The sequence below is a fragment of the Psychrobacter sp. KCTC 72983 genome, from assembly GCF_014280455.1.
GTDB lineage: Bacteria > Pseudomonadota > Gammaproteobacteria > Pseudomonadales > Moraxellaceae > Psychrobacter > Psychrobacter pacificensis.
In genome coordinates this window covers 1,672,473-1,730,143 of record NZ_CP060390.1, presented here as the reverse complement: position 1 = coordinate 1,730,143, position 57,671 = coordinate 1,672,473, and the positions used below count along the sequence as shown (strand labels likewise).

General features: G+C 44.0%; 45 protein-coding genes and 1 pseudogene (2 of these 46 cut by a window edge). 24 read left to right on the top strand and 22 right to left on the bottom strand.

Annotated features, from left to right (window positions below):
* From PSBA01_RS07365 to PSBA01_RS07355, 3 genes are all read right to left on the bottom strand, one after another.
* Positions 1-153: the 5' end (the start) of a di-heme oxidoredictase family protein gene (locus PSBA01_RS07365; protein WP_071003764.1), read on the bottom strand. 1,497 nt of this gene lie to the left of the window's left edge; 153 of the gene's 1,650 nt are visible here — the first part of the coding sequence; it begins with the start codon at positions 151-153; the stop codon falls past the left edge of the window.
* 226 nt (positions 154-379) lie between these two features.
* A complete protein-coding gene (locus tag PSBA01_RS07360) occupies positions 380-1,837 on the bottom strand; it encodes an imelysin family protein (RefSeq protein ID WP_186473663.1) in 1,458 nt (485 codons plus the stop codon).
* Positions 1,838-2,363: 526 nt separating this feature from the next.
* Complete coding sequence (locus PSBA01_RS07355; RefSeq protein ID WP_186473662.1) at positions 2,364-3,020, bottom strand: OmpA family protein; 657 nt, start codon at positions 3,018-3,020, stop codon at positions 2,364-2,366.
* Between the two features lie 448 nt (positions 3,021-3,468).
* Here PSBA01_RS07355 and PSBA01_RS07350 point away from each other — a divergent pair, with 448 nt between their 5' ends.
* From PSBA01_RS07350 to minE, 5 genes are all read left to right on the top strand, one after another.
* Positions 3,469-4,434, top strand: a complete 966-nt coding sequence (locus tag PSBA01_RS07350; protein ID WP_186473660.1) for an acyltransferase — start codon at positions 3,469-3,471, stop codon at positions 4,432-4,434.
* A 341-nt stretch (positions 4,435-4,775) separates the two neighbouring features.
* A complete protein-coding gene (locus PSBA01_RS07345) occupies positions 4,776-5,867 on the top strand; it encodes a hypothetical protein (protein ID WP_228724534.1) in 1,092 nt (363 codons plus the stop codon).
* A gap of 80 nt (positions 5,868-5,947) precedes the next feature.
* Positions 5,948-6,775: a septum site-determining protein MinC gene (gene minC, locus PSBA01_RS07340; protein WP_186473656.1), complete on the top strand. Its 828-nt coding sequence runs from the start codon at positions 5,948-5,950 to the stop codon at positions 6,773-6,775.
* Positions 6,776-7,189: 414 nt separating this feature from the next.
* Entirely contained in the window at positions 7,190-8,002 is an 813-nt protein-coding gene (gene minD / locus PSBA01_RS07335; RefSeq protein ID WP_058025481.1) for a septum site-determining protein MinD, read from the top strand.
* 2 nt (positions 8,003-8,004) lie between these two features.
* Positions 8,005-8,295, top strand: coding sequence for a cell division topological specificity factor MinE (minE, locus tag PSBA01_RS07330; protein WP_071003763.1), 291 nt, complete (start codon positions 8,005-8,007; stop codon positions 8,293-8,295).
* A 143-nt stretch (positions 8,296-8,438) separates the two neighbouring features.
* Here the strand turns inward: minE and PSBA01_RS07325 are convergent, their stop codons facing one another.
* The 9 genes and pseudogenes from PSBA01_RS07325 to pilG all read right to left on the bottom strand — a co-directional run bounded on the left by PSBA01_RS07325 (position 8,439) and on the right by pilG (position 21,637).
* Complete coding sequence (locus PSBA01_RS07325; protein WP_186473654.1) at positions 8,439-8,960, bottom strand: cytochrome b; 522 nt, start codon at positions 8,958-8,960, stop codon at positions 8,439-8,441.
* Positions 8,961-9,101: 141 nt separating this feature from the next.
* Positions 9,102-9,599, bottom strand: coding sequence for a hypothetical protein (locus PSBA01_RS07320; RefSeq protein ID WP_058025479.1), 498 nt, complete (start codon positions 9,597-9,599; stop codon positions 9,102-9,104).
* A gap of 17 nt (positions 9,600-9,616) precedes the next feature.
* Positions 9,617-10,618 (bottom strand): chemotaxis protein CheB, encoded by a 1,002-nt coding sequence (locus PSBA01_RS07315; RefSeq protein ID WP_058025478.1) that lies wholly within the window; start codon positions 10,616-10,618, stop codon positions 9,617-9,619.
* Complete coding sequence (locus tag PSBA01_RS07310; RefSeq protein ID WP_186473652.1) at positions 10,608-17,516, bottom strand: Hpt domain-containing protein; 6,909 nt, start codon at positions 17,514-17,516, stop codon at positions 10,608-10,610. The genes PSBA01_RS07315 and PSBA01_RS07310 overlap by 11 nt, the downstream gene beginning before the upstream one ends.
* 30 nt (positions 17,517-17,546) lie before the next feature.
* A complete protein-coding gene (locus PSBA01_RS07305; RefSeq protein WP_228724533.1) occupies positions 17,547-18,482 on the bottom strand; it encodes a CheR family methyltransferase in 936 nt (311 codons plus the stop codon).
* A gap of 109 nt (positions 18,483-18,591) precedes the next feature.
* Positions 18,592-19,665, bottom strand: a pseudogene (locus PSBA01_RS07300) (methyl-accepting chemotaxis protein); the annotation flags it as partial.
* Between the two features lie 514 nt (positions 19,666-20,179).
* On the bottom strand, positions 20,180-20,710 hold the full coding sequence (locus tag PSBA01_RS07295) for a chemotaxis protein CheW (protein ID WP_071002987.1): 531 nt from the start codon (positions 20,708-20,710) through the stop codon (positions 20,180-20,182).
* Positions 20,711-20,713: 3 nt separating this feature from the next.
* Complete coding sequence (locus PSBA01_RS07290; protein ID WP_071002986.1) at positions 20,714-21,076, bottom strand: response regulator; 363 nt, start codon at positions 21,074-21,076, stop codon at positions 20,714-20,716.
* Between the two features lie 183 nt (positions 21,077-21,259).
* On the bottom strand, positions 21,260-21,637 hold the full coding sequence (gene pilG / locus PSBA01_RS07285; RefSeq protein WP_186473648.1) for a twitching motility response regulator PilG: 378 nt from the start codon (positions 21,635-21,637) through the stop codon (positions 21,260-21,262).
* Between the two features lie 679 nt (positions 21,638-22,316).
* On the opposite strand from pilG, the gene PSBA01_RS07280 reads away from it, so the two are divergent.
* The 7 genes from PSBA01_RS07280 to PSBA01_RS07250 all read left to right on the top strand — a co-directional run bounded on the left by PSBA01_RS07280 (position 22,317) and on the right by PSBA01_RS07250 (position 30,927).
* Positions 22,317-23,573 (top strand): HlyD family efflux transporter periplasmic adaptor subunit, encoded by a 1,257-nt coding sequence (locus tag PSBA01_RS07280; RefSeq protein ID WP_186473646.1) that lies wholly within the window; start codon positions 22,317-22,319, stop codon positions 23,571-23,573.
* Positions 23,574-23,871: 298 nt separating this feature from the next.
* Positions 23,872-24,594 (top strand): response regulator transcription factor, encoded by a 723-nt coding sequence (locus PSBA01_RS07275; protein ID WP_058025471.1) that lies wholly within the window; start codon positions 23,872-23,874, stop codon positions 24,592-24,594.
* A gap of 76 nt (positions 24,595-24,670) precedes the next feature.
* Positions 24,671-26,734, top strand: coding sequence for a sensor histidine kinase (locus tag PSBA01_RS07270; RefSeq protein WP_186473644.1), 2,064 nt, complete (start codon positions 24,671-24,673; stop codon positions 26,732-26,734).
* Positions 26,735-26,988: 254 nt separating this feature from the next.
* Complete coding sequence (locus PSBA01_RS07265) at positions 26,989-27,759, top strand: methionine ABC transporter ATP-binding protein (protein WP_186473642.1); 771 nt, start codon at positions 26,989-26,991, stop codon at positions 27,757-27,759.
* A 19-nt stretch (positions 27,760-27,778) separates the two neighbouring features.
* Positions 27,779-28,465 (top strand): methionine ABC transporter permease, encoded by a 687-nt coding sequence (locus tag PSBA01_RS07260; protein WP_071002982.1) that lies wholly within the window; start codon positions 27,779-27,781, stop codon positions 28,463-28,465.
* A gap of 169 nt (positions 28,466-28,634) precedes the next feature.
* Positions 28,635-29,615: a MetQ/NlpA family ABC transporter substrate-binding protein gene (locus tag PSBA01_RS07255; protein ID WP_186473640.1), complete on the top strand. Its 981-nt coding sequence runs from the start codon at positions 28,635-28,637 to the stop codon at positions 29,613-29,615.
* Between the two features lie 463 nt (positions 29,616-30,078).
* Positions 30,079-30,927: an aldo/keto reductase gene (locus PSBA01_RS07250; protein WP_186473639.1), complete on the top strand. Its 849-nt coding sequence runs from the start codon at positions 30,079-30,081 to the stop codon at positions 30,925-30,927.
* Between the two features lie 81 nt (positions 30,928-31,008).
* Here the strand turns inward: PSBA01_RS07250 and ccmE are convergent, their stop codons facing one another.
* From ccmE to ccmA, 5 genes are all read right to left on the bottom strand, one after another.
* A complete protein-coding gene (ccmE, locus tag PSBA01_RS07245) occupies positions 31,009-31,509 on the bottom strand; it encodes a cytochrome c maturation protein CcmE (RefSeq protein WP_186473638.1) in 501 nt (166 codons plus the stop codon).
* 254 nt (positions 31,510-31,763) lie between these two features.
* Entirely contained in the window at positions 31,764-31,985 is a 222-nt protein-coding gene (gene ccmD / locus PSBA01_RS07240) for a heme exporter protein CcmD (protein WP_186473637.1), read from the bottom strand.
* 16 nt (positions 31,986-32,001) lie between these two features.
* Entirely contained in the window at positions 32,002-32,790 is a 789-nt protein-coding gene (locus PSBA01_RS07235; RefSeq protein ID WP_058025463.1) for a heme ABC transporter permease, read from the bottom strand.
* Between the two features lie 230 nt (positions 32,791-33,020).
* Positions 33,021-33,677 carry a heme exporter protein CcmB gene (locus PSBA01_RS07230; RefSeq protein ID WP_186475475.1) on the bottom strand — a complete coding sequence of 219 codons (657 nt, stop codon included), beginning with the start codon at positions 33,675-33,677 and terminating at the stop codon, positions 33,021-33,023.
* A gap of 135 nt (positions 33,678-33,812) precedes the next feature.
* Complete coding sequence (ccmA, locus tag PSBA01_RS07225) at positions 33,813-34,442, bottom strand: heme ABC exporter ATP-binding protein CcmA (protein ID WP_186473636.1); 630 nt, start codon at positions 34,440-34,442, stop codon at positions 33,813-33,815.
* A 162-nt stretch (positions 34,443-34,604) separates the two neighbouring features.
* Between ccmA and PSBA01_RS07220 the strand changes: the two genes are divergently transcribed.
* From PSBA01_RS07220 to PSBA01_RS07205, 4 genes are all read left to right on the top strand, one after another.
* Positions 34,605-35,714 carry a hypothetical protein gene (locus PSBA01_RS07220; protein WP_227517142.1) on the top strand — a complete coding sequence of 370 codons (1,110 nt, stop codon included), beginning with the start codon at positions 34,605-34,607 and terminating at the stop codon, positions 35,712-35,714.
* Between the two features lie 30 nt (positions 35,715-35,744).
* The gene (locus PSBA01_RS07215) at positions 35,745-36,512 is read left to right on the top strand and encodes a YbjN domain-containing protein (protein ID WP_071002976.1); all 768 of its coding nucleotides are present in this window, start codon (positions 35,745-35,747) and stop codon (positions 36,510-36,512) included.
* A 109-nt stretch (positions 36,513-36,621) separates the two neighbouring features.
* Complete coding sequence (locus PSBA01_RS07210) at positions 36,622-37,539, top strand: histone deacetylase (RefSeq protein WP_186473635.1); 918 nt, start codon at positions 36,622-36,624, stop codon at positions 37,537-37,539.
* A 56-nt stretch (positions 37,540-37,595) separates the two neighbouring features.
* On the top strand, positions 37,596-37,802 hold the full coding sequence (locus PSBA01_RS07205; protein WP_071002974.1) for a DUF2905 domain-containing protein: 207 nt from the start codon (positions 37,596-37,598) through the stop codon (positions 37,800-37,802).
* Between the two features lie 159 nt (positions 37,803-37,961).
* On the opposite strand, the gene PSBA01_RS07200 is transcribed toward PSBA01_RS07205, so the two are convergent.
* Positions 37,962-38,744 carry a sulfite exporter TauE/SafE family protein gene (locus tag PSBA01_RS07200; RefSeq protein ID WP_186473634.1) on the bottom strand — a complete coding sequence of 261 codons (783 nt, stop codon included), beginning with the start codon at positions 38,742-38,744 and terminating at the stop codon, positions 37,962-37,964.
* A 42-nt stretch (positions 38,745-38,786) separates the two neighbouring features.
* Positions 38,787-40,169: a bifunctional phosphopantothenoylcysteine decarboxylase/phosphopantothenate--cysteine ligase CoaBC gene (coaBC, locus tag PSBA01_RS07195; protein ID WP_186473632.1), complete on the bottom strand. Its 1,383-nt coding sequence runs from the start codon at positions 40,167-40,169 to the stop codon at positions 38,787-38,789.
* Between the two features lie 128 nt (positions 40,170-40,297).
* On the opposite strand from coaBC, the gene radC reads away from it, so the two are divergent.
* From radC to PSBA01_RS07180, 3 genes are all read left to right on the top strand, one after another.
* Positions 40,298-40,987 (top strand): RadC family protein, encoded by a 690-nt coding sequence (radC, locus tag PSBA01_RS07190; RefSeq protein ID WP_186473630.1) that lies wholly within the window; start codon positions 40,298-40,300, stop codon positions 40,985-40,987.
* Between the two features lie 354 nt (positions 40,988-41,341).
* Entirely contained in the window at positions 41,342-44,248 is a 2,907-nt protein-coding gene (locus PSBA01_RS07185) for an acyl-CoA dehydrogenase (protein WP_083499668.1), read from the top strand.
* Positions 44,249-44,740: 492 nt separating this feature from the next.
* On the top strand, positions 44,741-46,117 hold the full coding sequence (locus tag PSBA01_RS07180) for a dicarboxylate/amino acid:cation symporter (RefSeq protein WP_058025454.1): 1,377 nt from the start codon (positions 44,741-44,743) through the stop codon (positions 46,115-46,117).
* A gap of 91 nt (positions 46,118-46,208) precedes the next feature.
* On the opposite strand, the gene PSBA01_RS07175 is transcribed toward PSBA01_RS07180, so the two are convergent.
* On the bottom strand, positions 46,209-46,964 hold the full coding sequence (locus tag PSBA01_RS07175) for a TSUP family transporter (protein WP_186473628.1): 756 nt from the start codon (positions 46,962-46,964) through the stop codon (positions 46,209-46,211).
* A 499-nt stretch (positions 46,965-47,463) separates the two neighbouring features.
* Here PSBA01_RS07175 and nhaA point away from each other — a divergent pair, with 499 nt between their 5' ends.
* Positions 47,464-48,666, top strand: coding sequence for a Na+/H+ antiporter NhaA (nhaA, locus tag PSBA01_RS07170; RefSeq protein WP_058025452.1), 1,203 nt, complete (start codon positions 47,464-47,466; stop codon positions 48,664-48,666).
* 377 nt (positions 48,667-49,043) lie between these two features.
* The gene (locus tag PSBA01_RS07165) at positions 49,044-50,396 is read left to right on the top strand and encodes an oxygenase MpaB family protein (RefSeq protein WP_058025451.1); all 1,353 of its coding nucleotides are present in this window, start codon (positions 49,044-49,046) and stop codon (positions 50,394-50,396) included.
* 10 nt (positions 50,397-50,406) lie between these two features.
* Here the strand turns inward: PSBA01_RS07165 and PSBA01_RS07160 are convergent, their stop codons facing one another.
* Positions 50,407-51,141 carry an NUDIX hydrolase gene (locus PSBA01_RS07160; protein ID WP_071002967.1) on the bottom strand — a complete coding sequence of 245 codons (735 nt, stop codon included), beginning with the start codon at positions 51,139-51,141 and terminating at the stop codon, positions 50,407-50,409.
* Between the two features lie 765 nt (positions 51,142-51,906).
* On the opposite strand from PSBA01_RS07160, the gene PSBA01_RS07155 reads away from it, so the two are divergent.
* The 3 genes from PSBA01_RS07155 to PSBA01_RS07145 all read left to right on the top strand — a co-directional run bounded on the left by PSBA01_RS07155 (position 51,907) and on the right by PSBA01_RS07145 (position 54,829).
* Entirely contained in the window at positions 51,907-52,722 is an 816-nt protein-coding gene (locus PSBA01_RS07155; protein WP_093069274.1) for an SDR family oxidoreductase, read from the top strand.
* Entirely contained in the window at positions 52,715-53,998 is a 1,284-nt protein-coding gene (locus tag PSBA01_RS07150) for an AGE family epimerase/isomerase (RefSeq protein WP_228724532.1), read from the top strand. Before PSBA01_RS07155 ends, PSBA01_RS07150 begins: the two co-directional genes overlap by 8 nt.
* 267 nt (positions 53,999-54,265) lie before the next feature.
* A complete protein-coding gene (locus tag PSBA01_RS07145; protein WP_058025448.1) occupies positions 54,266-54,829 on the top strand; it encodes an NUDIX hydrolase in 564 nt (187 codons plus the stop codon).
* A gap of 67 nt (positions 54,830-54,896) precedes the next feature.
* On the opposite strand, the gene PSBA01_RS07140 is transcribed toward PSBA01_RS07145, so the two are convergent.
* Positions 54,897-57,671, bottom strand: partial view of an insulinase family protein gene (locus tag PSBA01_RS07140; protein WP_186473626.1) — the 3' portion only. It continues 306 nt past the right edge of the window; only the last 2,775 of its 3,081 coding nucleotides appear in the window; its start codon lies beyond the right edge, outside the window; the stop codon is at positions 54,897-54,899.

The following is a 57,671-nucleotide window of genomic DNA, read 5'->3' as shown; positions in this document are numbered from 1 at the left end:
ACTATTTGAGGCGTCGTTAGACACGCTATCGGCTGGCTGACAAGCGCTTAGCGCCGCTGCACCCATCATAAGCAGTGCAAGCTTGGATGGCAAATTTTGTATTATGGCAGAAGGAAGAAGAAAAACAGAATACTTTGGATAGATGGCTTTCATAAACATCAAGCGCCTTAGTTTTGAGAGTAGAATCATCAAGTCGATATCGATCACGTTGTCATTGGTATCGATAGTCTGGTTCAGAATATAGCCTTATTGGCCTATTTTGAAACGGATAAATAGACGTTGCCAACCATCGTTGATAACGTCTATTTACCCAACTGATCATTTTATCAAGGTACGTCTTATACAGATAATAAGCACCTTTTAGCTACTTGGTGTCTACTTAAAACTGCGACCCTGCATCTGCATCAAGATTATCAATACCAACGGCTTTTGCGGCATTTTCGATACCAGCGGTCAGCTCTTGCAAGCTATTAATACCCGCTTCTACCCAGCCGCGACGGATATTCTGCTCTTCAGCAGAAACGCCTTCTTGACTTGCTTGACCAACCGTTGCAATCATTTGGTCAATTTTGATGCCTTCTTTCTCGCCCTTTTCAACCATGACGTTGAATGCACCTTCGACTTTACTAAAGTCAGCGGCCAGTTTATCAGCTTCCTCTACATGACTGCTGTCAACGAGATAGTCTTTAACACCATAGCCACCGACTGTTTTACCAGCGACTGTCTGGTAGCTACCATTAAAGACATTTTGGATACCGCGGACATTATTGGCATAGCTCAGATGCGTCAAGTCACTAAAGCACTCATGCTCATCTTCGGTAGACCCTGTGACAAAAGCGACCTGCATACGCTCAGAAGCCAACTCACCCAGTGCTAAACTACCCATTTGGTACATAATCTGACGCAGGCCATTGTCGTATTTACGCGCCATCAAATCACTGCGTAAGGTATTTTCGGTATCAGGCTGCCACTGAGCTTCCATCGCCGTCAAATCATCCACCAGTAGTTGAGTAGCGGCTTTTAAAAACTCACCGCGACGCTCACAAATACTGGCATCTTCATTGACCGTATCACCGCTGGTACATTGTCCAGCTTCCGTCACATAATCAGTGACCGGGCGATTACCCGCGCCCTCTTTTACGCCATTGGTATCTTGACCCCATAACATAAACTCAATCGCATGATAGCCCGTTGTGACATTAGCCTCACTACCGCCAATCTCGTTCATGTCGGCAAGCAGCTCAGGTGTAATTGTACTGGTATCTTGCTTGGTACTACCGACCGTAATGCTATCGCTATTGATGATATTTTCTTGACTGTTATATTCGCCTTCATAGTCATCACTGACATAATCGATCAGCGCTTCATCTAGCGGCCAAGCGTTGATTTGACCTTCCCAGCTATCGACGCTTTTGATCGCGCGCTTATCATTTGCCGTCACAAACCCTTCATCAAAACGGAAAATTTCCGTCTGTGAGTACGGCTGGCGAGCCGCTTTGTACGCAGCTTTGGCCGCATCAAGGTTGGCTTGTGTCGGTGTTGCCACAAACGTATTTACCGCTGTCTGGAGTTTTTTGGCTGTCTCTAGCGAATCCTTGTAGGCTGCATGGGCCATATTTGCGTAGCTGATGACCAACCTATCAATATGTGCTTTTTCGGCAGCTGATATTTCTGTATTGTCGCCTGTTTCTGTGCTTACAACCTCTGTCTGCATCTCAGTAGGAGCAGTGTCTTCTTCGGTTTTTTTGGTACAGCCCGATACCATTAACAATCCTGCAAGTGCAACAGCTAAAGTAGTTGGTAAAATCTTACGGCGTGTTTCTGTGGTAATCGTCATACAAATCCTCAAAGAGATAGCAAAATTCGTTTTGGTTAAATGGCTTCCATCATATTGATTATCAAATCACGCCTTAATCAGCTGATTTGATCTCGTATATTTATGCTTATCGCATATTATCAAGCTTGTAACTATTCAGTAATAAAACACTAACAAATTATAGTGTTATTGATAATCGTTATCAATACTTAATTTTATATTAATAATCATTAATCTTTATGATCCTTTTATAAAATGTCATCAAATACTAAACGAGCACTATTCTATTTTGGACAGCAGACATTAGACTTCTTGCATAAGTCATCGTCAGCCTTTGTAACTCCGTCAGTGGAAGTCAATGAACTGGTACTTTTGCAAGAGATATATTATACCTGCGCTATCCTAACTATCGAGTTTGATCAATCAAAATTTAGCGCATAAAAAAGAGCCAGCATATTGCTGACTCTTTTTGCTAGATAAGTGCGTGAAAATCATTTGCACCTACCAAATAGCTATACAGAACCAAATAGCTATACAGAACTGTCAATTAGTTTACGCTTTGTGGTGCATTAACCGTTAGCTCAACACGGCGGTTTTGCTGACGACCAGATTCAGTGTTATTGGTAGCAACTGGACGTGACTCGCCATAAGCAACTACATTGATACGGTTAGAAGCAACACCGCGTGCCGTTAGATAGTTGGCAACTGAGTAAGCACGGTCGCGTGACAGACCCATGTTATAAGATGCTGAACCTTGGCTATCAGTGTGACCAGCGATCGTGATGGTGTTCTGATTATACTGGTTCATGGTTGAAGCAAGCTTGTCTAGCGTCGGCTTGAATGATGAGTTAAGTGTTGCATCATCAAATGAGAAAGTAATGCTACCTGGCATAACAAGATCAATGTTACCCGTGGTTGGGTCTTGGTTAACAGTCACGCCTGTACCAGCCATTTGCTGCTCAAGCTGACGAGCCTGACGCTCCATGTAATAACCAACGCCAGCACCCAGTGCCGCACCGATAGCAGCATCACGACCAGTCTTTTCGCCGCCTGTTGCTTTTGAGATAGTTGCGCCACCTGCTGCACCAACTAGGCCGCCCAATGCAGCTTTATTCAAACGTTGCTGCCCAGTGTTTGGATCAGTCGTACAACCGCTAAGTGCTAGACCTGATGCTACTGCTGCAATTAATAATGTATTACGCATGATATTTCCTCTATAAGTTTAAAATATTATAAATCGTGCTTTATCAAGATTGTCCGTTAATCTTATTAAGTACTTATTTACTTTCGTCATTATTATGGCAATTACAATCTAACTCTGTGTAATATTTTGTCACACCTATGTATGAGAAGTGCAGATTAACTTTACGGTATTTCTTAGCATCTAAACTATCCAATACCTGTTCCTTGTTATCACTAGTCACGTTTACACTCGTACACTGCGAAACGTTTCTGCTAAAATTATGTGGCCAAATTTCTCATCGTCAAATGACCGCTGTATCAGGAATTAACCAGCAACGCTTCTATGATTAGCGCTTAGTCCACTGGATTATTGGTCATCAATCATATGAGCAGTTTTGGCAATATCTAAAACATCGACTTGTGAAATATATGGCTTACTTATTAATTAAACTGAACCAAGAGGATTAAGCATGCGACTGACATCTACCATTCGAAAACTGCACAAACGCACGCCCAAACTGGGTAAGGCGGTTTCATTAGCGACAGCAGCAAGCGTTATCACTGCCAATAGCTTTGGTGGTAGTATTCCTTTGTGGTTGATGGGTGTCAGCAAAGTCATCACGGGTGCACCTATTGCAGATAAAGCGGTCATCAAAATCGCGACTTACTGGATCAGCAGCAACAGTGCTCTGATCGATGACATGCTGCCTCGCAAAGATTGGCGTATCAGCCTACCAGATGATATTCGCATCGATGGTAAATACCTTTTGGTCAGCAACCATCAATCTTGGGTCGATACCAGCATCGTGCAATACATTGGCGAAAAGCGCCTGCCATTGACGCGTTTTTTTACTAAATTTGAGCTGATCTATATTCCCATCGTTGGGCAAGCTTTTTACTTTTTAGATTTCCCCATGATGCGCAGACACTCTAAAGAAGCCATCGCCAAAAACCCAGCACTCAAGGGTAAAGATATCGAAGAGGCCAAGCGTGCCTGTTCCCTTTTAAAAGACAAGCCGTTCACCTTGCTAAACTATCTAGAAGGTACGCGCTTTACCAAGGCAAAACATGCCAAACAGCAGTCTCCTTATACGCACTTGCTAAAACCACGAGCAGGCGGCTTATCCCTTGCGATTAACGCCCTAGGCGAGGATATCGAGGGCATACTGGATATGACCATCGTCTATCCTGATGGCGTACCAAGCTATAGCGATCTGTGGAAAGGCAATATCAAACGTTTGGGCGTGGATCTAAGATATATCGATATACCAGATGCGTTGTTTGAGGGAATTAAGCAAGGCGGCTATGAAAATGATGAGGCAATAAAAGCACAGATGTTTGACTGGGTTGAACACATTTGGCGTCAAAAAGATCAGCGTATCACCGACATGCTGGCTGATTTTGAGACAGCCCCTGAAAATCAAGTGGCTCAATAAATGACTCACTTACGCCGTAAGTCATCACATGCCTTTTAAAAGACGCAGCACTCATAGTCCGATAAAGGACAAAATCTAGTCATACTGCCATAAGCGCTTGAGTAATCAATAACGCAGGGGTTAATGATGATACGTGAGCACTGTACTGATGATAGTCGCGTTGCAAATGATCATTATTACTTTATAAGTGGCTATGCATGATTTTTAATCATAGATGGGTTGTTTTTTGGCCTTATTCATTGATAATGTGATTAATCATGTACGCATCGATTTTTGATGGTTATTTTTAATAGCCGTCAAAAATTTACTCATTTCTTTGTGCCATTTATCATTTATAAGGTATGACTGTGTCCGCCTCTCCTACTACCAGCCCGCCTATTGCAACTGCACCGGTGTCGCCTCATCTTGCAAATAGTGAGCCACCAAGGCCAAACCGTCCAAAACCCAGTCGTTTAAAGCTCACTTATGATATCGTGATGCTTATCGCTATCAGTATTGATCTTCTGCTGATCAGTCTGGATGCTGTATTGATGAGCGACTTTAGTGCCAATGCTGCACAATGGCTGTCAGTCAGCGAAGGACTAAGTTGGTATCAGGCGACGTTGCATGAGCCGTTGCGTACCGCTGGTGGGTTTTTTACCATATTTTTGGTTGCTGAATTATTATTACGCTGGGCAATCGCAATCAAAGAAAAAGTCTATTATCGCTGGTTTTTCTTCCCTTTTGTCCACTGGTACGAAGTCTTAGGCTGTTTTCCACAGCTACGTTTGTTACGGTTATTTAGAGCCGTTGTTATCGGACGCCGATTGTACCAGCTTGGCTACCAAGTACTCCCGCAGCCATGGATCAATCGTATTAAGTTCTATATTGACCTATTATTAGAAGAGCTCTCTGATCGTGTCATCCTGACGACCATCCAAAATTTTAGGCAGGAATTGACCAACCCTGAAACGCACAAATCTTTTATCGAGTCAGCCATCACGCGCAACCGTGCTGAGATTGAAGCGGCTGTATTATCCATTCTGCGCTCAGAGCTTGCACCAAAATTGCAGGAGCTGACTGTCTCATCAGGTGGGGGCAGTCTATTGGCCAGCGAAATGGGCAACGCTATTGAAGAAGGTCTAGCCAATACTCCTGAGCTGCGACGCTATTTGCGCATGATTCCTATCGCGGGTAGCCTGATCGAATCACAACTGCAGCATGTCGGACACAACATCGGTGAAAACGTTGTTTATGCCTTAAATAAGCGCCTGCTTGATCCAGCGCGGCTTGACTCATTGATGGTCGCTATCGCCCGTGGTATCGCGCAAATAGACACCGATAATAGTGCACTTGATACTCTGATTTCGAGTATCATTGATGACAGTTTGACTGCATTTGAAGCACAAGTAAAAGTACAACAGTGGAAGCATCAAGACATGCTAAATCTATAGCAGAGCTGGCTATGAGCATGACACAATAATAACAATGACACCGTGAATACAGCGACAGAATTATTTTTAAGGGTTTATATATGACAGTTTCAGACAACAATAGCCAAACTACAAACACGGCGCCGGCATTGGCCTTATATGGCAAAATGCTGACCTTTTCGCGTTTACAGTTTAGTACCAGCGATCTGGGCGCTATTGAAGCCCAGCTTACTGAGACACTGAGCAATAAATCAAGCAACATTCCTATCTTGATCGATAGCGACGTCGAGCAAGATTTATCTGCCTTAGTAGAGCTACTATGGTCATGGGGACTACAGCCGATCGGTGTGGTGACAGGCCTACTTGATGATCAAGCGCGTGAGCAGCGCTTGGCCATCTTTCCTGCAGATGGTAAACGCATTGAACGTATCGTACCTAGCAAAACAGCCCCTACACCGTCCAATAAACCTAAAGAAGATAATCGCACAGAATCAGCCAACGATACTAGCACCGAGAGTGCGGCAAATATACCTGCCACTGAAACCACCATCTCCAGTCTTCCAGATGAGACATTGTTAAGTGCTCAGCATATTACCAGCCTCATCTACGACCAGATGCTACGCTCAGGCCAAAGCTTAAACCATGTCGGCGGCGATTTGATTTTGACAAACAGTGTGAATAGCGGTGCTGAAGCCATCACTGACAACAGCTTACATGTCTATGGACGTGCGCAAGGCCGCTTGGTTGCAGGCGCAACAGGCGACAAAGATGCCCGCATTTTTTGCCAAGTTTTCAATCCTTCTCTGGTTTCTGTAGCAGGCACTTACTGCTTACGAGACAATCTGCCAGAGCATGTGATTGATAAACCTGTACAAGTCAAGTTTGTAGAAGGTGAAGGATTGGTGTTTACCGTTATGGATGAAGCTTAATTATTACTCAGTTAAAAATAATAAACGGTTAGGTGATTGTCTAGTAAAGTAAACTGGGTAAGGTAAGCTGTAATTATATAAGCTGCTGTGTCAGATAAATAAAACAAGATATATTAAATTAATCGTTACAATTGAGCTATTATTAAGTGTTGGTTCTAACGTTATTTGCCGTATATTTAAATAGCTATCATACGGCTAAAAATTATCGCCATTAACTGTAAAATTTATAAGCAAAAGCCCTTTATAGCTCATATCTCAGTTGTTTTTCTGCTTTAATATAGACTTGCTATAAATATCTATATATTTATGCTAGGCTATCTTCGCAGATAGTACATATATAGTTAGTAGATAAATACCATGCAATTGTGCTATTTATATAAAAGATATCCCATTGATTCATAGGAGTGTGCCATTGTGGCGAAGATAGTTGTAATCACTTCAGGTAAAGGCGGTGTAGGCAAAACCACGACTAGCGCCTCTTTTGCCGCTGGTTTAGCATTGCGTGGCTATAAAACGGTTGTAATTGATTTTGATGTAGGTCTACGTAATCTAGACTTGATCATGGGTTGTGAAAACCGAATTGTTTATGATTTCGTTGATGTCATTACCGGTAGCGCACGCTTGTCGCAAGCACTTGTCAAAGACAAACAGCTTGAAAACCTGTATATCCTTCCTGCTAGTCAGACGCGTGATAAAGACGCATTGACGGACGAAGGTGTCGCAGAGGTCATGACTGAGCTGTCTAAACAGTTTGACTATATCATCTGTGACTCACCTGCTGGTATCGAGCGCGGTGCACAGTTGGCCATGTATCACGCTGACGAAGCCATCATTGTTACCAACCCTGAGATCTCTTCAGTACGTGACTCGGATCGCATCATCGGTATTTTGCAAAGTCAAACGAAAAAGGTTGAAGAAAACCTAGGCTCTGTACGTGAGCACTTGGTTATCACTCGTTACAATGCAGAACGTGCTGCTGCGAACGAGATGATGGACATCGACACTATCTCAAATGACATCTTAAAAGTACCATTGCTCGGCGTTGTGCCTGAGAGCCATTCTGTGCTCGAAGCATCGAACCACGGTGAGCCTGTTATTCATTATACCGACTCTGTTGCTGGTCAATGTTATGATGATATCGTCGCCCGTTTCTTAGGCGAAGAGCGTCCACTACGTCATATTGATGTGAAGAAAAAGAGTTTACTACAGCGCTGGTTTGGGGGTTAATGATGACTAAGAAAAAAGGATTTTGGAGTAGCCTATTCGGTACTGACGATGGCAGTAGTGCAGGCAGTGCCAATCTAGCTACCGAACGCCTCAAGGTTATCGTTGCTAGCGAAAATCGTCTAAATAACCGCCTAACGGTTGATCGTATCGAAAAAATGAAACGTGAAATCTTAGAAGTGGTTAACAAATATGTGAATGGCGTGCAGATTGATGATGTCAATATCAATCATCGCTCAGAAGATAGCTTAGATGTGTTAGAGATGAACATTAATTTACCTGAACACAAAAAGTAAATTTGTAATCAGACCTTTAGACAGCAAGCACTCTCATTTATCACTTAAAAAGCCCTAAGTAATATACTTAGGGCTTTTTTGCATCTTTAAGTTTACTGGTACGGCATGCTGTATACAGCATCCGAGCATTGATCAGTAGCAGATCATTTCATACGTGATATTAAATTGTCTTTTTTGATAAACTGATGATACAAGGCAGCACCAATATGCAGCGCTGTAAAGCCAATAATCATCGGCCAAATAATATCGGTATGTAAATCATTATAAAAGCGTGCCAAACTCCTATCAGGAGTCACAAACACGGGTATTTGGAATAAACCAAAGATATCGACAGGACGACCACCATATACCGTCATCAATAAACCAGCAAGCGGCATGGCGATTAAAATAGCATAGAGAGCAAAATGCGACAACTTAGAGATCAGCGATTGCCATTTTGGCATTGGTATAGACGGTGGCGCTTTGGTAAAGATGCGGTTGATAACTCGCGCAATCATCCAAAACAACAAACTTACCCCAAACGCTTTGTGAAATCCGATATAGAGATTGCTATCGAGATTTTCATGCAGCAGTATCATCACCCATGTGATCAATAATAAAACTGCGCTGATCCAATGAAATATACGACTGCTGAGCGACCATTTTGATACGTTAGAATTATTCATGAGCGGCTCTATAGTTTTTATTAAACGTTATTTATAATTGATATTATATATAGGGCAGCAACTCATTCAATAACAAAAAGTAATCAGCATTGCTCGGGTACTACCTATGAGGTGAAGCATAACTGAAACTTAGACGAGAATCTAATCATCTAAATTCACCAAATGATGCGCAATTTTGTCCAAGTCTGGCACCAAATAAACATTGTCGTCAATCATAACGGTTTGATACAGATAAGAGAGCACAACGTTTTCGTCAGACTGCCCTTCTATTTTATCAACGCTAGTATCCGCAAACTGCTCGGGAAGCTCTGTATCTTTGACGTCGGAAATACGGGCTTGTAATTGGCGCAGCTCACCTGCCGTTTGCAAAGCAAATCGATGCTCGGTGGTATTGCCCTCTAGTATGATGACTTTCTCTGGTGTTCTATCTTGCGGTAACAAGTGAAAGACAGCAAGATTTTGCTCTTGCCACTGATACTTGGATATACGCTCTTGATAATCGTCGACGCTCAAAATCAAACTGCTCGGAATAATCCAATCGGGTTGGTTAGATGCTGGCACGATAGTCACATCGAGCATACCATTGTTCGTGGTCAGTAAACTTACCGCTTCAAACGAGTGTTTCAAAATTTGTTTCATACGTCGCTCACAATCAGTTAGCGTGAATGGCTTGCTGCCCTTTCACCAATATAATCAGTCAGTTTTTTTGCCAAATCTGTCGGACTACCAACGAAACCACAATACCCTGAGTCAATAATAGCCTGAGGTTGACTCGGACATGCACTCAGACTAGGGTCTTGCGCCCACAACTGGCTGTTGTTGTCTTGAACCATATCCAAATACTGAGAGCCATCATTGCCCATACCCGAAAATATAATATTGATTAGATCGCTACCATAAACATCACTGGTGTTTTTTAGAATCTGACCAATAGCAGGCTTATATTCACCGCTCCAAGCTTGATCTAACAAGATGACCCTACCAGCTGAATCACAGACTATTTGCTTATCAATAGGGGCTATGAGGCAATGCCCTGCTCGCAAACGCTGCGAGGACGCGATAACCTCACAGCGCCAATCATTATGGCGATTGAGTATCCGTGGTAACGTACCAATCATGGTCTGATTGAAATGATGCGCCAATAAAATACACACTGGCAGTGTCGCTGGCACATTGTCTAAAAATTCTTTTACCGCACTAGGGCCTCCCATAGACGCGCCCAGAAACACGACATACTGCCAGCTTCTTTCAGTGTCATCGCCCTTGTATTCGGGAGTATCGATCAGGGCTGGTAGTGCTAAAAGCTTTGCAAGTTTACGTTTTAACTTACGCTGCCATTTACCATATTGCTGTGCCTCATTGAGATACGGTGCTTGGCTAAAGCCCACCAAGACAGCCGCTGATTTTGACGCGATTGTTGCGGTTGCTACACTGTCGTCGTAATCACTATCTATCAGCCAAATATCAATATCTACATTAGACAGCTCACTTTTTGCTTGCCACTGTGCTCTTGACACACAACCTACAAGGGTAAAGCCGCAACTACGTACGGTATCTGAAAAAGCCAAGCGCTGGCGATGATCCTCTGCCATCACCAGCACTTTGATATCATGATTGCTTTTTTGTCGCAGTGCTAAAACACGTGCATTATCCGTCATTAGTTAGGCTAACCTCTTCACCTAGTAGTCTTTGAATTTTTTCAAGAAGCTCTTTTTCTTGGAATGGTTTACCCATATAGTCGTTCACCCCAATCTCTAGAGCACGCTCACGATGTTTTTCTCCAGTACGTGAGGTAATCATAATAATTGGGATATGCTGTAATCGACTATTGAATCTGACCTGAGACGCCACCTCGAATCCATCCATACGCGGCATTTCGATATCTAACAAGATCATATCTGGTGTTGTATCTTGTAGTATCTCGATTGCATCAATGCCATCTTTTGCAACCGCCACATTAAATCCTTGACGCTCCAAGAAGCGAGAGGTCACTTTACGTACGGTCACGGAGTCATCGACTACTAACACCGTCGATTTGGACTCTATACGTCCTCGCTTGGTACTCGCAGATTTTGAGATGTTTTTGACCAGCTGTGCATTACGCATTAATGCAATTAAGTCTAGGATGAGCATTACCGAGCCATCACCCATGATAGTAGCCGCTGAAATACCCGGTATATTCGATAATTGCTGGCCTAGAGGTTTAACAACCACTTCGATACGTGATCCTGCAATCTGATCAACTTGCAGTGCAATATTTTGCCCTGTGCGGTTTTTAATAATAATCAGCGGCAGACTGGTGTTGGTATTAACCACCAGCTCGTTCAGTTTATTACCAGATAAGATCTCGTTGAGATAGCGTACACGATATTCCGTGTCTTCAAAGTTCAATGTAGCATCATCTGAATGATAATAGTCATAGAGCTTTTCTGGGTTAACCCGTACCACGCGCTCAATCTGTACCAATGGTATTGCATAGTAACGATCTGCGGCGCGCACAACCAGCGCATCAGAAACAGCAACAGTCAATGGCAAGCGCATCGTAAAATTAGAGCCTTCTCCAAGCTCGGAGACAACAGAGACCGCACCGCCTAACTGACGAATTTCACTAATAACAACGTCCATGCCAACGCCGCGTCCAGAGATCTGTGTCACCTGCTTACTAGTACTCAGCCCAGCATTAAAGATATATTGCATAATATCAAGATCAGAGAGACTGTCATCGTCTGCATCAATAAGACCTTGAGAGATCGCTTTATTTCTTACCGCTTCTACATCGATACCACGGCCATCATCTGATAGTTGGATGACAATCTCACTACCTTCACGATGTACCTCAAGCGTAATATTACCATTACGCTCTTTACCTGCTTTTAGACGTGCTGATGTGGTTTCGATACCGTGATCGACAGCATTTCGTAGCATATGCTCAAGCGGTGAGGTAATCCGCTCTAGGATGGTTCTGTCCATCTCATCATCAGCGTTGATGATGGTCAGCTCAACCGATTTATTCAACTCATTAGCCGTCTGCCGAACAATACGCTCAAGACGCGGTGTCAGACGCGTGAATGGTACCATACGCGAATTCATCAGCCCATCTTGCAACTCAGTCTGTGTCCGCGATAGCTGTAGCAACAGGCTTTCACTATCACGAGTCTTTTCTAATAAAGTATGGTTAATATCCACCAAATCCGAGGCAGATTCTGTCAATGATTTTGATAATTGATTCAGTGAAGAATACTGATCCATCTCGAGAGGATCGAAATCCTCATTATCAATCAGCTCATCATCTATTTGTGACAAAATCTGAGCTTCAAGCTCAATCTCCATACGGCGTAACTGATCTGCCAGTCGCTGTACCGTTGTACCCATCTCTTCGATACTGTTGGTCAAGCTACTAATACCCATATCAATACGGGCGCGGTTAATCGCTGACTCACCAGATAGATTAATCATATGCTCAATCAGACCACCTGAGATACGAATCATTTCATTACTACTAGTGCTGTCGTCCTCCTTATTGGTATTACTGAACATAGATGGCATCTCGCTAATATCTTTTGCAAGATAGTGAGAGTCTTGGTTTTCTTTGGCAATCAAAATTGCTTCGCGCTGAGACTGTAGGGATTCTTTAGGAACTTGTTTGAGACTATCAGGATTTCTCCCAAACTGCTCTAACGCCTCGATCAATAGTGCAGGCGTTGGTGGATTGACATGTTGCTGAAGAATAAATACGGCATCAGCAAGCCAATCATGACTGGCAACTAGCAATTCTAATACTTTCTGAGTAGGGGGACGACGGTTACTCACAAAATCCGTATAAACCGACTCCATTTCATGAGCCAAATCAGCGATACCGGACGCAGTCACCATTCGGGCACCGCCCTTAATCGTATGCAGATCTCGCTGAAGTGCTTGTAATGCTGTGGTATTATTTGTGTCGTTCAAGAACAAATGCAGGTATTTATTACGATTGGTAAGCTCCTCCGCCTCTTCTAAGAACACCGATAATATGTCTGGATCAGGCAACCCATTAGCCCATGATTGCTTAATCATGGTATCTAGGCTGAGCAATTCTGATGTTTCGGTATTGCTAATGGCCTCATCCGCCACTACGTTTTGAATGTCTGGTTCAAAATAGTTTTTCGGTACTGGTATGATCAGCTCTACCGTTTCTGGTAAGGTTTTTTCTTTTTCAAACGTTCTTAGTTGCTCAATCAGCTCTGAGGTGAAAAAGGATTTTTTATGATTCACGATATGCATCACTTGTTGCGACATCGTGTCTTGCACCATTTGCATAATCTCAAGCCACTGTGTCGTCGGCTCTCGTCTGTTTTCTACAAAAGACTCATAAACACTTTCTGCTTCGTGAGTTAGATCACCAATACTACGAATGCCAGCCATCCGTGCGCCACCTTTAATGGTGTGCAAATGACGCTGTAATACTTTTAGCGAGTTGATATTAGTAATATCGTCACGCCATTTATTGAAACTCTCATCTAGGGCGTTATCAAGTTCTTGAGCTTCTTCTAAGAAAATCTCTAATAGCTCAATATCCGTATCAATCGTTTCAAATTGGATTTCAGGTGCTGAAATAGCTCGAACGACAAAGCCTTCGTCGTTATCGTCAAGGTTATCATTTTGATAGATACCTTGTAGCTCACTCATTACCTGCTGGTCTATTTTCAATGACGTACTACCAGCTAGGGCATCGAATAGCCCAATCAACTGGGCATGACCTGATAGCAGAATAGATTGAATATCTCTATCTCTCGCTTTATCAATATTATCACTCAGGTAACTATAGGCATTACCTAGCTCATTCAGAACGGTAATGAATTTTGGAAATGCTTGAGCTTTATCTATTAAACAGGTGATTTGTGAAATTTGCTGCGCGATATAGTCTTGACTGTGTTCTTTTTCAGCATGACCGAGCGCCTTCTCTAACTCCCACTCAGCATCTAACAACGTGTCGATATTATTATCTAATAGCTCTTCTATCGTTGGTTTGCTATTAGTAACAACGGTCGCATCAGCATCACTAATGACATACTGCTCAGCCAGCATTGCTTGCAATGACGCTATGTCTTGCTCTTGCTGACTGTGTGAATCTTCTACTATGACACTACGCTGCTGAATATTTTGTTTGTAGCTACTTAAATAACCATTTATCAGCTTGGCAGATTGCGCTAAAGCCTCTAGATGTTGGGCACTCATCGCTATATCTTGCTGATGCAATAGCTCCAAACTGTGCTCTATCGCTGCGCTAACTTCGCTGATAGCAGCCAAAGCACTGGAGCCAGATGCGGCTCGTAATGTATGAAATGCACGTACTATTTCATCCGTTATCTCAATCAGTTGCTGATCTTGATTGTCGGTGACAAATTGATCAATGTGATGAAGTAACTCTTCTGCTTCATCAATAAATATCTTACAAAATGCTTTTTCTTCTTCGCTTTGAGGCGCTAAAACAACAGTTGCCTCTGCCATTTTTTCGTTGACAGAATGGAAGGTCTGTAGCGTCATGTCTATCGCTTCATTAGTCTCATCATAGGTAGGATTGTCTTCGTCTATGCTAGTTATCAATACGGGCTCTTGCGCGGCGTCAGCTTCAGAATGGCTTGTTGCTTGCTCATATAAGCGAGAGTAACTAAACGCATCACCCTGTTGCTTACTATAGGCATTGGCGCAGGCAATCCATAAGGGCACTAAAGCTGGGTAATCTTGGCTGTTATTTTCAAATGCTACTAACATTTCAGGATAAGCGGCCAATACATCTGACATCAGCTGACACATATCGCTTGAGACAACAACACTATGATCCAATACGCGATTAAGCATATTCTCTATCGCCCATGCTAGCTCGGCGGTGTAGTTAGCGCCCACCATGCGACCAGAGCCTTTTAGGGTATGAAAACCGCGACGGATATCTTTTAGAGCGGCAAGGTCAGTCGATACTAGCTGCCAACCTTCATATAAAGGTACGATTTCGGCAAGTACTTCCTCGGCCTCTTCTATAAATATCTCTTTAATATCAGGATCTCCATCATTCGCATCGGCTGCTAATTGCTCGGTTTCTTGCATAAACGGGATAAGTACTGCTGGAATCTCTAAACCAGATAGCGATTCTGGTATATTTGTATTATTGCTTTCAGAATCTGCTCCTTCAGCACCATCAACGCTCGAAAGTAATGTTTCTAACGATACATCATCCATTGAATCAGAGTCATTGATACCTAACGCTACTTCAGCTGATGTTTCAGTGATTCCAGTCTCAAACGTATCTAAACCAGCATTGACAGGCTGCTGCGTCATTAGGTTACGACTTTTCAGAATAGTAATAGCAGGATCAGAGCTTGGTAATTGTTGTGCGGCAAAATCTGTCAGTAGCACTGGCAAACGTTCCGCCGTCTCTATTACCAGACGTACGACATCGTCTGTTACAGGGAGTGTCTTATCCAACAGACGGTTAAGTAGGTTTTCTATTGACCACGCCATCTCACTGATGCTAAAGGCACCAACCATGCGGCCTGAGCCTTTTAAGGTATGAAAGCTTCTACGGACTTCGGTCAAGGGTGTTAGATTTTGTGAATCCTGCTGCCAAATAGGAAGAAAATCTTCTAAATCAGTAATGACGTCGTTCACTTCTTCGATAAAAATATCACGAATCTCTTCATCAACTTCAAAGTTGTCAGGCTTGAGTTGTTCACGAGCACGCAGCAATGCATCACTCTCTACATTAGGATTAGTATCAGGGGTATCTTGCGTTGCTATCACCGTTTCAGTATCTGAGCTGGTCACAGGTGCGACCTCACCACTATCATCATAACGAAGCACATTCATCGCGACTGGCTTTTGCGTCAGCCATGTATCGTGAGTTGTTTCTGGTGATTTCGCATACGCATTAAGAAGCTGTGATGCTTTCGCTGCATACTCATTTGCCTGCGTCAATAAGTTTTGATCAAAGACTTGCTGCGCAAGATAGTCGAGTAACAATTCAATCGAGGTCAGACTCTCTGCCAAGGCTTGGGTCACATCCCAGCTAAGTACAGCAACCTCATGAGTGAGTAGTTGTGTGAATATACTACCTATATTTTCTATCGTCTCACTAATGACTGGCAGTCCCATATCATCAAAAGCATGGGCAATCTTGTCAAAGTCAGCAATGACTGGTAAAGACTGGATATCTTGACGTTGTATATACTCGTTAAAGCTTTCCTTGATCTCTTCAACGGCAATACGTAGCTCACGTAAGTCACTGTCAGTAGAAACTGACTCATGTCTATCTTTATCCTTTACATCACTGCTATCAAACGCTTCAGGTATAATAGCAAAAGAAGAAGAAGCGCCAATTTTGAGTGATATTGCCTGCTCGGTATCGTAAATAGCACTATATAGCTCTTGTAACTTGCGCTCTATGTGCCATTGCTGCTGCGTAAACTCTGTCTCTGATAAGCGTGCTTGCTCTAAATCTGTAAGGATCGATTCAACTTGCGACGCATATTGCACCCAACCTCGACTCTCAAGCTGGCTCTTTATATATCGTAGAGGATTTATTAGCGTATCTGGCTTATCTAGATCGAAGATAAGAGCCTCAATCTCACTGAGCAGTCGCGTTAAAAAACGTAAGGTCGCAGGCTCACGCTGTGATATTTCATTAAGGGTAGATTGAGTTCGCTCGCTACTATTCTCCAGGTAGATGAGCTGAATATAGACACTGTTGATTAAGCCTTTAACAAGGCTCGAAGATAAGTGCGTGGGCTGAGTAGCAGATTCTATGACGCGATCAAGCTGACCTAATAGTGGCGCATAATATTCAGGTGATGGCGCTTCATTATGGGCAAGATCACTCAGCCACAACTCGCTCAAATACCATAGACGCTGTAAATCATTGTCTTGAGTATTCTGCCATAGATATTGACTAACTTTTTCTAAAATTTGTAGAACAGGTGCCTGATTCATATTGGCAACCAGCAATTTTTGTACTTGCTGTCGCCACACCAGTAACATCTGCTGATAGTGTTGATCTTCTAAATTGGTCGTAACATTACTCGTGGGTACTGCGATCTGAATGCTATTGACAATATCTTCATGAACCATATCTTCATGAGTATCATCATTGTTTAAATGCGCATGCTGGGTATCAGTAGCATCTATAAATGCATCTGCTTCCACACCTCGTTGCGATAGTATCTGGGCAAGCTCATTAGTAGCCTTATTTATTAGAGCACGGTTGTATTTGCCTAGATGCGTATATTGATTGAGCGCATGTTGCAATAACTTATGAGAAAACTTGCCTATTTGACAGTCTCTAGCAGACAGATTGTGACTAGCCCCCAAGCTCGCCATAAAACTCAACTTATTGGCAAGATCTGCTAGTAGAGGCAAGCGAATCATAGTCAGCGCACCACTAACTTGATAGTAGTGCGATGTCATCTGTTGATAACTGTCGATATCAGCACCTGATTGCCAGCCATCAGATATCTGTGATAATTGCTGATTGAGCAGTGGCGACAACCACTCAAGCGTCACTATGTCATTGGGCTGCTTTTTCATAGGTTTATCCTAACTCGTCTAGGCACTAATTTAGGCACTAATTTTTTGCCACACATTCACTTGTGGGTGCGCAATACGGCGCATATTCGAAGGGCGCCAAAACAACGCCTCACCTGGAGCCAATATAATATATCCCTCTACTTCACACTGCTCTGATAGCCATGCCAAAATATCACGCTGATCAAACTTGCGAAAATACAGCAGCATGTTTTGGCAGATAATCACATTTTGAAGATGCGAAGTGGGTGATTTTTGTTCAATAACATTGTGTAGAGCAAAGCTAACATAAGGTCGTAAAGCTGGCGCTACTTGCCAGTCAAACTGAGTATTGATAGACCTTTCTACTTTACTAGAAGTATCAGCCATACTCAGCTCATTACCTGCATTCTTGGTGATCAAAGGGTAAACAAACTGCTGACAATTTTGAGGAATTAATGAATACTGCCGTTGATCATATTGTCCTAATCGCGCGTTTGTAATCGCTTGCTCGCTCACATCTGTTCCCAGTATCACATGATTGGATAACTGCGCTGCTTTCAGACTCATGGCCAGTGACCAAGTCTCGTGCCCACTTGCACAACCAACGCTCCAAATGCGAAAGGGCTTACTCCTGTCAGCTGCACACTTGTCTATTGCATATCGTGTGATGAAATCGATAGAAGGTTTATGACGAAAAAAGCGACTCTCATGAATGAGCACTTTGTCTAATAGCTGCTGACGAATCTCATTATTCTTTGGTAATTGATACCAGAGCTGCTGAGTAGTGAGTCCATTTAATGTTGCTGTGTGGTCAATGGCATTGGTCAACCACTGCAGCTGCATATTTGGCAATATAAAGCCAATCTCTTGTTCTATATATCTCTGCCATTGCTGTAAATTAGCACTATCGCCCTGTATCATCTCATCACCCCATACAGGTTCAAATGTATTAGATAGAGCCTTTTCTGCTTGTATATGATTGTTCACGTCGCCTGCTATTATTAATGCTGCACGGCGTCAGAACCTATACAGCATTTTAATTAAAATCTTATACAAAAAGACGTATCGATACCGATTCAATATTCAAGCTAAAAGGTTAGACAATTTCTGATAAGGTTTGTTCAGAGTTAATCATTTCATCATCTAACAATTCATCATCGTTCGATACTTTAAAGCCAGTAACAGATTCTTGTAGTGCGGCAGCCATTTCACTCAACTCACCAATAGAACGTGCTGTGGCCAACGTACCAGATGAGGTTTGTGAAGTAATATCTTGAATGATATTCATAGTATGAGAAATATGGCCAGCAGATTCAGCCTGCTGTAATGCAGCATTTGAGATGTTCTGAATCAAGTCAGCCAACGTGTTAGAAACGCTCTGTACCTCTTCTAGTGCTTCACCAGCATCTTTTGCCAAACGAGCACCACGTACTACTTCAGATGTCGTCGATTCCATCGACATAACCGCTTCGTTGGTATCCGCCTGAATGGTTTTTACCAATGTTTCAATCTGTTTGGTCGCATTCGCTGAACGCTCAGCCAGACGCTGAACCTCATCAGCAACAACTGCAAAGCCTCGACCAGCCTCACCTGCCATCGATGCCTGAATGGCGGCGTTCAATGCCAGAACGTTGGTTTGGTCTGCAATATCGTTAATCAAGCCAACGATATCACCAATCTCTTGAGAAGACTCACCAAGGCGCTTGATACGTTTCGATGTCTCTTGAATCTGATCACGAATAACGTTCATACCTTCAATCGAACGCTGTACAACTTCTGCCCCATTATAGGCAATGGCAACTGAACGCTGAGCAACCGTCGCAGACTCTGACGCATTATTCGAAACTTGGTCAATTGACACGGTCATCTCATTAATAGCGGCTGATACACCAGCAATTTCTTGCGCTTGATGTTCAGAAGCTTCAGCAAGCTCAACAGCGTTCATCTGCGTTTGAGCTGAAGACTGTGCAACTCGGTCGGCAGTACTGTTAATAACCAAGACCAATTGACGTAATTGGTCAATTGCGAAGTTGACTGAGTCAGCAATTGCCCCTGTAAAGTCTTCTGACACGGTAGCATTGACCGTCAAATCACCTTCTGCCAAATCCCCTAACTCATCAAGTAGGCGTAGAATAGCGATCTGGTTACGTTCATTTTCTTCTTGAATTTGACGAGCTCGTTCAGACTCTGCTTCTGCTTCTTGACGGCGGCGTAAGGTTTCTTTTTCAATCAGCAAACGCTCCGATCCACCACGTTGCTTAAGCAATTGATACGAGGCAAACATAATACCCAAAGCACCGATAGCAAAGACAAGTGCTGGTAAAACAATTGTTTGATTAAAGTTAGTAAAGTCTTGACTCACCGATAACACCGCGTTAGCCAACCAAACGACACAGACCACACTCAGCAGAATAAAAAATCCTAATAATAGCTTCCACGTATTATTGGTCTCTTTGCCTTCTACAGTTGTGTTGCCTGTACCAGCTACAGGTTTTCTTTTAACATCACTCATCTTGCGTATTCCTTTCAAACAATCGTCAAAGTCTTATCGTGACTGACTTTGACAATCTTGTTGTTATCAAAACAATGATTAGCAAAGCCTGTATAAACTGACATTTCACTGTATCGTGTCAGCCGCTATTAATCTGTCGTTACCGAATAAATAGATGTTTTATTGTCGATTACTATATCGCAGCATCTGAATACTGCAGATCTTGTGCCAGCAAGCTTGGCATGAAAACGTACCACTCCTGCTCGTCTTTCAAAAACTTACCATGGTTATAAGGTGCAAATGGTGAATTGGAATCAATCGCTTCTGGGCGGTAATGTTCCTGAGTGAACTGTTCGATACCAAGCACTTGATCGACCAGTAGCCCTGAAAAGTTATTATCGTGATCGATCACAATAACTTTGCGCTGGCTTAGCTGTGGCAAGCGGCTTGGCACTTGTAAAAAGCGTGACAAATCCGTCAGAGGTAGTAGTCGTCCGCGAATATTGGCAATACCTAGCATCCAAGGCTTTACTAGAGGTAAGCTAGTGTATTCTGGCATGGATAACACCTCTGATACCTGACCCATAGGAGCAACTAAGCGCTGACCACCAATCTCAAATACCACCCCTTGCCAATCAAACTCTTGACCACCGCGGCGACCGCTTTTGCGCGCACGTGCCAAATCTGCTAGACGCAGAAGCTCAATGAATCCTCTAGAGGCCACAAGTTACTCCATCACTTTGCGAATCATATTGACCAATACGTTTTCATCGACTGGCTTATTCATATACTCTTTGGCGCCTTGACGCTTGCCCCATACTCTATCGGTTTCTTGATTTTTGGTACTGATCATAATGACAGGTATATGAGCGGTGGTTTTGCCGCGAGTGATTTTTCGCGTAGCCTGAAAACCGTTCATTTCTGGCATTACTACATCCATTAAAATGACATCTGGCAGATGATCAGCTGCCATCTGACAGCCCTGCTCGCCATTTGATGCTTCTAGTACTTGAAAGTTATTTTTAGAAAGCATGTCGCGAAATTTCGCCATTTCTGATGGTGAGTCGTCAATGACTAAAACGGTAGCCATAGGATTTTCCTTTATTTTCTAAAATATCTATGAGGATATATTGTTGATAAAACGACTGAAAATAATGGCCAACAACTTATTCGTGATTTATTTTTATGCTAGTCACTTAGTATGTTAGTCACTTAAATAGTGAATCATTATTTTTAATCTTAGCAATCACTATATTTGAGTCTATAGAGCTGATTAACGGTACTGGTTAATCGCATCAAAAAGCTCATCTTTACTAAATGGTTTGGTCAAATACTCATCAGATCCGACGATGCGGCCACGGGCTTTATCAAATAAGCCATCTTTAGATGACAACATAATCACGGGTTTATTAGCATAATCAGGGTTATTTTTTATGAGTGCACAAGTCTGATAGCCATCTAAGCGCGGCATCATGATGTCGACAAAAATCATATCTGGGTTGTTATCAACAATTTTTGCTAAGGCATCGAAGCCATCTATAGCGGTTACGACTTCACAACCCGCTTTTTGTAGCAAGGTTTCTGCGGTACGGCGAATGGTTTTTGAATCATCAATCACCATTACTTTCAAACCTTCAAAATTATTTTCCATTATCATTATCCTATGAACGACTATTTATTCGTAACGCTCTCTGTCTATATAAAGCTCTAACAATCATCTTAAGTCATGATATCAGTCAATATGAGACCAATACAAAAGACTGAGACTTCATTAGACCTTTTATGACAGTGAATACCTTTTATCAGTGTCTGCCCATCAAACACAGCGTCAACATGAGTTACTATACGCACTTTGCTCGTAATAAGCTCATAAAATTGAGTGCGATTCTTAGCTTTTTAGGCCTAATATTTTACTTCTATAACCATCAAGCAAAGTCGTATTATCTCTTAAAACACTCAAAAGTTTTTGAACTCACTTACTGTCAGTGACAACGTCATTTAAACAATGAGGCAACCAACTTTATGATATCCCTGCATTATATAGAATCAATAACCACATTGCTGAATAATTTTCTTTTGTGATAAAAATGTATCACAGTATTTCGTTATGTTTGTTTTAGCACAGTTATTGATGCTTTTCCAGTCATTAGCGAATTAATGTTCTAACTAATGAGTATCATAAACCGCTGTTCTTATTTAATAAGTCGGCAACCTCATCTATTTTCTTATGACAAACGCTTACGCTATCTAAGATTAGTAAGTGTGGCGCAATTGTTCCACCGCGTATCTATTCACTATATAATGAAACGACGACTATAACGGTGACTGCTATGACAGCCTTTAAACATTCCAAAAAAAGCCTCTACTTGCTCAGCGTTTTATTGCTTGCTGCTTGTCAACCCTCACCATCTGAGAATGAATCAGTCGCTCCTGAAAACACGGCAACGGCAGACTCCCCCGTTGTCATTACCAGTGATAGTGTCACGATCACACCAGAACACATACTCAGTATAAAGTCTTCCCGTTATCAGCCAAGTCTAGGGCTGCAAGGTAGCATCGAGCCTATCAAACAAACCAAATTTGTTGCAGTACATCCCGTCAATATAGAAAAAACGTTCGTTAGCGAAGGTCAATGGGTAGAAAAAGGTACGCCTTTACTAGTTGTCAGGCGTTTGGCGGCGGTGAGTGATCCTACCGTAAAATCAGACACATCTACAGAAGCCAACTCTTCTAAAGAAGAGATAGTGACAAGCACTACCAATAATAAGAAACCAGAGAATACACCAAGTATCGACGACAATTCTGACTCTAGCTCTACTAAGGCTTTATCTGTTGATAATGATGCTAATGTAAATAATACTAACAATGATAAAAAAGAGTCGTCAGCAGCAAACCTTGTCACAGATAATAGTGACAACACGGATGGTAATGGTATAAAAGCTGCTACTAAAAAACCGAACCCACAATATAATTTGGTGACGATAACTGCTAGCTTTTCAGGTCGTGTAGAAAACCTATATGCGACAACTGGTGAAAAAATGGCGGCGCGCACGCCCCTATTAGAAATTAGTGACGAGACCAAATTGCACTTTGCGGCGACACTACCCATTCAAGCGGAGCCTCAGCTTTCAGTTGGTCAGACCGTCAATTTTACGACCGAAGGTATCACTGACAAGTTTACAGGTCAGGTCAGTAAGCTTGTGCCTACTAGCCAGCCAAAAAAACTGTTGGTGTATGTTAACGTCATTGACAATGAAGCCAGCCGTGACAAGCTACAACCAGAAATGAAGGTCACGGGGCGAGTCAATTATGGACAAATAGACGTAGGTACTATCGTGCCCAAGCGCGCCTTGCATGATGTTGACTTAATAGAGTTACAAAAACCGCCATATATGCCGCTTAAACCGTTGACCGCCAATGTCTGGATTATTGGCCAAGACCAGCGTTTGACACGCCAGCCTATTGAGGTTGTTGAGTATGATCCGACCACGCAACAATATTTGATTGCTGGTGTGAGTAACGATAGTTTAATTTGCTTGGCTGACTTACCTATTGACTCTGAAGGCAAAAAAGTCATCGTGTCATAGCCATTCACGCTGACAGTTACATTTGGTAGAAACATTAACAAAGCCTATCTTGTTTTGTAACAGCATCATTAGGCAATATAGTCGTACTATATATAGCACTATCCGAGTATTTAGGACTATTTTTATCACTACGTATTTTTATCATCATGATAGTTCAGTACTCTAAAACACCTGAAAACTTAGAGGCTCAGAGGTTTAATGGCATAGAATGTAAAAACTATTGATACTTCTATCATAGTTAAGCGACTAGCACACATTAGACCTTTGGCAAATTATAAGAACAATTAGAGGATATCCTATGAGCAAGCAGATTTTATTGATTGAAGATGATCCAGATTTAGCAGAGCTGATCAGTGATTATTTGACCATGAATTACTATGACGTCCATCATGCAGGTTTGGGTCAAGAAGGCCTTGATCTGTTAGATACCAAAGAGCGTGATATCGATTTGGTCGTACTTGATTTGATGCTACCTGACATGGATGGTATGCAAGTATGTCAAAAAATTCGTGGCAACAAGAATAATATGACCAATAAAGTGCCTATCATCATGCTGACCGCAAAAGGGGATACAACTGATCGCGTGTTAGGTTTGGAGATGGGTGCTGATGACTATATCGCAAAGCCTTTCGAGCCGCGTGAGCTTCTTGCCCGTATCCGTGCTGTTATCCGCCGTCATGAGCAGCCAAACCAAGCAGATAGCCAGTCAGATAGCTTAACCTTTGGTCGTTTGAGTGTGTTCCCTGACAGTCACGAAGTTACTATCGATGATGAACCTGTACGTTTAACGACACATCAGTTCCAATTACTACACTATTTTGCTACCCATTCTGGCAAAGTGCTAAATCGCGAGCAGCTTTGGCAGGCAATGCCAAACGATGACAGCTCAGACAACATCGATCGTGCCATTGATGTGCATATTTCACGTCTGCGTGCTTTGATCGAAGACAACCCACGTCAACCAAAACGCATTATCACGGTGCGCGGTGTTGGTTATCAATTTGCCACTGATCAGGTTTGATCATGAAAGATGGATTAATCGATAGAGAGCATATTAAGCTCAGTCGATATTAGTGTCCAATAACAGAGATTGTTTAATGCAGCAATTGGGTTTTCGTTCCGTATTTGCCAAACTATTTGCCAGCGTTATGCTGGCACTTATTTTATTTGCAGTTGCTATGGTGCTATTGACCCAACTGGTGCATGACAAGGACGCAGGAATCCGATCAGAGATATTGGCCACGCAGATTTTGGGTCAGATTGATCCCTTTCTGCATGAGTTAAATATCTCTATCAGTAAGGACAATCGCCTACAATCACGATTTATGCTAGCTGTTGTCAAAAAAAGCTTCGATATTTTTGATGAGTCACTACAGGCCAAAATGGGCTTGTACGACAGCGAAGGTCGGTTGCTCATGCAAACCGATAATAGCGATTTGCCGCTAGAGCTACCACCTACGCCATCTTTATTTTCACGTGTTTTTCCTTCGTTTGCAGATACATCCCCTACTAAGCAGGCTCAAGTCTATAGCAGCACTGGCTATACTCTGCTATATGAGTCGCGTTTACCTCCTAAAAAGCCCGTGCTTTCTGCAGCGCTGAATCTGTTTACAGGTACGTTGTTGCTGCTCATTATTATGGCAGGTGTTCTGTGGTTGATTGCCCGTACCATGACATGGCGTATCGATCAGTTAAGTCAGCAGATGGCTCAGTTAGGCGACGGGGATTTTACGGTTCGAGTGAACGCGCGTGGTAATGATGAAATTGCCTCATTGGCGCGTGGGTTCAACCAAGCAGCACAAAAAATTGAGCACCTCGTTGATGCCAACAATTTATTATTAGCGCATGCTTCTCATGAGTTGCGTACGCCTATTACGCGCATTCGCTTGCAGATTGAAATGATGGATATGTTGGCTGGTGCGCTACCATCTGACACCAAAGCCAAGTTTGATAAACGCGCTCATGCCATCACTCGCGATCTATCAGGTCTCAATGATTTGGTCGAAAGTATATTGTTGGTCAGCCGTCTAGACGCAGGTCATGCCTTGCAGCAAATTGAGAACTTGGATTTATACGATTTGGTCAATCAAGAACGTCAGCACTATCCTGAAGCCACGTTGATTGGTGAGCACATCATGATTGATGGTCAATCATCAATGTTGACTCATCTCATTCGCAACCTTTTGACCAATGCCATGCTTCATGGCAAGCCGCCCGTTACCGTGTTACTGTACGGCGTTCAGACTATCGAAGATGCTGGGACTGTTCCTGATTACCTATTGCAGACCGTGCTCTCTAGCAGTTTCACCGATTATAATAGCTTGTTGGATTTTGACTCTCATGAAGAGCCGCTTGATACCAATATAGATGAGCAGGAGTCTGCTTCACCCGAAAATGCCGACTCTACTCTGAGCAATAAAGACAAAATTGATTCAGTCGAGCCAATAGCTGTCTTGCCAGCACCGCCAATCTACAAAAATGGTGAAAATCTAACAGTCGATGAAGATGTAAATGCTGATATAAGTACAGACCTTAACTTTATTAAAAATATCCCAAGTTCTGTAAAACCTGATGCTCATATTACTAGCACCGATTTAGATAAAGTGATTTGGAAGGCCGTTCCTGATTCTAAAGACACTTTAGAATCTAATAAAGGCGTACATGATAATCTTATCGAATCTACAGTTGGAACAATCGACAATCGGGCGCATGCTCTTGAAAACGATAGCAATAGAAAAACTGACAAAGTAGCAACCGATAAAACTATCAGCAAAAATGGCAGCAAAGATAAAACGAAAAACAGCGCTAAAGCCAACACCCAAAATAATAACGAAGCCGCAGCCACACCGCGCAAAGAAGGCTTATTTGCTAAGCATCTAAAAAAGGCAAAAACTGAGCCTGTGCGCCCACTACCGAAATACGCGGTGCTAGCGGTGATTGATGAAGGCACAGGTATTCCTGAAGAAAAACGCGAAGAAGTGTTTAGTCCCTTCGTACGGTTACAGCAAAAGAATAAAGGGTCAGGGTTGGGGCTTTCTTTGGTTTCTCAGATTGTCACCGCGCATCAAGGGCGGATCACTACTGATACGCTAAACGGTCATACTCGCTTTTTAGTCGCCATACCCGTTGAACATAACCCTCATTACAATCAGCATGAGTAATCAGCTATATTTGAAAATACGTTACTTTGTTGATATTACTCCCACTGATACCCCTCAAACATTCCTTCCTTAATAGCTATTCATCATAAGTCAGTCACGGATGTGCATATCCAAAGTGACTGATAATATGCTATATTACCGCCCCTTATTATACGGTTATTGACTATTGTCGTTTTGATGGGCTTCTTATCTAGTAATAGAAGCATAACAACACACGATGACCATTAAAAAATTTATTGAATTTTGAGCCCTCCATGAATGACATGATTGTCTTAAACGATGTGACCAAAAGGTTTTTAAGCGACCGATCAATCAAAGACAAAGACGGCAAACCACATTGGTTTACTGCTGTTGAGCCGACATCTCTGACTATCAAACAAGGCGAGATTTTTGGTCTAATGGGCTATTCAGGCGCAGGTAAATCGACCTTGTTGCGCTTGATTAACATGCTTGAGCGTCCAGATTCAGGCCAAGTGGTGATAGACGGTACTGACTTGACCACGCTATCTGCCAGTGAACTGCGTATTGCTCGTCATAATATCGGTATGATTTTTCAGCAGTTCAATCTCATGTCTAATCAAACGGTTTTTGACAACGTAGCATTTAATTTAAAAGTGTCAGGCTATCCTAGCCGCGATATTCATAAACGCGTCATGGAATGTCTTGAGATTGTCGATTTAACTGATCGCGCTGGACATTATCCTGCGCAGCTATCCGGTGGGCAAAAGCAACGTGTCGGTATTGCCCGCGCGATTGCCCCGAGTCCAAAAGTATTGCTGGCCGATGAGCCAACCAGTGCGCTTGACCCTGCAACGACTCGCAGCTTGCTGACTTGTTTGCGTGATATCAATGAGCAACTTGGTGTGACCATCGTCATCGTAACCCATGAGATGAGCGTCATTCGCACACTCTGTGATCGCGCAGCATTACTCCATCAAGGTCAGCTATTAGAAGTGGCCGATGTACGAGATGGTCTGATTCAGGCAACTACCCCGATTGGCAAAGGCTTAGTCGTTGAGGACTAATGAGGCAGGAGAAATAGATATGTTAACTGGTACTGAATTATCCGCCTCTATAGACAAGCTGCTTGCCCTACGCAAAGAGATTATGAGTGCGTTTGTTGATACGTTTATCATGCTTGGTATCTCAACCACGGTCGCTATTCTTATCGGTGGGCTATTTGGCGTATTCTTGTTTTTGTCTAGTGACCGACAATTTTTGCAAAACAAGACACTGTATGGCGTACTTGGCGCCATTACCAACTTTATGCGCGCCTTCCCTTTTGTGATTTTGATGATTGCGATGAGTCCGTTTACCAAAGCTATCGTCGGTACTGGTATCGGTCCTATCGCCGCCTCTCTCGTCCTTGCGATTGCAGGTTCGTTTTATTTTGCGCGTTTGGTTGAGCAAAATTTGCGTGAAGTACCGCGCGGTATTATTGAAGCAACTGAATCGATGGGCGCCAGACCTTTTACCATCATCAAAGTACTGCTCAATGAAGCGCGCTCAGGATTGGTACTCTCGGTCACTATTCTTTGTATCAGCTTACTCTCTTACTCAGCAGCGGCTGGTATGATCGGCGGTGGTGGTTTGGGTGATTTGGCCATCCGTTATGGCTATTATCGCTATCAGACCGAGGTGATGATTTTTATCGTGCTGGTGTTGTCAGTGATGGTGATATCGATTCAAGCGTCTGGCAACTGGCTCGCCAATCGTTTAGACAAACGTTAAACCGCTTTAGAGAATACTTGACATTACGAGCGACTAGGTTTATTTTTGGCAACACTCAACCCTTATCTCAGCTCTCACAAAAAAGCAGCATTACTATTTATAATGTTGCTTTTTTAATGTTCAGACGATAAATGTTTCACTCAATTTTATTCATTATTAAGGACATATTATGAAATTAACAGATATCAGCCGTCAGTTAGCCACCGCATTTGCCGCAGTTGGCGTATCAGGTTTGGTCTTAGTTGGTTGCAGCAACTCATCAGCGCCAGAAGCGAACCAAGAGCCTGTTACCGAAGGTGCCACTGCAGAAACGACTGCGAGTACTAGTGACATCGATCCTGAACACACCAAAATTGTTATCGGTACGACTGAAGGTGATTTTGCTGATATGGTTCGTAACCAAGTAAAAGGCACACTTGAAGCTCAGGGTTATGAGGTTGAGTTAGTTGCATTTACTGATTATGTTCGTCCCAACCTTGCCTTGGCAGAAGGCGACTTGGACATCAACATCTTCCAGCACAAGCCATATCTTGACACCTTCAAAAAAGAGAACAACCTTGATCTCGTTGAAGTATTCCAAGTACCAACCGCACCACTTGGTATCTACTCAGGCAAAAAGTCTAGCCTAGATGAAGCATTCAAAGGCATGAGTGTTTCTGCACCGAACGATCCAAGTAACTTTGCTCGTGCGTTGGTCATGATGGACGATCTTGGCTGGATTAAACTAAAAGACGGTATCGACCCATTGACTGCATCAAAAGCTGACATCGCTGACAACAGCAAATACGATATCGATATCGTTGAGCTAGAAGCGGCTCAATTACCACGCGCGCGTGATGAAGTTGACTTTGCAGTAATCAACGGTAACTATGCAACTGACTCTGGCATCAAGCTGACCGAAGCATTGTTCCAAGAGCCAAGCTTTGCTTATGTGAACTGGTCAGCGATCAAATCTGCTGATACTGGTAAGAAATGGGTTGAAGATGTCACCAACGCCTATAACTCAGAGGCTTTCAAAAAGTACGCCCATGAAACGTTCCCTGGCTACAAGTACCCAAAAATCTGGGGTTCTGACACTAGTGCAAGCATTGATACCGCAGCTAAAACTGACAGTACTGAAACGGTAGAAACAGAAGCCGCTGCTCAGTAAGACACTAAAATCATCAGTGCCCAGCCATACGGGTACCTCAATGATTATAGGCGCTCACCACTTAACCGTGGTGGGCGTTTTTTAATGTCTTCGTTTTGCTGATCTTACCTCTTTTTAAGCTTCCTATCATCCTAACAGGTTATCGAGTTCACGTTACAGCCTGTTTGTCCTTTGTAGGGATGCGTCACACGCTCTTCCACTTTGCTCTAGTTTTTCTTATAGTAGACAAATTTGATTATTAGATGAGCTAAACAACTGCTAAGTTTTTCTACTAATATCAACTGTATTAAATGTTTTTTTTAAAACCATTTTTAACTCAAGACATACTATAAATTATAAATAAAATATAGTTGATCCAATTTAAGAGTGGTACAAGGCAACCGAGTGCAGATGTATACGTCATACTTCAAGCGAGGTTAACGCTGTAACGCTTTTTTAGTGGATTGACTATAAGGATAAAAATATGAGGACTAAAAACTATACTATTCGTACCGCAGGACAAGCAAATATTCCCGTTTTAGGACTGGGTACTTGGCAATCAACTGGTCAAGACTGCGTAGACGTGGTTAAAAAAGCCCTAGAAATGGGCTACGAGCATATCGATACCGCCCAAGCTTATGGCAACGAAAAAGAAGTGGGTGAAGGTATCAAGCAATCGGGCGTGGCGCGCGATAAATTCTTTTTGACGACCAAAATTTTTCCAGATGACATGAAATTTGAGCCAGAAAAGCTCAAAGCTGCAGCTAAAAAGTCTCTAGAAAATTTGGGCGTGGACTATGTCGATCTATTGCTACTACATTGGCCAGATGATCGTGTACCATTATCTGAGACCATCCCTGCCTTGTGTGAGCTGCAAAAGCAAGGGTTGACCCGCCATATCGGTGTGTCTAATTTTAATATTGATCACATCATCGAAGCCAAAAAATATGCGGATGTACCAATCGTTGTGAACCAAGTAGAATTCCATCCGTTCATCAAGCAAGATACCTTGCAGGCATTTTTGAATAACCATCATATTTTGCTAGAAGCTTACTCACCATTGGCACGTGGCGATGTATTTGATAACGATATCATCAAAGAGATTGCAAATAAGCATAACGTCACGCCAGCGCAGATTTCATTGGCATGGATCTTATCAGACAAACACCGCGTTGCCATCCCGAAAACGTCTAACCCTGATCACCTGCAAGGCAATTTAGACGCCATCAAAGTAGAGTTGAGTGCAGATGAATTAGAAAAAATCGGCAAGCTAGCCAGTTCTGATGGTCGTAAGATTGAGCATCCTGATTATAGCCCTGAATGGGATGACTAATCATTGATTGAATAGTCTCAACTCAAAAAAAGGCCACCGATAATCGATGGCCTTTTTATATGTCATCAATACTTATCATCATTACTGTTGCAGGGTTTCAGTCTCATGAATTCTTTCGGCAGGATTGTATTGCTCAGAAGAAGGCACTGCCCCGCTACGATTGTTTTCTTTCATTGATTTAGCGACTTCTGGTGGCATATAGTTTTCGTCATGCTTTGCCAATACTTCACCAGCGACAAAGGTATCGCCTTGCATCTTGCCTGTAGCCACCACACCTGAGTTTTCGGCAAATAAGTCTGGCAAAATACCTTGATAAGTCACAGGTACGGTTGATTGAAAGTCAGTAATCGCAAACTCAACATTCAATGGATTGTCTGCTGCACGCTGCACACTACCAGCCACCACCATACCACCAGCACGAATACGCTTGTCTTGAGGCGCCTCACCTTGAGCGATAGCGGTCGCATCAAAATAATAGTCGGTTTGCTGCCCGATAGCATAAATAACCAATATGACTGCTACAGCTGCACCTGCCAGCGTAAACATCACCCACGTCAGTTTTTTCCGACGAACTGCATTCATACCTCTACCTCGTTGATGAGTCTCTGTTTTAAATACAATTAGCCCATAAAACAGAAAATATTAAAGAAACGACGATTAGAAAAACGCTTGCAAGAAATATTGTCAAAAAATCTTTCTAATCGTAATCTTCTAATGATCATATGATAGCATTTTTCGGACAAATCAATAAGCCCTATAGCTACTCGCGAGGTCATATTTTTGTCAATAAAAGCATATAGTTTCTTATGCTAAAACCCTGATATTAATATATTTTCTCAGTCAGACTGCTTGGTGATCGGTGTGGATTTTTTGGTCGTGCGCTGTGCCTGACGTACTTGTTGAATCGTCAGCTGCTTGATAAGCGCTTGTCTTTGTCTGCGACTATAAATAATAAAGGCCAGCATCACACCGATGGTAATCGCCCAACATGACCATACAAAGACCCCATGCTTACCCATGGCGACAAACTCAGATATGCTATAAAAGTAAGGCTGCATAGTAGGTTCCTAGCCGTTATTTGTGTTGAGCACGAATGTATTCTTTGACCCACGCTTTGCCTTGGTCACGATGTAAGATCAGCGTATTGGTACGATAAATCGCCATGGTCGCAACCAACAAATAACTACCGATAATCATGAGCAACAGTGGCATCCACATGTCAGCTGACATCTTCGGTGCTTCGGTCAGACTAAAAGTGGCCCCTTGATGTAAGGTATTCCACCATTCTACGGAGTACTTGATAATCGGTAGATTCACCGCACCAACAATAGATAAAATAGCAGCCGCTTTACCACGATTGGCCGTGTGCTCAAAAGCAGCAAACAGCGCCATCACCCCTGCATATAGAAACGCTAATATCAGCATTGAAGTAAGACGCGCATCCCATACCCAGTAGGTCCCCCATGTTGGCTTGGCCCAAATAGACCCTGTGAGCAAACTGATCACACAAAGCAAAAATCCCATCGGAGCCAATGCCTGCGCAACCAAACTGGCTGTCTTAATCTTCCACACCAAATAAATCACCCCCAAGACGGCAAGGGAGAAATAGATAGAGATAGCAAGACTGGCTGCGGGCACATGGATAAAAATAATACGGTAGCTATTGCCCTGCAAATAATCAGGCGGCGCAAAAGCAAGACCCCATACGCTACCAATGAGCAAACAGAGACTGGCTAATATCGCGAGCCACTTGACCCAAGGACTAAAAATCTGAAAGAACTGCTTGGTACCTACGGTGGTCAAGAAGCCCTGCCAAATGCGCTGCCATAGGCTAGGAGACGAGACGTTATTCAGGTTGGGCATGGGAATAAACCTATTACACAGCTTACTGGTCATGACCGATGTGGCCTACAAAAGCACACTATCAGCTCACCTGCTGGCGTTAAACACTGGATAGAATCTACAAAGAGCTGTTTACGTATTCAATTGACTATTATACCAAAATTGCCCGTTTTCAACACAATGATAATACATGGCGTTTAGATAACTGGATTTAGACGACTGGGTTTTTTAATATCTGGCAAATGTATTAATCAATTGAGCCATGACATTTTTAGGGTCAGCGCAATGACCCATGGCATCACTAGGACGGATATAATACTTCCTGCCAGCAATAGCGCCAAGATAGGTAAGCCATTCAGGCCAGTGGCAAATAAATCAACCGCGCCTGTAGCAAAAATTAATACTGGCAATTGCATCGGCAAAGCAATTAAAGGCACTAGCACCGCGCCATTCTTCAATGACAGCGTTAAGCTACTGGCGACTGCGGATAGCATCAAAAGCATCGGACTGCCTGTCACGATAGAGGCCATCAATATCCCCGCCTCAAACCAACTCAGCTGAAATAGCGGCACAGCAAGCAGACTAAGCAATGCCACAATACCACTGCTAAAAATCCAATGAATGACCAGTCTAATCAATACCCATAACGGTAGTGACGCGTTGGCGACGACCAATTGCGCAAGCGTACCGTTATCAAGTGCAGGCTTGAACAAGCCATCAACACCCATCACCAAGGACAGCAATGCAGCAATCCACACGGCTGATACGCCAAGACGCTGCAAAAGCGCAGGCTCACTACCGACCGCTAGTGGAAACAAGGTGATAATCACTAAAAACAGTACCAATGGGTACAACCATTGTACCGCCCCTTGCTGCTTAACTTGCCATTCACGGCGCCACAACTGCATAAACCCAATACTGCGCGGCGTTGTGACAATAACATTTGATTTTTTATTCGCGGTTATGGTTGTGCTCACTTGCATTGGACTGTCTGTCATTATTCATCCTTTTACCGATACTGATGGTACTGATAGCAGTCACATTTAGACCATGTAATCTGACAAATCGAGCATTTGATTGGCAACACCAACGGCTTGATGGCTGGTCATCAGTATCGAGCCACCAGCATGAGCAAAGTCGCATAACCGTGCTTCCATACGTGCCACCATATCGACATCTAGCGCGGTAAACGGCTCATCAAGTAACCACAGCGGTGTGACAGCTGGCGTCAATAAATACAATCTTGCCAGCGTGATGCGCCGTGTCTGACCAGCGGATAGATGACTCGAGCTGATCGTTTCAAACCCTTGTAGCCCAACCCAAGTGAGTGCATCGTCAATATCAGTCGTGCTTGGCGTGATGCCATATAAATTCAATAAAAATGTCAGGTTTTGTGCCACGGTTAGATTCGGATGGATACCAAGCTGGTGCGAAACATATAACGGTTGAATAGGTAGACCTGATAGACCTTGATAAGAAATCTCACCTGTTAAAACCGGTAATAATCCTGCCAGCTGCATGAGTAACGTGGTCTTTCCGGTTCCATTTGCGCCAATCAGATGACAAATACTACCCGCTGACAAAGTTAGCGTCACCCCTTCACAGAGCGGTATCTCGCCGCGCTGAACCGTCATCTCATCAAGCGTTAGTACAGGCGTATCCAAAACCGTCATCAAAACCTCTGGTTATTTATCAAGCAGCAGTCAATATTCATCACAAACAAAGGTAATGTTCGTGGCATAATACCCTATGCTCACCACAAACACACAGTATAACAAATTGTCGATTACTCTTACTTCAAAAAGTACGAACTCAAAAAAATACGACCTCAAAATATGACTTCAAAACCTATGCAGACTTCACAAGATAGCCAAAATCAAATGCCAGATGCGGAGACTAATAGTGTCAATGTAGACACCAACTTGTCAAAAGCACCATTAACCAGCCGCTTGACGATAGACAGCTTGATTGACACGCAAGTTGATTTTATGCAGCAATGGTTGTTGCAGCAGGCTGAACCGCTTGCCCTCGAAGCATGGCACTGGTTTGGCGCGCAGCCCTTAAGCAACTACATCACCTGTGACCATTTACAGCATTTAATGAAAGACTGGCTGTTAAATCAGCCAATGACTGATGTAATGCGCAAAGATATTCGTGACATTTTGCATACCATTATCTATCATCCAGTCAATGACAACGTGCCTTTGTCTGAGCTGGTCGATGACACCCAAATTCAGACCCTTGCTAACTATATTGGTAGCCATGAGCAGCAGCGTAACGTCCTCATTCATACGCTGGTGGGTAACGAAACCTTTGCGGATCTATTGACCCAAACGCTCTATCACGCTATCAATGATTTTATGGAGACCACGCTTGATAAAGCGGGCGGTGTTGGTAAACTGATGAAGCTTGGGCGCAGCTCGTTTGAGAAAGCGACCAATAGAAACCTCGATGAAAAACTACAAACGTACTTGCATCGCAATATCAAAGACTTGACGCGCAGAGCTGAGGCCAATGCACAAGCGCATTTGTCAAATCAAGAAGTGGCGCGTCTGATGGTCATGGGCTGGGATCGTATCAAAGACCAACCAATCAGTGAGCTACAAACTTACTTAAGCGATGAACCTGATAATAGCAGCATCGATCATATTGAAGCCAGCATCCAGCAAAGCTACAACCGCCTGCGACTGTCACCCTATCTACACAGTTTGGTATCAGCGAGTATTGATACTTGGTATGCCAATCATCAATCCGACACGATAGCGACCATTGCGGCGAGTTTGCATATCAATGAAGAGGCTATGGCGCAATGTAGCAGCGCTCTATTACCTATCGTATACAACGCCATTGAAACGCCTTGGTTAACGGCTCATATTCGTGACATGCTAGAAGCATTCTATGCACAGCCTGCTATCAAAGAAGGCTTGGCGCTCAATCACGATTAATTTACACCCCTTACTTGTCAGCATACTATTATGAGTCAACCCAATAAACTCAGCTTATGGCAAAAAATCAAACAGTTACTGACTGCTTCTGCCCCGCAGCCAGTAACTGATGCTGCGAGAAAGAAAAACAGGATGGCTTCTGCTAATACCACTCAAGCAGCGGACAGCATCAGCCCTGTAGACGGTTCTCATTCGGGCAATGATCAATTATCAACGCCTGATGCCACGCTCAAAACCGATGAAAAAAACACAGCCCCACCACATCATAACGAGACGCCCATCGTTGATTGCTTAAAACAGTACTTCAATGACAAGCAATGGCACTATACGCACTATCGTCCCAAAACCGGCGACAGCCAGCAATCGCATCATTTATCCCTAAGAATGCGTCATAAAAAAATAGACTGTGGTTACCTGTTTCGTGTTCAGGAAAAAAATAAACTGTTAGCAATCTATGGCATTTTGCCATTTTTGATACCAGAGAGTCATCAGAGCGCTGCCCTACTACTCATCACTCAAATTAACTATGACATGCTTATTGGCAACCTAGAGATGGATGTCAATGATGGGGAAATACGCTACAAAAATGCGATCGATGTCGAAGCGGTTGGTATCGATACTGAGATCATTGAGCACTCACTACAAAGCGTCGTTGCGATGACCACGGTTGCAAGCGAGCTATTTGGCGACTTGATTAATAATCAGGACCCTGCTGAAGATATGCAGACATTACTGACAGAGCTGCGCCAGCAATCAGATGCACGCACATTCTTTTTACCGACGCAGTTTGTTCAGTAATGCGTCAGTTTATTCACTCATATAGTTTACGCAATGAGGCCGCACTTAGCGGTCGCTCATCTATCTATTTGCATATCCAAAAAACCATCAATATTAAGCTAGAATTCTTATGCTAAAAATTGCCTACTCTGACGTCTTTCGCTACTCTGTGCCCGAAAAGCACCGCTTCCCCATGCAAAAATACATCTTGATTCCGGAGCGCTTATTGAGTGAGGGCACGATCAGTCAAGATAACTTCTTTGCCCCTGCCTACTTAAGCGAAGAGGAGATTTTGACCACTCATACAGCAGAGTACTGGTATCAGCTCAAAACCCAAACCCTGCCGCGAAAGGCGGCACGAGCAATTGGGTTTGAGATGACACCGCAGTTGGTGGAGCGCGGTCGCTATATCGCCCATGCAACTTATGAGTGCGCGCTATATGCTCAGCAATATGGCGTGGCGATGAATGTCGCGGGCGGCACCCATCATGCATTTGCCGATCATGGCGAGGGGTTTTGCGTGTTTAACGATGTCTGTATCGCCAGCAATCTACTGCTTAATCGCAGGCAGGCGCAAAAGATTTTAATCGTGGATTTGGATGTCCATCAAGGCAATGGCAACGCCAGCATCATGGCGGATGAGCCACGCGTTTTTGTCTTTAGCATGCATGGCGCCAAGAACTATCCGTTTCGCAAACAAGTCTCTGACCTAGACATTGAGCTCGATAATGATACAGACGATGCGACCTATCTTAGGTTATTAAAAGACACCCTGCCACGCTTGATTACTGAGGTTGCACCAGATATGATTTTTTATCAGTCTGCAGTCGATGTGCTGGCGACCGATAAACTGGGTAAACTTAGCTTAACGCAAGCAGGTTGTAAGGCGCGTGACGAGTACGTATTGCAGCAAGCAAAAGCCGCTAGCATTCCAGTTGCTATCGTCATGGGTGGAGGTTATTCTGAAAATATTGAAGATGTGGTCGAGGCGCACTGCAATACCTTTCGAGTGGCACAGCAGCTGTATTTTGGTGAAATAGCTGGTTAAGGTTCAGCGCATGTATGGTGGAGACAAAAGAGTAAAATAAGATTAGCGAGGCTTATATGGCAAAAATACTGATTGTAATTGGCATCGTGTTAGTGGTTGTCGGGGTCATTTGGCTGGTTTTTCCCAATGCCTTTTCGTGGTTCGGCAATCTGCCAGGCGATATCAAACACACCTCAGGCAATACACGGGTTTATTTTCCAGTGGTCACTATGGTAGTTATCAGTGTTATCGCGACCATCGTGTTAAATTTATTCAATCGTTAACCTGAAAAACACTCCCTATAGTCAACTTACTTTAAACCGAGTCAGTGCTACTGGGAGGTTGTTTGTGCCGCATCGAACGATAGCAGCACGCAAGCAAGCAAGATTTATACCAGTAGCCCGTAATAGTTGATGGTTTGATTCTGTTTATTACTGACCATACTACAAAAACGCCATCACGCCTTGCCAGCCCACGCGTATTCCAAGCACGACTAGAATCAATAAAATAAGCTGACGAAAACGCGCTTGTGGCAAATAACGACGTAGACGAATTCCGACTAAAAGCGTAACAATAGATATCACACTGAGCAAGGCAATCAGCTGCCACTCACCGCTACTCAATGCCATGATAGGCTCACGCAACACGATAATTTGTGCCACTTTGCCTAAGAAATAACACATGTTACCCACTTTAGCGATGGTGTTTTTATCGTCACTGGCAGAGAGCAGATACATCATCAGGATGGTCGACATCGCATTGGTTGAGCCGCCAATGACGCCTGCACCAAAACCAACAGCAATCAACATGGGCTTCGTATCTGGTAAGCGGATTTGTTTGCCCAGCATGCTACTGGTGACATAAAAACCAATGACCGCCGCCAGCATCAATAGGATATAAGCACTATCGACCCATAGCAGTAGCTTCGCACCTAGAATACTGCCTAGCAAGCTTGTGAGCGCAAGCAGCCAATAGCGTCTGCCATAATAAATGAAGTTTTGCCAAACACTGCGCTCACCACCTGCTAGCCAAGTCATGACATTAACCACTAGCGAGGGGAAAATCACCAATACAATGGCATATGGCAATGGGTACATGCTAGCAAGCGCGGTAGTCGTGACGAGCGTCGCACCAAGTCCGCTAATACCGTGTAGCAGCGATGCCAGCGCAAAAATGAGCGTCAGCACTAGCATCTGAGTGCTATCGTCACCAGCTATATTGGTCATATTGTTTATACCATTTGAGGCTCAGCGCCTATATTTATACCACTAGCTGTTTTGACGTTGAGCGATTGTTTCACCAATAATACTGGCTAACTGCTCAGCGATCTTGTCTTTGCTGGCTTTGTCTAACGTTATCGCATCACGCTCATAGCGCTCAGAGAAAAATACCTGCATGGCATTATCGTCACTAGCAAAACCAATATCTGCCCGTGAGACATCGTTACAGGCAATCATATCTAGCGCTTTTGCAGCTAGCTTACCACGCGCATAACGCTCGACATCCTGTGTTTCTGCGGCAAAACCAACGACAAACAGTTCTGGATGAGCAAGAGAAATCGTCGCTAAAATATCAGGGTTTTTAACCAAGCTGAGATTCATAGCATCTTGTGTCTTTTTAATTTTTTGCGGTGCGGCTTCTTCAGTACGATAATCTGCTACTGCGGCGGTCGCGATAAAGATATCTGCTTTTACGAATTGGTGTTCAGTATAAGCCTGCGGTAGTTCATGCTCATCACCGCAACCACAATCGCCATGATGGTCATGGGTGTGAGAATGATTATGTTCATGTGCGTGCTCATGAGAATGGTCATGCTCATCTTCAAGATCCAATTGAAGCTCGCTATGCGTACCATCCACACATTGCTGGGCAGCGATCAGCATATCTTTGGCAGACAGCACATCAATTCGTGTGACATTAAGTGGCGTGGGCAATGCCACTTTACCACCAGCGATTAGGATCACCTCTGCGCCAGCCGCCACACAAGCGCGCGCTAAAGCAAAGCCCATTTTTCCTGAAGAATGATTGGACAAATAGCGCACAGGATCGATTGCTTCTACTGTAGGTCCTGCGGTAATGACCACTCTTTTGCCTGCTAATAATTGCGGCGTCGTGTTCATTGCTTTGAACAAGAGCACCTCATCTAATAATTGCTCAGGCTCAGGCAGCCGCCCTGCGCCCACGTCACCACACGCTTGCTCACCGCTAGCTGGCTGGATAATCTGATAGTTCATATCACGCAGGGTTTGTACATTCAGATTTACCGCAGGATGCGCCCACATCTGCTGATTCATCGCAGGAGCGATAATAACTGGTGCGGTTGTGGCAAGGCACACTGTGGTCAACAAATCATCAGCCATTCCCATAGCCAGACGTGCGAGCGTATTGGCGGACGCAGGGGCAATGACAATTAAGTCCGCCCATTTAGCCAGCTCAATGTGCCCCATCCCCGCTTCTGCCTGCTCATCGAGTAATGAGACATGCACCTCGTTACCCGTCAACGCTTGCAGAGTCAGCGGTGTGATAAATGCTTGTGCGCCTGTCGTCATAATGACGCGCACATCAAAGCCTGCCTTAATCAACAAGCGGGCAAATATAGCAGATTTATAAGCGGCGATACCGCCAGTAATAGCAAGCACAATATTAGACATAAGCGTGGCTTCAATCAAAAAGTGAAAAGATAAAATTGCGCTTATAGTAACAACTATGAGATAAATTGGGTAAAATTTTCCGTATTTACCTCAGATAACAATTAGCAATTTATTCTTAAGGAGTGGCAATGGCGATTAAAGACTGGCATGAGGATGACAGACCACGCGAAAAATTATTGAAATTCGGTGCCGCTCACTTATCTGATGCGGAGATACTGGCCATATTTTTACGTACGGGTACGCAGTCACAGTCAGCGATTGAGCTCGCGCGTCATTTGATCGATCAGTTTGGCAGCCTAGCTGAGCTGCTTGCCGCACCGCAAAAAACCGTTCTTGCTTGTCATGGGATCGGTCCCGCCAAGTACGCTCAGATATTGGCATCGCTTGAGATGGGCACACGTTATCTGGATAGTAAGCTAAAAACGGGGCAAGCACTTGGGCGCTCGCAAGTGGTCAAAGATTATATCAGCACCCAGTTACGCGGTGAGCATCGTGAAGTATTTGCTGTCCTCTGTCTGGACAATGCGTTGAACCTGTTAAACTTTGAGATACTGTTCACAGGTGGCATCTCATCGTGTTCCGTCTGTATCAAGCATGTACTCCGGCACGCACTAAGCCACGCGGCTAGCCAGCTCATCATTGCGCATAACCATCCTCATACCGATGCCAAGCCCTCAGCTGCTGACAATCTACTGACCTATGAGCTAAAAAAAGCGTGTGACCTACTAGATATCTCACTGGTCGATCACATTATCGTTGGACGTAACGATACCTTATCTTATGCCGAAAGCTGCCTTGCACCTTTTGGCACCGACTAACACGAGCGGCTGGGCGACTTATCAATTTTGATAGTTGCTCACCCCTTAAGGATCGCAGCGTTTTAACGATAATCTTTGATACATATTATCGACACAGCGTAGCACTTTGGCTATTGATAGTCATCAACATCTGTTTCATATTAGTAGCTTGTTCTATGGCAGCTGACGCAGTGCGCTTTTGTTTTAGCCGTATACAGTACAAGAGTCTGCTAGCAGCACCAAGGTTATTTATGCTGCCAACTATTATATGGATAGAACTGTTTGTTATAAACCACAACAATAATCATAACGGTTCATATCTTTTTATTTTCTTATATTTCACACTTTTTATTTAGTATCCCACAGGAGATAGTCATGGCAATTGGCTTGTTTATTTTGGCAGTCATCATTCAATTAGCTGTGGTCTTGGCCATCTTTTTGCTGTCCTTATCACGAGTCACGGGCAGTATTGTTGCCTTGATCACCGTCATTGTTACTGCCATTATCAGTCCATGGTCGCTCCTCTTAGGGGTGCCCATCGCGCTGCTTTGCTTGGTTTTACTCATCACTCCACTGCGCCAATCACTCATTACCAAACCTGTCTATAAGGCTTTGGGTGGTGCAATGCCGAGTATGAGTGATACGGAGCGTGAAGCACTGGATGCTGGTACCAGTTGGTGGGAAAAAGAGCTGTTTATGGGAGCGCCAAATTGGGAGGCTTTTGCCAATTACCCTTATCCAAAGCTGTCAGAGGAAGAGCAAAGCTTCATTGATAACGAAGTAGAAACGCTATGCGCTATGCTCGATGAATGGCAAATCCAGCACAAAGATAAAGAGCTGTCACCTGAAGCGTGGCAATTTATCAAAAGTAATGGTTTTTTAGGTTTAATTATTCCAAAAGAGTTTGGTGGTCTAGAATTTAGCTCTTACGCGCAAAGCCGCGTGATGAGTAAAATCGCGTCGCGCTCACCGACTGCGGCAGTGACCTGTATGGTACCCAATTCGCTCGGTCCTGGTGAGCTACTAATGCACTATGGCACGGACGAGCAAAAACAGCGCTGGCTACCGGGTCTCGCCAAAGGTGATGAAGTACCTTGCTTCGGTTTGACTGGACCTGAGGCAGGCTCTGATGCAGGCGCGATTCCTGACACAGGCGTCGTCTGTTATGGCACGCATGAGGGCGAGCAGGTACTTGGTCTGCGTATGAACTTCTCCAAACGCTGGATTACATTAGCACCTATCGCTACTGTCGTGGGCTTAGCCTTTAAAATGCATGATCCTGAAGGGCTGCTTGGAGATCCCAACAAAACCGATTACGGTATCACCTGTGCACTAATCCCTGCCAATCATGAAGGCGTTATCACGGGTCCACGTCATAACCCAATCGGCTCGCCATTTATGAATGGTACGGTCGATGGCAAAGATGTCTTTATACCATTAGATTACATCATTGGTGGTGTCGAAAACGCTGGTCGCGGCTGGCGTATGCTGATGGAGTGCTTGGGCGTGGGTCGTGGTATCTCCTTGCCTGCTCTATCGACCTCAGCCAGTGAAATGACCTATCTGTCTGTCGGTGCATTTGCAAAAGTTCGCGAACAGTTCAAAATATCAGTCGGTAAATTTGAAGGTGTACAGGACGCCACCAGTCGCATGGCAAGTAATACTTATATGTTAGAAGCGTTCCGTCATTTGGTAACTTGCGGGTTAAACCAAGGCGGTACGCCATCAGTCATGACTGCAATGGCAAAATATTATGCGACCGAGACCATGCGTAGTGTGGTCAATGATGGTATGGATGTCGTTGGTGGTCGTGCCGTACAGATGGGTCCACGTAACTTCTTAGCGATACCTTATCAAGCGATTCCTGTATCTATCACTGTTGAGGGTGCCAATATTTTGACCCGCTCGCTGATGATTTTTGGCCAAGGCGCGATGCGTTGTCATCCCTATCTGTTCGATGAGCTGCAACTGCTACAGAGTGAGGATAAAAAAGCAGCGACTGAAAGATTCGATACGCTTTTCTTTAAACATTTAGGCTATACCTTCAACCGCGGTGCAAAAGCGTTTATCGCAGGTTACGTTGGTGGTAGTGATAATGCGCCACGTTTTGCTGATGCTTTTACTCGTCCTTACTACAAGCACATCAACCGCCTCAGTGCTGGCTTTGCATTGACTGCAGATATGGCGCTAGGACTGCTAGCAGGGGATTTAAAACGTAAAGAGATGCTGTCTGGTCGCTTAGCGGATATTCATAGCCACTTATTTATCGCGACGGCTATTTTGCAATTTTATGAGCATGGTAGTAAATCAGAGTCTGAGCGTTTACATGCCAAAGTAGCACTCCAAAACAGTTTATACACGATTCAAGAGGCCTTTGTATCTTTCTTTGCCAACTTCCCTAATCGCATGGCCGCCAATGTGGTGAGCTTTGTCACTTTCCCAAGTGGACGTATCTTTACGCCAGCAAGTGATGAGTTAAAACGTCAGCTGGGTGATACCTTTATGGATGATTTTGCTGCCAATCCATTCCGCGATTATCTCAAAACCATGGTTTATTACAATACCGACCCAGATGATGTGACAGGCCGTATGGAGCATGCTTATCAGACCTTGGTTGAGATCGAACCACTGTGGCAGAAGTTTAAAAAGGCAGAACATCAGGACAGTTTTGAAGGCCTTACCTTCGAAGACCATGTGGTACATGCGAGCCAAAACGGCGGTATTACTGAGGAAGAGGCAGAAGTGCTGATTCAATACAATGCCATGCGCTTTGATTCATTATTAACCGATGTATTTGATAAGCACCTATCAGAAGCTCAAGAGCGCGATAATCCACATACGCTCGAAAACGCTGTCAATCAACTAACAAATTATGCAGCGCTAAAAAAAGAAGTAAAAAACAAAAATAGCGTATCGACTGACGGAGAGATGCCAGTCACGCATGAGTTAAGTGATGCGACAAATACAGAACCACAGACTGGTGATGCCAATCCTAATCACGGCTATGAGAGCGATGGTGATGTAGAAATGGTCAGCGAGCAAGATACTGTGAAAGAAATCAAGTCACAGGCGAACTTTGAGAAATCAAATCCTGAAGCCGAAGCGCTTGATCATCGCTACCGTGATGCAGAGTCACACCTCAATGAGCGTATGAGTAACAACCACAGTCGCCACATTGCTCCACCTGATGAGGTCGACGAAAGCGCAAGTGACAAACACCACCAAACCTTAGATGATCAGACGCATCTGCCACGCGAACGTGAAGAAGATGATAAGGTATAACTAAAAGGTCAATTCAAACGCGTAAACTCATGAGTATTATGATTATTCATGACGATAAATATAAAACTTCAAAAGCCAGACTGTCTACACGCGACAGTTTGGTTTTTTTTGAAGTTGCCAAAATGCAAACGTATTTTATGACATAAAAGTGATAACACTGGTTTAATATCAATAGTTTGATATATCCATTTACCCTAAAAACTCTTTCATGAATATATTGTTTCATATCAGAAACAAACCGTTTACAATAAATCATCACTATTTTATGGGCACATAGTTGTGACAGGGATTGTTCTCTTGGAATAAAATGATAAAAAAAATCTTGCAGTGCCCTTAACTATTCTTTTATATTGTCCTCGAAAATGTGACATCAAGCGACAATCACAAGAACTTAATAGTCATAACACGCATTATAGTTAGATTGGCAAACACGGTCACATAGATTTGGGTGACGCTGACTATAGCGCTGTTATGCACACAAAGGATATGGATATGTGGAAAAATATGGGACTGACAGGCAAGATTATCGTTGCCATGGTGCTCGGTATCATACTGGGTCTATTTTTAAACTACTCAGGATTGAATGGCGAAGGCAGCTTCGTTAATACTTACATCACAAATGGTGCCTTTGCTATTATCGGCAAGCTATTTGTTAACTCGCTAAAAATGTTGGTCGTACCTTTAGTACTTATCTCACTGATTTGCGGTGTGTGTGGCATTGGTGATATCCGTCTGCTAGGACGTATTGGTACCAAAACATTTATGATCTATATGATGACAACCGCGCTTGCTATTGCAACGGCGATTGGATTGGGTGTGCTATTTGGTATCGGTAAAGGCATGAATATCGAATCTGAAGCCACGTTTGAAGCCGCATCAGCGCCGCCACTGCTTGATGTGTTCTCAAACATTATCCCATCAAATCCCATCAGTGCGATGGCAAATGGCGACATGCTATCGATTATTTTCTTTGCCATTCTAATCGGTATCAGTATTTTGATGGTGGGTAAACCTGCCAAAGGCTTGGTTCAAAGTCTAGAGCTTATCAATGAAGTCATCTTGAAGATGGTGACCATCATTATGAACCTAGCCCCTTATGGTGTATTTGCGCTGTTAGCCAAGGCGATGTCTGAGCTAGGCTTTGAGTTAATTTTGTCACTGCTAAGCTATATGGCAGTATTGGTTGGGTCTTTGGTCTTCCATTTCTTCGTTACTATGATGATTGTGCTAAAAGTCTCTTCAGGTCTATCTATCAAGACCTTTTTGGCAAAAATGCGCGAAGTACAAATCTTTGCGTTTAGTACGTCAAGCTCAAACGCGACCATTCCGATTACCTTGCGTACCGTTACTAAGCGTATGGGTGTGAATAACTCAGTTGCTTCGTTTACCGTTCCTTTTGGTGCCACCATCAACATGGATGGTACAGCCATCATGCAAGGGACAGCGACCATCTTTATTGCCAATATTTATGGGATTGATTTGGGCGTGACCGAATATCTAACCGTTATCTTGATGTCAGTACTGGCCTCTGTCGGTACGGCTGGTGTCCCTGGGGTCGGCTTGATCATGCTGTCTATGGTATTTGCTCAGGTCGGTCTGCCTATCGAAGGTATCGGTCTGATCTTGGGTGTGGATCGTATTCTTGATATGCTGCGTACGGCGGTCAACGTTGGTGGTGATGCGGCAGTGACTGCTATCGTAGCAAAATCAGAAGGTAAAATGGATCTGGCGCTATACAACGATCCTAACGCTGGTGCTAAAGACGTGTTCGATGGTCATATCGATGAAGACAACGAGCGTGAGTTCTCTAAAGTCATGAATGATGGCATCATGGGTAGTGAGTACGATGACGTTGATCGTCGCCACTAATCATCTCTGCTAGATAGACGTTCATAAAATAAAAAACCTCAGTCACATTGGCTGAGGTTTTTTGTTGGATAACGTGTTTGGTTACTCTCATTTAGCCAAACACATATTTGGTCAACATCGCTAGACACACCAGCACAATCATCGGACGAATCAGCTTACTCCCCCCTTTGATCACCATATGTGAGCCAAAGTACGCACCGATAGTCTGGCCTACCATCATTGCCAGCCCCACCTTCCACAATACATTGCCACCCAAGATAAAGAATATCAATGAACCAATATTGGTCGATAGGTTCAACACTTTTGCGGTGCCTGTCGCTTCAATAATCTGACGACCACGCAATGCCACATTACCCAGCGCAAAAAACATCCCTGTGCCGGGTCCAATATACCCATCATAAAAACCAATCAAAGGCGCCACCCCTTTTTGCCACTTACCCTCTGATATGCGGGGAGCGGCCTCTACCTCACCAAGCCTAGGGGCAAATAAGGTATAAATACCGATAGCGGCAATCAAAAAAGGAATCAGTTTTTCGAGCAAATCAGGTGGTGACATCTGCACCGCAATGGTACCCAAGACTGAACCGATAAACGCGGCAATAATAGCCACTTTAATACGCTGCGGTTTGACGACGCCCTTTTTTATCATGGTAATGGATGCGGCCAATGCCCCAGAAGCAGCTTGTAGCTTATTGGTGCCAAGCGTGAGCACTGGCGGGATATTGGCCAGTAGCATGGCAGGTATGGTCAACAGACCGCCGCCGCCAGCAATCGCATCAATAAATCCTGCCAATGCTGCGACAGCCGCAAGCATCAAAATAATCTCTAGTGAAAAGGTTAAGTCCATAATACTGACCTACAAAATGTGGTGATAAAAGAAAAGAAAGCCTCAGATACTAGGCTAAAAACTTACTAATGACACTACTATCGTTGGTAATAGCTATTGTTGATAATAGTAGTGATGAGACGATAAATTCCCTGAAAACTTCTTAAGACATGAGACAACGTCATAATGCGTCGATCATTATAGATATAAAACCGCAAAAAAAGCCAAAAACGTCACAAAGTCTGCTAGATTTAGCCAATAGTGTTCCAAATCTCTCATATAACGGACAGTTTGTTAAAAAGATTTAACGACTTACAACTATTTTGCTCATCGCAGCGCCTTTATAATGTCACTATCATTGAGACGATATAATGGGCTAATGGCGTTATTTCAGCGTATTTTATTGTCTATATTAATAAGAGTGTGAGAAACTGTTTTTGTCTGCTTGCTATATCGTCATGAATAATAGCGTGGATATTTGAGATTATTTAGTAAATTGTACTTAGGAGATGAGGATAATATGGCAATACGAAGGATTAAGGCATTTTTTGAATTTGAGGCAGCAGGCGGTATCGTCTTAGCATTGGCTGCCGTTGCTGCAATGATCATTGCCAACTCCCCTCTTAATGTTTGGTACGAAGGTTTTATTCACGCACCAGTTGCCATTCAAATTGGTGAGTTTGCCATTGCCAAAGATGCTCACCACTGGATCAATGATGGTCTAATGGCCGTTTTCTTTTTCTTGGTCGGGCTTGAGCTCAAGCGTGAAGTATTGATTGGTGAGTTGTCTAACGTCAAGCAGATTATCCTACCAGCTGGTGCAGCACTGGGCGGTATGATCATGCCTGCGATTGTTTATCTACTCTTTAACTACAATGAGCCTGAGTTTTGGAAAGGTTGGGCCATTCCTGCGGCAACAGATATTGCTTTTGCGCTTGGTATTTTGAGCCTTCTTGGCAACCGTGTACCCAACTCTCTAAAAGTCTTTTTGGTCTCTATTGCTATCTTTGATGATATCGGTGCGATTCTAATCATCGCTTTGTTTTATACCAGTGAGTTGTCACTAGAGTCGTTAGCTTTGGCTGGACTATGTCTGCCATTCTTGTACCTTCTTAATCGTCGTAACGTCACTAGCATCACGCCTTATCTACTTATTGGTATTATCATGTGGATTGCAGTGCTCAAATCGGGTATCCATGCAACATTGGCCGGTGTGGTCTTAGCACTATTTATTCCTATGTTTGACCGCACTGATCCTGAGCACTCTCCGCTTGAAGAGCTAGAGCATGACCTACATAACACCGTCGCCTTTGGTATTTTGCCAATATTCGCTTTTGCCAACTCGGGTATCTCACTCGAAGGCGCAGGTCTTGCTGAATTATTCCATTCAGTACCACTAGGTATTGCCGCAGGTCTGTTTATCGGTAAGCAGTTGGGCGTCATGATTATGTGCTGGTTAATCTTTAAGCTTGGTATCTCAACCATGCCAAAAGGTATGAACTATAAGCAAATCTACGGCGCAGCGCTATTGTGCGGTGTTGGTTTTACCATGAGTTTATTCATCGGTGGCTTGGCATTCGCTGGCGACACCACTATGTTTGATGAGCGCTTGGGTATCATCATGGGTTCTATCGTTTCTGGTATCGCAGGTTACATCATGCTCAAAGTGAGCTTGAAAGATAATGTCAGCGGCACATCAGTCGATTTGACTCGCTCTCATTAATAGCAAAACGAGCGACTTATGAGCCTATTAGCTTATAAGTCGCTTTTTATTATCTGCAAAACCTTTTAATGAAAAATGTGTATTCAGCCAAGGTTGATTATTGTTAATGAACCCGCTGTAGCATTAGCAATAATTGTCATGTCGGCAGACGAGAATATCCAATACATCATGCCTCCCCTATCGTTAGTGCGAAAGACGCGCGTGTAAGACTACCGTTCTTATCTGATGAAATATATGACCTAAAATCTCGTATCAGTACGATACAAAGACAACGAGAGTCATTGAGTCCATCAATTAACGCTTATAAGTGATGGTTATGGATCGCTCTTACGATACGAATGTTGTTTTATAGCTGACTCATAAAGGTGTTTGATCATATGGATAAGAAAATCAGCAATACTGCAAATATTCCCACCAATAAGACGCAGCATCCATCAACAGCGTTGTATTTGCGTCATGGGCGTACGACTGCTATCGATGACCATAGTGATTTGCAAGTGTTAAAGCGGATTAAGCGATATCTACTGCCAAAAGATTTTGCTATCTCGCCTGCGCTACTAGAGGAGATAGTCGCCGGCTACGATATTGGCGATCCACTCACAGATGATTTGGCCGCTAACAATATCCGCTTTGCAAAGCCCCTACAACAGATTATCAGCGGCGGCGATGGTCTAGACCTAAATAGCGATCTCGCAACTAACGCCTCATTTAATGCACTAAACGAGCAATTTAGCAGTCATCCTGATTGGTTCGATCCCAAACTCGCTCAAATCGGTGCGGTCGCCTATCGACGCTATCCACTGATGCTCATTTGGCTACTGCGTAATGTCGCGCTGATGGCAGGTTATAGCATCCCAGCCCTATCACTACCACTCATTCAGACGGGCGCGTTGATGCACGATGCGCTACCACGGCTCATGCGTACCTATGCCTATATCTTGGCGGTGTCTGAGCATCCACAATCAGATATGGGCATGCGCAATCACTCTCAACCTATCGATCAAGTATTGGCGATTGGCTCTGAGGGCTGGCGACAATCCATCAAAGTACGTCAGATTCATACATTGGTACGGCAAAAATTACTCAAAGGTAAAGGCAATGCTGCTACAGGCGTGATACCAAACGCCGAGCAACATCACAATCCTGATGGTAGCTGGAATACCGATTATTGGGGCGTGCCGATTAACCAAACTGACATGATTGCCACCCATTTACAGTTCTCGTTGTTAATTATGCGTGGCCTACGCCTGCTCGGCGCTCGTATTAGCCCTGAGGAAGCTGAAGGTATTTTGCACTTATGGAATCTTGCCAGCTACTGGATGGGCGTTGATTTAGAGCGTCTGCCAAAAGATGAAGCGGCTAGCTGGGAATGGCTGTATACCTACTTATCAATACAGCAGCTAGACTTTAAGACGGGGCAGCCACTGGCAAAAGCCTTGCATGATCTACCGCGTCAGTTGATGGGCGAAGACAATCGACGTGGACGCTTTGTGGAGATGGTCAATGCCAGTGTGACACGCACCTTAGTCGGTGATGACATTGGTGACGGCTTAGCTTTACCAAAATCAAAGATACGCTTTGGCGTATTGTCTTCAGTGCCGATACTTTTTGCGCTTGATACTGCACGGCAGCACAATGCAACGGTTGCCCAAAAATTAGAAGCATTTCGTGCCAAGCGCCAAGACAATATGAATTGGTGGCTTAAAAAGAACGATGATTATTATAAGTAGATGATATCTATCAGCGTTTGTTTTCTACGCGGTAATACCATTCTAGCTGACGATCAAACCCAGTTTCTAGCAAACTGGCAATGACGCGCCCTGTCAGTCCCCACACCGTCTCACCATCCACTTGCCAACTCGGCGTCAATATGGTCGCGGTTTGTTCTTGCATTTTATATTCTACCGCATACTCCACCGTTGGCTGGTTGACTAACGACTCTAAATCCGCCCAAAAGATACGCGATATCTCTCCCACTTCAGGAACTAATACCAGACCTGGGGCGATGAGCGCGACAATGGGACGTACACTCATACCGCTTTTGGACGTTTGGATCGGTAGTTGTCCCAGTAATTGCACTTTATTAGGTGGCAGCGCCGTCTCTTCACAAGCTTCACGTAATGCGGTCACGACGTTGTTGCCATCCCCTATCTCATGTTTGCCGCCTGCACAGGAGACCTCTCCTGCATGGCTGTTCATATGAGCGGCTCGGCGCGTCAATAAAAGCTTGGGTCGACGCTCATTGGTAATTGCCACCAATATTGAGGCATCGGCAATCGGTGTCTGATACAAGCTGTCCAAAATACGCGTACTTTGTGAGGTGTTGCCACTCTCGTACATCGCTGGACTCGTGAGCGCATTCAATGTCTCGTGTTGTACTCGCTCGGCCAGTTTTCTGAGTGTGGGATGACGAATAAAGCTTGGGACAGCGACGCTAAACTTATTAAAAAAATCAATATTTTCGGGTACGGTCATTATCAAATCCTATGAGTGGTCATTTTCATATTACTCATGAAAATACCGGTGCCAGCATAACAGTATAACCTGTCGCTAGTATGGCAGCCTTTTTTATTAATCAGATTATCGCTTTTGTAGATGTATCTCATATTTACGTTATTTTCGACAAAGTGCGATTTATTGATGCATCAGCTGACTGCTATACATACAGTAGAACCTCAATAAAATTGATACAGCATAGGAAACGCGCTCGATTAAACGCTACTTTTCTTGCTTGCTGTGACTGCGTCTCCAGAGGCTGCGAAAAATAGCGTTTAATCTTGCTATACCATTTTTATAATGGTTTCACTATATATGTGGTCACTATGATAAATATAAAACGGCTTACCGCTTGTGTATAAGCTTTGTTATATAGACTGAGCCTCTATCCAAGTGAGCCTTTCAACTAAATGTCTATTTTTTTGCCGCGTCTTTACACCTTTCTAAATCACTCAATATCTCATACCGTCTGTCTCAGACGGTGATCGTTTTATTAATTAAGATTTTCTCAATATCCTTTTAGCTTGGTACTTATCAATGATAATAAGTATCATAACTGCAGCTTTAAATTACCAAACATTAACCGAGTAATATTTCAAAAAATGCATTTGGGTATTATGATGGCTGCTAGCAAGACTATGAGGCGTACATCCTAAAATAGCATTATAAAAATACTGATGCCAACGTCATAGGATTGCTGTAATAACAATAAACAATACCTCAAAAGAACAAAGGATACAGATTATGACAGACCAAATCGACAACATGATGCCACCTGCTGAATATATCAATGATAACTATAAAGGCTCAGGAAAACTGGCTGATAAGCGCGTTTTAATCACTGGCGGAGACAGTGGTATCGGTCGCGCAGTGGCTTTTCATATGGCACGTGAAGGCGCCAAAGTTGCCATCCTTTATCACTCTGACGAAGAGAGCGCCAATGAGACGCGTAAAGGTATTGAAGCAGAAGGCACAGACGCGCTGGTACTGCAGGGTGATACGGCAGATAGCAGTAGTTGCAAAGAGGCAGTCGAAGCGGTCGTGGCACAATGGGGCGGCATTGATGTGCTAGTCAATAACGCTGGTATGCAAAAGCCGTATCATGATTTGTCTGAAGTCAGTGATAAAGACTGGCAACAGCATTTCGATGTCAATATGGCAGGAATGTTTTATGCAACCCGCGCCGCCCTTGAGCATATGAAAGAAGGCGATAGCATCATCAATACCACCTCAGTTAATGCATACGTTGGCAATGATGTATTGGTGCCGTACACCGCAACCAAAGGCGCTATCGTTGGCTACACCCGCGCGTTATCGCAACAACTACTTAGTCGCGGTATTCGCGTTAATCAAGTAGCACCAGGTCCTGTAGTGAGCGAGATTCAACTGGTATTTAAAGACTTTGATAAAGATATTTTAGAATCAATGTCCTCACCAATGGGGCGTATGGGTCAGCCACGTGAGATGGGTGCTGCCTATGTCTTTCTTGCTTGCCAAGACAGTAGCTTCGTGACTGGGCAGACGCTACATATCAATGGTGGGATGATTACCAATGGCTGATATCATGGATTCTCCTGACTCTTCTGACCTGCTATCTGTCTGTTGGGCAGATAGCAGTACTCATCGCCGTTGGTTGCTCGCTGAAGGACAACGTTTGCTCGATCATTATGCCAAAGCGCGCGTGCCATCAGGGTTTGCTACTTTGGGTCACGATGGCAACATGGTAGATGACACAGCAAAGAGCATCATCACTGCGAGGATGGTGCATTGCTATGCGCTAGCGGCACTAATGGGTATACCGGGGACGGCAACACTTGCTGACCATGGCCTAGATGCGTTGCTCGATGGCCCATTGCGCGACTCGGTACATGGCGGTTGGTTCAGTGATACTTCCTCAACTCATGAAAACCCATCACGCAAAAACGCCTATCTGCATGCGTTTGTCGCGCTTGCTGGCGCGTCTGCTAGCATTGCTGGTCGCCCGCGCGGTACAGAGTTGATGGAGGCTGCAATAACAATCATTGATCAGCATTTTTGGTTAGAAGATGAGCAATCAATGCTGCCTTCTTTTGCCGCTGATTGGTCTGATCCCGAAGATTATCGCGGCGCCAATTGCAACATGCATACGACCGAAGCCTGCTTAGCACTGGCAGATGCTACGGGTGAAACGCGCTGGCTAGACCGCGCACTACACTTAGCCAAGCGCTTCGGTCATGATATGCCTAGTACTTACGATGGTCGCCTACCTGAACATTTTGATAGTGAGTGGAATCTGTTGCCCGACTACGATGCGAATGAGCCTTCTGATGACCTGCGTCCTTGGGGACTCACACCTGGTCACTTTGCAGAATGGGCAGGACTGCTGCTCAAGGTTGAGTCTGCTTGTACGGCACGTGATTATGAGGTGCCTGATTGGCTGCTACCTGATGCCATCGCATTATTTGATAGCGCTATCAATCGTGGCTGGGCACCTGACGGTCAGCCCGGCATGGTTTATACCATTGGCTGGGATGATGAGATTTCAATACCAAACCGTCCTTACTGGGTACAGGCGGAGATGGCTAATACCGCACTAATGCTATCGCGCCGTACGGGTGATCCGCGCTTTGAATATTACTACCGCTTAGCTTGGGATTATATTGCCAGTACTTTGATTGATCTTGAGCACGGCGGCTGGCGTCATGAGGTAGATGCAGATGGCAACTTAAGTACGGTCATATATCCGACGCGCGAAGATCTTTATCATGACTTTCAAGCCACGTTGACGCCATTGATTCCTATCTCTGCGTCGGTAGCTGGTGGACTACGCACACAAATGCTCAAAATAAAAACCTAATTGCTATGATCTAATTTTTATGACCTAATTCCTATGTAGGATATACTCGATAATATAAGAACGCTTTGATGGCAATTAAAATGCGCTATCAGAGCGTTTTCTTTGTAATCATAAAAATTAAATAAAATAACTTTTTCGTTAAAAGTAAAAGGATATCCTCAAAAGTATTTGTCACTATCGCTGCTGTATACAAAAGCAAACATCAGAACGGCAAAAAAACTTTTAACATAAGTGGACATACAATATTTACTAATAAAGGTAGTTGGTATGAGCTATTGTCTCCAATGCGGTCATAAAGCAGAACGAAAAATCCCACCTACAGATAATATGCCGCGCTTGGTGTGCCCCAATTGTCACTATATCCACTACGAAAACCCAAAGGTTATCTGTGGTTCGCTAGTCGTACACGAAGACAGAGTCCTACTGTGCCGCCGAGCGATCGAGCCGCAATATGGGCTATGGACGATACCTGCAGGTTTTATGGAAAACGGCGAAACCATGGCTGAAGGCGCCGCACGCGAGAGCTACGAAGAAGCTGATGCCATCGTACTGAATCCGCATCTATACTGCATTTATGACCTACCAGATATTGGGCAGATCTACTCTATTTATCTCGCCGATCTAAAAGATGGTGCGTACGGTATTGGCTCAGAAAGCCTTGATTGTGCGCTATTTAGTGAAGAAGATATTCCATGGGATACGCTCGCCTTTGAGGCCATTCGCCTTACCTTAAAAAACTATTTTTCTGATCGTAAGCAGTATAACGAGTTGTCAGAATTCCCGATCCATCAAGACAAAATCGGCAAAGATTTGAGTATCAAACGGTACTAAGCAAATACTACATACAAAAAAGCCAAGCATGACGCTTGGCTTTTTCTTGGTGATAGATTTTGCTACCTTAGCTCTTTATTTTACAAACCTCAAAGCCCAGTCCTTTGACTGTCTCTTCTTTATTATAAGGCGCTAATACGGCACGCACATGCTTTTGACCTTGCAGATATTGCTTGGCAACACGCTGTAAATCATCAATGGTCACTGCCAAGATCGCAGCACGCATTTTGCGCTGCCAATCAGCACCGCGATGATGCAAGTTGGCGAAGCACGCTTTGATCGCCTCCCCTGCAGGAGAGCCTGGCTTATCCATACCGGAGATAATACCTAAAATCGCCTCTTCTAATTGCTCATCGTTTTGTCGCTCGTTTAAGATCCACTCAATACTGGCCTCAAAATGCTCAAAGGTTTCAGCGCACTGCGGATCGCGGTAACTAAAGAACTTAAAGGCGCAAGCATTGGCGTCATAGCCAGCACCGCCGCCATAGGCACCGCCGCGTTCACGAATGGCGCTGTGCAGATAGCCATTACGTAGGTAAGGCGCTAACACCATGAGTGCGGCAGTATCAGGATGGTCAGCCGCTGGTACCGTATAAGCACTGGCATTATGATAAACGTTGGTTGGCACTAACCACGCTAAATCTGCAACATCGAGCACATTGTTTTTAACATCGTCGCCACTCTCTAATGCCTTGACTGCATTAGTCTCACCATTTAACGCAGTATCTAGATGCAGATTTGCAAATTCGCTAGGGATATTTGCTTCAGTATTGTCTGCTTTTTCAGCAGATGTGACTGCTTTGCTCTCTGTCCAGCTATCGACGATGAGGCCACTCAAGCGTTCCGTTTGCTCGGCTTCACAGATAATAACGGCATGCTTAGGTAAGCTGATCAAACGTTGATGCAAATCCATCAAACTCGTTGCCAATGTATCCCACTGAGTATCATCGCTACTGGCATGTCCCAAGAACGCTTTTAGTGCATTTAGTGCTGGTAAACCACTACGCACATATTCTAGCTGCGCTTGACGACTCATACCGCGACTGGCGGTTTGCATTGCATATGAGTGACCAGAACCTGCCAAATTGGATTGCCAGCTGGCTTGACGCTGCTGCAAGATTTCTTTGATGCGATCATGCTCAGTAAAGATGCTGTGTTCCATTACTTCTTTGAGCAAATCAATCGCTTCAGGTTTGCGGTTGAGCGCGCGCGTTGCCACGACAAAATAGCTGCTAATCGATTGACTATCATCCACGTGGGTACGCTGGCTGATACGCGCGGTCACACCCGAAGAATGCGCGGCTTGCTTGGCCTGCATCTCATGAGCACTCATCGAGTCAGTACCCAGCTCTGATAGTAGGCTTAAATAAATCGGTAGCAATGGATGATTGATCACCTCGTTCACAGGCAAACTGCTGGTGTCCTGATTGCCAATGGCTTCAGTGAGCGGTACGATCACCTGATAGTAATAGATACCATTGGTGCCCGCTTCATATTCAAATAGCGTACTATCTTGCCCGCTCAGACGCACCTGCTTTTGGGTGCCTTCTTTAAAGCTAATGTCTGTTGGTACGTCTTCTAGACCTACCTTTGGCAGTAAGCTCAAATCATCTGGCGCTGCTTGGCGTGCGGCCAGATCTAATGCTTGCTTGTGCAAGATGTCTTTGTCATCAGCAGTCAGATCCATCTCAATGGTATCTAGACGCACTTGCTCTGCTGCAGCAAGGCGCGCTGATTTTTCGCTATCTGGCGTCATGGTCACGCGTACACGGTGCGGATTATCCAGCAGATGCGTTTTGATTAAGTTCGGTAGCCACTGCGGATCGACGACTTGCTCGCGTAGCCACTGTAGATGCTCATCTACTTCCCACACGTCGATAGGATTACCATCATGAATGGCCGTACTAAAGCCTTCTAGCATCAGGTTCAGACCATAAGGGATGCTATCGCCACCGATATGGCGCTGATCAATTTCAATCTGGTGCAAGATGGTTTCGATGGTTTCATCATCGACTGGCGCGCTTGCCACCTCAGTCAGCAGATCAATGATGCCCTGCTCTACCGCCTCGGCATACTCTGGGTTAGAGCCGCGCAGACCTGTATAAAAGACCATTTCATAATGGCTGTCATCGAGCCCCAATAGTGGACTTGGCGCTTTACCTAGCGGGTGACTGTCAAGATAGGCACGCAATGGCGAGCCTGAGTGCTCAACCAGCACGCCTTCGAGCAAACGTAATGCCAAACGCTGCTTAGGATTGGTAATCGCTGGCAGCAACCAAGCGACCACGTGATGGGTCTGATCGGGACCTGCCTCATCAGCCGTATACGTATCGACTGCACTGATGGGCGCAGACAAACGCTGCTCTGGACGCGAGACATGCTTTTTACCCGCTTCAAACTGAATCAAGGCATCTTCATGTATTTTGGCCTGTGTCTCGGCAACAGGAATATTACCAAAGCTCATGATGACACTGTTTGAGGGGTGATAATGACTCTCATGAAAGGCTGTCAGCTCAGTATGCGTCAAGTCAGGAATCTGGGCAGGATCGCCACCTGAGTTGTAGTGATAGGTGGTCGTTGGGAATAGGTGATGCGCAACTGTATGATAGAGCTGATCAATCTCGCCGCTCATGGCCCCTTTCATCTCGTTAAAAACAATCCCTTTAAACTGCGGCTTGTCGTTTTCGTCCAGCTCCACGCGGATGCCCTCTTGCGCAAAATCAAGCGGGTGAATATTGGGGAAAAACGAGGCATCAAGGTAGACAGAGAGCAAGTTAAAGTAGTCATTTTTGTTTTGCGTGGCATACGGATACGCCGTCCAATCTGCTGCAGTCATCGCATT

Bases quoted from the DNA above. Each gene is read 5' to 3' on its own strand.
- PSBA01_RS07360 (WP_186473663.1), bottom strand. From the start codon at position 1,837: ATGACGATTACCACAGAAACACGCCGTAAGATTTTACCAACTACTTTA.
- PSBA01_RS07355 (WP_186473662.1), bottom strand. From the start codon at position 3,020: ATGCGTAATACATTATTAATTGCAGCAGTAGCATCAGGTCTAGCACTT.
- PSBA01_RS07350 (WP_186473660.1), top strand. From the start codon at position 3,469: ATGCGACTGACATCTACCATTCGAAAACTGCACAAACGCACGCCCAAA.
- PSBA01_RS07345 (WP_228724534.1), top strand. From the start codon at position 4,776: ATGACTGTGTCCGCCTCTCCTACTACCAGCCCGCCTATTGCAACTGCA.
- minC (WP_186473656.1), top strand. From the start codon at position 5,948: ATGACAGTTTCAGACAACAATAGCCAAACTACAAACACGGCGCCGGCA.
- minE (WP_071003763.1), top strand. From the start codon at position 8,005: ATGACTAAGAAAAAAGGATTTTGGAGTAGCCTATTCGGTACTGACGAT.
- PSBA01_RS07325 (WP_186473654.1), bottom strand. From the start codon at position 8,960: ATGAATAATTCTAACGTATCAAAATGGTCGCTCAGCAGTCGTATATTT.
- PSBA01_RS07320 (WP_058025479.1), bottom strand. From the start codon at position 9,599: ATGAAACAAATTTTGAAACACTCGTTTGAAGCGGTAAGTTTACTGACC.
- PSBA01_RS07315 (WP_058025478.1), bottom strand. From the start codon at position 10,618: ATGACGGATAATGCACGTGTTTTAGCACTGCGACAAAAAAGCAATCAT.
- PSBA01_RS07310 (WP_186473652.1), bottom strand. From the start codon at position 17,516: ATGAAAAAGCAGCCCAATGACATAGTGACGCTTGAGTGGTTGTCGCCA.
- PSBA01_RS07290 (WP_071002986.1), bottom strand. From the start codon at position 21,076: ATGGCTACCGTTTTAGTCATTGACGACTCACCATCAGAAATGGCGAAA.
- pilG (WP_186473648.1), bottom strand. From the start codon at position 21,637: ATGGAAAATAATTTTGAAGGTTTGAAAGTAATGGTGATTGATGATTCA.
- PSBA01_RS07280 (WP_186473646.1), top strand. From the start codon at position 22,317: ATGACAGCCTTTAAACATTCCAAAAAAAGCCTCTACTTGCTCAGCGTT.
- PSBA01_RS07275 (WP_058025471.1), top strand. From the start codon at position 23,872: ATGAGCAAGCAGATTTTATTGATTGAAGATGATCCAGATTTAGCAGAG.
- PSBA01_RS07270 (WP_186473644.1), top strand. From the start codon at position 24,671: ATGCAGCAATTGGGTTTTCGTTCCGTATTTGCCAAACTATTTGCCAGC.
- PSBA01_RS07265 (WP_186473642.1), top strand. From the start codon at position 26,989: ATGAATGACATGATTGTCTTAAACGATGTGACCAAAAGGTTTTTAAGC.
- PSBA01_RS07260 (WP_071002982.1), top strand. From the start codon at position 27,779: ATGTTAACTGGTACTGAATTATCCGCCTCTATAGACAAGCTGCTTGCC.
- PSBA01_RS07255 (WP_186473640.1), top strand. From the start codon at position 28,635: ATGAAATTAACAGATATCAGCCGTCAGTTAGCCACCGCATTTGCCGCA.
- PSBA01_RS07250 (WP_186473639.1), top strand. From the start codon at position 30,079: ATGAGGACTAAAAACTATACTATTCGTACCGCAGGACAAGCAAATATT.
- ccmE (WP_186473638.1), bottom strand. From the start codon at position 31,509: ATGAATGCAGTTCGTCGGAAAAAACTGACGTGGGTGATGTTTACGCTG.
- ccmD (WP_186473637.1), bottom strand. From the start codon at position 31,985: ATGCAGCCTTACTTTTATAGCATATCTGAGTTTGTCGCCATGGGTAAG.
- PSBA01_RS07235 (WP_058025463.1), bottom strand. From the start codon at position 32,790: ATGCCCAACCTGAATAACGTCTCGTCTCCTAGCCTATGGCAGCGCATT.
- PSBA01_RS07230 (WP_186475475.1), bottom strand. From the start codon at position 33,677: ATGCAGTTGTGGCGCCGTGAATGGCAAGTTAAGCAGCAAGGGGCGGTA.
- ccmA (WP_186473636.1), bottom strand. From the start codon at position 34,442: ATGACGGTTTTGGATACGCCTGTACTAACGCTTGATGAGATGACGGTT.
- PSBA01_RS07220 (WP_227517142.1), top strand. From the start codon at position 34,605: ATGACTTCAAAACCTATGCAGACTTCACAAGATAGCCAAAATCAAATG.
- PSBA01_RS07215 (WP_071002976.1), top strand. From the start codon at position 35,745: ATGAGTCAACCCAATAAACTCAGCTTATGGCAAAAAATCAAACAGTTA.
- PSBA01_RS07210 (WP_186473635.1), top strand. From the start codon at position 36,622: ATGCTAAAAATTGCCTACTCTGACGTCTTTCGCTACTCTGTGCCCGAA.
- PSBA01_RS07205 (WP_071002974.1), top strand. From the start codon at position 37,596: ATGGCAAAAATACTGATTGTAATTGGCATCGTGTTAGTGGTTGTCGGG.
- PSBA01_RS07200 (WP_186473634.1), bottom strand. From the start codon at position 38,744: ATGACCAATATAGCTGGTGACGATAGCACTCAGATGCTAGTGCTGACG.
- coaBC (WP_186473632.1), bottom strand. From the start codon at position 40,169: ATGTCTAATATTGTGCTTGCTATTACTGGCGGTATCGCCGCTTATAAA.
- radC (WP_186473630.1), top strand. From the start codon at position 40,298: ATGGCGATTAAAGACTGGCATGAGGATGACAGACCACGCGAAAAATTA.
- PSBA01_RS07185 (WP_083499668.1), top strand. From the start codon at position 41,342: ATGGCAATTGGCTTGTTTATTTTGGCAGTCATCATTCAATTAGCTGTG.
- PSBA01_RS07180 (WP_058025454.1), top strand. From the start codon at position 44,741: ATGTGGAAAAATATGGGACTGACAGGCAAGATTATCGTTGCCATGGTG.
- PSBA01_RS07175 (WP_186473628.1), bottom strand. From the start codon at position 46,964: ATGGACTTAACCTTTTCACTAGAGATTATTTTGATGCTTGCGGCTGTC.
- nhaA (WP_058025452.1), top strand. From the start codon at position 47,464: ATGGCAATACGAAGGATTAAGGCATTTTTTGAATTTGAGGCAGCAGGC.
- PSBA01_RS07165 (WP_058025451.1), top strand. From the start codon at position 49,044: ATGGATAAGAAAATCAGCAATACTGCAAATATTCCCACCAATAAGACG.
- PSBA01_RS07160 (WP_071002967.1), bottom strand. From the start codon at position 51,141: ATGACCGTACCCGAAAATATTGATTTTTTTAATAAGTTTAGCGTCGCT.
- PSBA01_RS07155 (WP_093069274.1), top strand. From the start codon at position 51,907: ATGACAGACCAAATCGACAACATGATGCCACCTGCTGAATATATCAAT.
- PSBA01_RS07150 (WP_228724532.1), top strand. From the start codon at position 52,715: ATGGCTGATATCATGGATTCTCCTGACTCTTCTGACCTGCTATCTGTC.
- PSBA01_RS07145 (WP_058025448.1), top strand. From the start codon at position 54,266: ATGAGCTATTGTCTCCAATGCGGTCATAAAGCAGAACGAAAAATCCCA.